The following is a 57,671-nucleotide window of genomic DNA, read 5'->3' as shown; positions in this document are numbered from 1 at the left end:
TGGTTGCACCGCCATCCGTCAATGAAGTCACCGACGAGATACACCTGCTCCGGCGTATAGGACTGCAGGAACTCGAGGCACCGAGCGGCTTGCGAGTGCTTCGAGCCCAGGTGCACATCACTGATCAGGAGCGTGCGAACCGCGGTGGTAGGTGAAGAATGATTCGCCATTTTTGTTGCTGGCCTTCGCGAAAAGATGGACGCCGGACTGGTTCTCAACTACCGGCTGTGGCAAGGCTATCAGTTTAACCTAGTACAGGGGCATGCAAGCGCTTTTCTGAAAATGGCGGATCATCGTCCCTTAATGTGGGGGGAGCGGGTTTGTACTGCGACGTTGGTGTGACTATGATTTGCCCCGACGGTGATCTCGCGCTCGATTTCGCCCTCGTTTGCCCGCCTACCATCCCCCCACCCAACGACGATTTGCTGCGCAACTTCCACGTGTGGTGGCTCTCGTCCTTGCTTCTCGATGATGAGTCGTGCTCCTCGCCGGAGTGCACTCGCATGTCGACTCCGCCTTCGGAATTTCTGTGATGTATCCACTCAGCCCCTCACGCCCGTTTCGGCTGCTTCCGTACCTTGTGACTGGGGTGATCGCGACGTTGATCGTGGCGATGCAGCACCGCGCCGAGGCTGCTGGCACGCCCGTGCCTGCCGTCGCCCAAGAAGATCCTGATTTCGCAATTCAAGGCGAATACATTGGTATCGACCGTGCGATGCAGGTGATTGCGGTAGGGGATGGCGAGTTCGATATCGTCATCTATGAAGGCGGTTTGCCAGGAGCAGGAGCTCGCGGTGAACCACGCCGTATCGAGAGCGATATCGATTCGATTGGCGATCTGATCGCATCGCTGGGGATGAAACGCGTCGAACGGACAAGCCCGACCTTGCAGCGAGCTGCGCCGAGCGGCGCGATTGTGTTGTTTGACGGCACCGCTGAATCGCTTGCCAAACACTGGAACAACGCCAACCTCACCGCTGATGGACTGCTCGAGCCGGGCACCACGACGAAACAGCAATTTGGTGATTACCACTTGCACCTTGAATTCCGCACCCCCTTTGCACCAGAGGCACGTGGCCAAGGGCGTGGCAATAGCGGTATCTATCACCAAGGCCGATACGAGACCCAAATTCTCGATTCGTTTGGTTTAGAGGGTCGCAACGATGAAGCCGGGGGCATCTATACCGTTAGTGCTCCTGCGGTCAACACATGTTTCCCTCCTCTGCGTTGGCAGACTTACGATGTTGATTTCACGGCGCCGCGCTTTGACGGCACGGGTAAGAAAATATCCAACGCGAGAATGACCGTGCGGTTGAATGGCGTCATGGTGCAGAACGACGTGGAAGTGCCTGGATTCACTCGTGCGGCGGCCTTCTCCGACGATGCACCACTCGGCCCGCTAATGCTGCAAGATCACGGGGATCCCGTTCGCTTTCGCAATATTTGGTTGGCACCGCGAGACGCCAGTCGCGAGTCCGCCCGCCCGATCGTGCCCGGCTTTGAGCGGTTTGTCGGGACGGATTCAACACCTCTTGCCGAAGCCGGCGAAATTTTGCTCAATTCCCTCGCCTGCACGGCTTGTCACACTGACCAAGATTCCATTGCACCGGTCCAGCACGGGCCGGATTTAAGTGAACTGGCGGGTCGGGTTCGCGCCGATGCGATTGTCGCCATGATCGCGGATCCACACGCAACGAAGCGCGGCACTACGATGCCCGATCCGTGGCCGGGCGCGGACGCCGCTACGCGGAAACAGAATGCCGAAAAGATAGCCAGTTACCTTATTCTGCGCGGGCACGGTCAAATTGCTGACCGTGTGGTCAGTCAATCTCTCGCTGACCGCGGCAATGAACTTTATCACCGCATCGGCTGCGTGGCCTGCCACGGTCCCTTGGACCCTGCGCTGCCCAAGACTCCGTTGGCCACAACGGTACCGCTCGGTCGACCGGATCGCAAATACACCGTCCCCTCACTGATGGATTTCCTCCAGCGATGCACGACGATTCGCAGCGGGCTGCGTATGCCAACGATGGTGGGCACGCCCGAAGAAGTCGCTGCCGTGGCCGCTTATCTAACTCAACAGACGAGCGTGGGCGAGCACGAGGCCACCTTCAACCGGCGGATTTACCGAGGGAAGTGGACCAGTCTGCCGAATTTCGATACCCTCGAACCGGTCAGTTCCGACGAAGTCACTGGGTTGAAAATCGATGACGTGAAACCTGGAAACAATTTTGCCGTTGTCTTTGACGCCAACCTCTCGATCGAGCAGGATGGAGAGTACACGTTCCTGCTGTCGAGCGATGACGGCAGCGCGCTGGAAATCGACGGCCACCGCCTCGTCAACGACGGCATCCATCCGACGACGACCAAGCAAGAGAGCTACACACTCACTGCGGGAGTGTATCCCATCCGTGTCGAGTACTTCGACGGCGGTGGCCAAATCGAAATTAAGCTGGAAATGATCGACCCGCGTTTGGGTCGCGACGATATCACCGCTTGGATTACCGATGGCGAGCAAGGCGAACCCATCGATTTGTTGCCGAGCAAGTTCGTCCCTGATGAGAGTCTTGTTGCGCCTGGACAGCAACTTTTTCAGAGTGCGAATTGCGTCGCTTGTCACGCGTTCGAGACTGCGACTCCCGCTTCAACGAAGCCCTCTAAGAATGCTGCAGCGTCCCTGAACGTGTTGCCATCGACCGGCGGCTGCTTGGCGGAAGAGGTCGCAGCACCGGCAATCGATTATGGATTGGGAGCCACCCAAGTCGCTGCCATACGAGCGGCCTTGGACCGCCGGCGTGATGGCGATGTCCCGCCAACTGACGATGCCCGACGGGTGCACCGTACGATGGCGGCGCTGAACTGCTTTGCCTGTCATGAACGCGACGGGATCGGTGGTCCTGAACCTTCTCGCGACGAGTTTTTCCACAGCACCACGCCTGAGATGGGCTTGGAAGGACGGCTGCCACCTTCGCTCAGCGGTGTCGGTGATAAACTCAACGATGCCTATCTACGACAAGTGCTGAAGTCGGGGGGAAACACCCGCACCTACATGCTGACAAGGATGCCTGGCTTCGATCATGAGAAACTCGTGGCATTTGAAGACGCGATCGTCCGACTCGATCGCAGCGAGGCGATCGCCCCGGTCGAGCAGACTGCATCGGTCGAAGATGTGCAGATCGAAGGACGCAAGCTTTGCGGCAACGGCGGTTTGGCGTGTATCAAGTGCCACAGTTACAACGGCAACACCGGTGGCGGTCTTGGTGCGATCGATATGCTGCTGATGCCAAAGCGTCTTCGCCCGGAGTGGTTTCAACGCTACCTGAAGGATCCCACTGGATACCGTCCGGGAACACGGATGCCCAACAGTTTTCTCGAGGGACGCAGCGCTATCACGGATATCTTCGATGGTGATCCGGACAAACAAATCGATGCGATGTGGCAGTACCTTTCGCTTGGTACCGCGGCAAAAGAGCCCCAGGGGCTCAATCAATCGGCGATTGTTTTGGCGGCAACCGAACGGCCTCGCATCTATCGAAACTTCTTTGATGGCGTCAGCCCGCGCGGCATTGGTGTGGGCTATCCCGGCGAGTTGGACTTGATCTGGGACGCTGACCAAATGTCGTGGGCACAAGTGTGGAAGAACGAATTCATGGACGCGTCCAAGCATTGGCGCGGTCGTGGTCAAGGCAATCAACGGCCACTCGGCGACGCGATCATCACATTTGACACCGCTCCGACGTTGGCGATGCTGGACGCCGCTTCCAGTTCTTGGCCCGCGGCATCGGGCCGCGAGCTCGGCTACCAGATGCAAGGGTATACACTCGACGAGAAGGGCAATCCGACCTTCCGATATTCGATTGGCGAGACGTCAGTCGAAGACCAACCAATCCCGACCGCTGACGGCTTTGAGAGACGTCTGACCGTTCACGCCGCAGATGCTGGGCGAGCGAAAACGTTGGTCTGGCAGATCGCAGCTGGGCAGATCGAGCCAATCGAAGGCGGCTTTCGCATTGACGATCGCTATACCGTGAGCGTCGACGGCGCCGACGCCCAACTGCTGAGCGTCGATGGAAAACAAGTCTTACGAGCCACCATCCCACCCGCTGCCACCACGACCGTTTCACAAACCATTCGCTGGTAATCATAAAACATGAATTTCATTCGCTTTCTATCGCTCTTTGCAGCGATTTCACTGTCCGGGACGGTATCGGTATCTGCCGAGGCGCCGACCGAAAATGACTACTACACGATCACGACGTTCGAGACGCCGCTTGGTGAAGTCATCGAAGCGTGCGGTTTCCAGCGGATGCCCGATGGAAAACTGGCGGTGTGCTCGCGGCGTGGCGATATTTTCATGATCACCAAGCCGCTGGCCAAAGAAGTCACCGCGGACCAGTTCCAACTGTACGCCCGCGGACTGCATGAACCGCTGAGTTTGGCAATCCGTGACGGCTGGCTGTACGCGGTTCAGCGCCCCGAGGTGACCCGGATGCGAGACACCGATGACGATGGGCTCGCCGATATCTTTGAAACGTATGCCGATGGCTGGGGCATCTCTGGCGACTACCATGAATACGCTTTTGGATCCAAGTTCAATGCCGATGGGACGATGTACCTCACATTGTGCTTGACCGGATCCTTTACGAGCAAAGTACCTTTTCGTGGATGGGCGATGAAGATCACTCCCGATGGCGAAACATTGCCGTTGAGCAGCGGCGTGCGCTCCCCGGGCGGGATGGGATCGGATCTTCAGGGCAATGTGCTGTACACCGACAATCAAGGTCCCTGGAACGGAACCTGTGGACTGAAGCTACTGCAGCAGGGCAAGTTCATGGGGCATCCCGGTGGGTTTGACTGGTATGACCAGGCGCCGTCGATGGGACAGCGACCTACCATTCCGGCCAGCCCCAGCCGGATGTATATCGAAGCGGCAAAGATCCCTGAACTGATCCCGCCGGTCGTGCTGTTTCCCTATGACAAAATGGGCAAAAGCGCCTCTGGCATCACATGCGATACCACGCAAGGCAAATTCGGTCCCTTCGCCGGTCAACTGTTTATCGGCGACCAAACGCAAAGCCGTATCATGCGTGTGTTCACCGAAGTCGTCGACGGAGTCATGCAGGGCGTGTGCTTCCCATTCCGTAAGGGCTTCGCATCTGGAAACGTCGGCGTGGAAATGGACGCCAGCGGCGCGATGTTTGTCGGGGGCACAAACCGCGGATGGGGATCGGTGGGACCTCGAGAATTTGCCGTTGAGCGACTCAACTGGACTGGCGAAGTACCCTTCGAAATGAAAGAGATGCGACTGCTAAAGGATGGCTTCGAGCTCGTCTTTACTAAACCGGTTGATGCCGCCGCGGCCGGTAATCCAGCGTCCTATCAAATGTCAACCTATACATTCGAGTACCGTGAACAGTATGGCAGTCCAGAGGTCGATGCCACGCAACCCACGATCACCGGGGCGACCGTCTCAGACGACCGGACCAAAGTACGCTTGATCGTCGATGGCTTGCAGATTGGCCATGTCCATGAGCTCCATGCCGATGGCGTGCGTGGCCAAGATGGAAACGGTTTGCTGCATGCCGACGCGTACTATACGCTCAATAAACTGCGGTAGCCAATTATGTCGCGAATGTCGTCAGAGGGTGGATCGAGCGTAAGATTTCGATCAACGCTGACACCCTCGCTCGAGCGTTGCTACCTGAACACCTCACCAACGACAGCACGATGATGCGAAAAGTTCGAGCCACACGAGTAGGTCGCAACGCCGCCTCCGCGGAGCGCACGGTGATGCGACTGTGCCTACTCGTTGGCATTGTGATCGCTAGCGTTTCTACGGCGGATGAGTCCGAGGCGATTCATTTCAACGAAGACATCCGACCGATCCTCTCGGAGAATTGCTTCGAGTGTCACGGGCCGGATGAAGACACCCGGGCTGCAGATCTACGGCTCGATCGTTTCGAAGATGCCGTTGACTATGGCGCGATTGTTCCGGGTGAACCGGAGGAGAGTGTACTCGTCGAACGTATCCTCACCGAGGATGCCGACATGGTGATGCCACCGCCACACTCACACAAATCGCTCAATGAGGCACAGAAAAAGCTGCTCGTTCAATGGATACAGGCAGGTGCGACCTATCAACGACACTGGTCTTTTGAACCTATTCCCACTCCACGGGACGCGTCAAAGACCATTGATGATTTCATTGATGATGCGATCGCCCGAAAACAGCTGAAACTGTCGCCACCGGCCCCGCCTGAGCGATGGCTACGTCGGGTGACGCTCGACTTAACCGGTCTGCCACCCACGCTCGCGGAGATCGATGCCTTCTTGGCAGACGATTCCAACTCAGCGAGGGAACGGGTCGTCGATCGCCTGTTGGCTTCTTCGGCATACGCGGAACGGATGGCTGCGGAATGGCTGGACGTCGCTCGCTACAGCGATACCTATGGCTATCAAGTCGATCGCGATCGATTTGTTTGGCCATGGCGTGATTGGGTGATCAAAGCTTTCGATCACAATATGCCCTATGACGAGTTTATCACTGAACAACTTGCCGGGGATTTGCTGCCCAATGCCACCGACGATCAAATTCTCGCCACGACCTTCAACCGACTCCATCCGCAAAAAGTAGAGGGCGGCAGTGTCGAAGAAGAGTTTCGTGTGGAGTATGTGATCGACCGAGCTCAAACCGTCTCGACCGCATTCATGGGACTGACGTTTGAATGCGCACGCTGCCACGACCACAAATTTGACCCGCTGACGCAGAAAGAGTTTTACGAACTCAATGCGTTTTTCGCCAACATCAACGAGGCGGGACTTTACTCGTATCATACCAATAGCATCCCCACACCTACCCTGCGTTTACCGACTGACGAGCAACGTCAGCAACTCGCTGACGCGGATCGATTGGTGGCTGCTGCCGCGAAGAACTACTCCGACAAAATGGCGGAGGTTGAGCTCGACACTGCGATGACGGCCGGTAATTCCGGCAACAAGGTCTCGCTCACTCCCATCGTCTCGCAGAGCTTTGACGATGACGCTGCCAAGAAACTTCCGGTGGAATTCGTCGAGGGCGTGCAGGGCCAAGCCGGTCGGTTGTCCGGCGATGCGGGTGTCTCGGTGGGTCCAGCCGACTTTCGCCGTTGGCAACCGTTCTCGGTATCGCTGTGGCTGCAGACGCCCGATGTCAAGGACCGCGCTGTTGTCTTTCACCATTCACTCGGTTGGACCGATGCCGCCAGTCGTGGTTACCAACTTCTGATCGAAGACGGCAAGTTGTCAGCCGCCCTCGTTCACTATTGGCCTGGCAATGCCATCAATGTCCGCACGCTCGCGGACGTCCCCGTCGACCAGTGGCAACACGTCGTCATGACCTACGACGGTTCGAGTCGAGCAGCTGGATTGCAGATTTTTATCAACGGAAAACTTGCTGAATGTGAAATTGTCGAGGATTCCTTGACCAAGGACATCACGACCGGAAACACACACAACATCACGATTGGCGAACGCACCCGCGACCGCGGATTCACCAACGGCGTCGTCGATGAATTCGAAGTCTTCGATCGGCGACTGACGGGCGTCGAAGTGGCCGAGCGATTTCATCACAGATCACTCGATGAGCTCTGTCAGACCGAGACGATGTCATCGCTGCCACCAGCAGACCGCCGCGAGGTTGTTACCGCCTACTTCAATGAGGATTGCCAAAAGGCTTTCACCGAACTAACCGCCGCGAGAGAAACACAGGACCGACTGCTCGATGCGATTGCCGAGATCATGGTGATGCGTGAACTGCCAGAGCCGCGGGATACCTTCGTGCTTGGTCGCGGCGTTTACGATCAGCATCAAGAGCGAGTCACGGCAGCAACCCCTGCCACCTTGCCGCCGATGGACGACGACGAGCCGAGAAATCGCCTTGGACTGGCGCACTGGTTAACTCGAGATGACCACCCGCTGACCGCTCGCGTAGCTGTGAATCGATACTGGCAACTGCTCTTCGGTCGCGGACTGGTGAAGACGACCGAAGATTTTGGCAATCAAGGCACACCGCCGTCGCACCCCGAATTACTCGACTGGCTTGCTCGTGGGTTCATTGATTCTGGGTGGAATGTAAAGGGGCTGTTAAAGACGATGGTGTTATCACAGGCGTATCAGCGTGATTCCGATGCGGTCGGTGACAGCCGCGAACGGGATCCTGAAAACATCTGGCTGGCGCGGGGCCCCATCGCGCCCCTGACTGCGGAGATGATTCGCGACTCCGCGTTGGCCGGTAGTGGGCTGTTGTCTGCCAAAATTGGCGGTCCACCAGCGCGACCTTACGAACTGGCGGTCGCATTCAAACCCGTCACTCCCGATCATGGCGAGGGACTGTATCGGCGCAGTCTCTATACTTACTGGAAACGCACGTCGCCGGCGCCAGTCATGCTGGTCCTCGATGCATCGACACGGGACGTCTGTAGCGTGCGGCGAGAGCGAACCAGTTCACCGCTGCAAGCGATGGTTTTACTCAACGGCCCGCAGTACGTGGAAGCAGCTCAGGGAGCCGCCGCCCAGGTAGTCGAAGAACTCGGTCCCGATGCCGCGCCCGAGAAACGGGTCACACGTTTATTCCAATTGCTAACGAGCCGCACGCCAACCAGACTCGAAGCGTCGATTTTGACACGGCTGTATCATGAGCAGATGCAGGTTTTCTCCGACGACAAAAACGCCGTCGGGGAATACCTCGGAATTGGCGAGTTCGATGCCGCCGAGGCAACCGACAAACTCAGTGTCGCCACGCTCTCGATCGTTGCGCAAGCGATCATGAACCTGGACGACTGTTTGATCAAACGCTAGGAAAGACACAGATGAATATTAATTTGGGTGGCAGTCGTCGGCGGTTCCTCAACCAGTTTGGGATGGGACTGGGAGGTTTAGCACTCGCAGATCTGATGTCCGGACCAGCGGCGGCCAGTGACCTCGACACGTCTGAGGCGACGGCACTTCCCAGCGGCGCCGCGTTGACTGCCCTGCATCACGCACCTCGCGCCAAACGCGTGATTTATCTGTTTCAGGCCGGCGCTCCCTCGCAGATGGACTTGCTCGACCACAAACCGCTGCTTAACAAACTGCACGGCACCCAGCTTCCAGATGAAGTGCGCGGCGGACAGCGATTAACTGGAATGTCAGGCAATCAATCAAGTTTACCGCTGGTTGGATCGCCCTTTCCCTTTGCTCAGCATGGCCAAAGCGGCACCTGGATGAGCGATCTGTTACCGCACACGGCGAAGATTGCTGACGAAATCTGTGTCGTGAAATCAATGTATACCGAAGCCATCAATCACGGCCCCGGCGTGACGTTCCTGCAAAGTGGCAGCCAGCTGCCTGGCAGGCCGAGTATCGGATCATGGCTCAGCTACGGTCTCGGCAGCGAGAATGAAAACCTACCCGCCTTCGTTGTTCTGCTTACCAAGAACAAAGGCGGCCAGCCGCTGGCGGCGCGTCTGTGGGGTTCGGGGTTCTTGCCGTCGGAGTATCAAGGAGTCCAGTTTCGCAGTGCTGGCGATCCAGTTCTCTATCTTCGCAATCCCGCTGGCGTGACCGCTGCGGCGCGACGTGGCATGCTTGACGCCATGGGCGAGCTGCATCAATTGAAGATCGAATCCGAGTCGGATCCGTTTGTCGAAGCGCGGATCGCCCAGCACGAACTCGCCTTCCGAATGCAGATGTCCATTCCTGACGTTACGGACATCTCCAGTGAAACGCAAAGCACGCTGGACTCGTACGGACCTGATGTGCGCGACCAAGGCACATTCGCATCGAATTGCCTGCTAGCCCGCCGACTCGCTGAGCGCGGTGTGCGCTTTATCCAGCTCTATCACCAAGGTTGGGATCAACACGGCGGGTTGCCGAAGCAGTTGCCTGTGCAGTGCAAAGAGACCGATCAGCCGGCCGCCGCCCTAGTCAGTGATCTGAAAGACCGGGGAATGCTTGATGATACTCTCGTTGTTTGGGGTGGGGAGTTCGGACGCACTAACTATTGCCAAGGCACTCTCACCCCCGGCAATTTTGGACGCGACCATCACCCTCGCTGCTTCACAATGTGGATGGCCGGCGGCGGTGTGAAACCAGGCATCTCCTACGGCGAAACCGACGAATACGGTTACAACGTGGTCACCGATCCCGTTCACGTACACGACTTCCAAGCCACCATGATGCACCTGCTGGGCATCGACCACGAACGACTGACGTACCGCTATCAAGGCAGACAATTTCGTTTGACCGACGTGCATGGCAACGTCGTACAACCAATTCTGGCCTAATGAATAGCCCCTGCTGTCGCCAGCCTTAGCCGGTGCGTGTCCGTTGTTCTCCTAAGGTAGTGGGGACAAAGCAACTTCGCGAGCAAACCGCGGTAAGCTAGAACATCAGCTTGTCTGTTTCGATGGAGCCTTACTGGTATCCCTGGTGAAGGTCACGCTGTCTCAACCGCGGACGGAATCGAGTACGGTTGGACCGCGGGAAACCACGGTCAGCACACTGTGTACGACAAACTGTCTGGCCATGCCTACTATTGGGGTTACACCCGGTGAATACGATATGATCTTGCACGTTGACATGGATGCATTCTACGCATCCGTCGAAGAACGCGAGCGACCGGAATTGGTCGGGCGTCCGCTCGTTGTCGGGGGAACTCCCGAGGGGCGTGGCGTTGTCGCAGCAGCAAACTACGAGGCGCGTAAATTTGGCGTGCACAGTGCCATGCCCATGGCGACAGCGTTGCGGCTCTGCCCCAATGTCGTCGTCTTGCCCGTTCGGATGAGTGATTACGCGGAAGTCTCCCGCCAGATCCGGGACATCTTCTTTCGTTACACACCGCTCGTTGAACCGCTGTCGCTTGATGAGGCCTTTCTTGACGTCAGCGGGTGCGAATCACTGTTTGGCACAGCCTCAAAAATCGCTCGCCTGATCAAAGACAAGATCATGGAGGAAACGTCGCTCGTCGCCTCTGTCGGTGTGGCCCCAAACAAATTCCTCGCGAAGATCGCCAGTGATGTGAGAAAGCCTGATGGCCTCGTCGTCGTCCCGCCCGACGCAGTCCAATCTTTCCTGGATCCCTTGCCGGTGGGACGGATTTGGGGCGTCGGGAAGATCACCGGTGGCGTGTTCGAGCGACTTGGTATTCAGACGATCGAGCAACTTCGCCAACGCTCAGTTGAAACGCTTAGGACTGACTTTGGAACGCAGGGCGAGCATTTCTGGAAACTGGCTCGCGGGATCGACGATCGTACGGTGGTCCCGGACCGTGAAGCAAAATCGATCTCCCACGAAACGACGTTTGCAACAGACATCGCCGACCGAGATCTGACGAGGGCGTGGTTGCTGGATCTGACTGAACAGATCATGCGACGATTACGGCGGAAGAACGAGAAAGCCAGAACGGTCCATTTGAAGATCCGTTTTGCCGACTTTCGGACAATCACTCGCTCGCGGACGCTCTCAAGTTCGACAGACGTGACGGTCGAGGTCTGGCAAGTTGCGAAAGCGTTGCATGATGCAGCCCTTTCAGGCAATCATTCGAGCATCCGCTTGATCGGTGTCGGAGTCAGCAACTTTAGCGGCGATCAACCGGTCCAACAGCCCCTGTTTGACGCGGACCCGGAAGGCCAAGAACACGCGAAGCAACGAAAGCTGGATGCGGTTAGCGATGCGGTGCGTGATAAGTTCGGCAGTGCATCGCTGAGCAAGGGAAACACTCGCCTGCGTTCGCAGACGGAGAGTCGCTGAACCGGATGCTGGGTTACGGCGTTCGGATGTACTTCTCTGACTCACCCAGCGTGGCATTCCAGACCGACGCGATGCGGTCGTCAATATAAACCAAGCGAAGCCGGGCAGAGTAGTCAGAATCAGGCTCGGTCAACAGCAATTCGCCATCCAGATTGATGCTCCAGTAGACACCGCATATCGAAACCTCCATCATTGATGGATCGCCCGCCTTGATCCCAAGGTGAGGAGCGTCTCTTGTCGGTGGGCCACCGATGCTCGCGGTCGCGGTCGAAGCAGAAGCAAATCCAAAGTTAGCGATTCAATCCGTAGATACTAACGAGTAATGCCAACCCTGAATCATCTCGGGGGCCCAGCGAATCGCCGGTGACGACGCGGTTGCGGCAGGCGCGGACGCTGCCCAGCGTTCTCGGTTCACAGCGTTAAAGACCTGACGTGCCGATTTCCGCAACGCAAAACATGTGATTGCAACGAATACGATTGCCACCATCACGATTCGTTGTTTTCCGCTCATGCGTCGAAGGCAGTTAGCACAATGTGTCATCGGGAACACGCGAATAAGTTCTCAACGGCCGCATCACGCGTTCTCCGGTCCACGCGCTGGTCACGCATCTTTTGGTGGCTCGATCCAGAGCTGCAACTCAGCAGAGCCCGAGTTGACGCTGCTCCCATCTCGAACACGGGCTAACGGAAACTTGCTCGTCGGCGCGCCAAGTTCGGGTTCAAAAAGTCCTGCAAAATAAGTCGTCATGTTTGGGAAGGCTAACAATTCACTAGCATTTCTGATCGGGAGTTGACCGGTCCGTCCATGATCAACGAGTCGCCGGAGCAATTGTTGCTTTCGTTGCCTCGACGTCGGCGAGTTCGGCACACCATAATCTTATCACACATTTTTACGATACCGAACGATCACAACTTCGCCATTGAACTCGATTATACCGAGTTCATCCTGAATTATCTCGAGAACATTGCCCGGCTTTCCGCCGCCCGAACCTGCGCCAATCAACGGCATCGCAATCGACGCGTATTGTTTGTCAGATGCCAGTCTCAGCGCATTGCGGACGGAATCACGGATAGACCGTTCAGACGATCGCCAGAGCATGTTAATTCCCGCGACATGAATGATCGATTTGAAAGGCAGTTTTCCAGCCGTCGTTTCTACGGCGTGTCCAAGCGGTATTGCGCCCATTCTCCCAAGCTCGCGAAACGGAGCCAGTCCGGCCCGCTTTTTGATCGCACCGGATACACCTTGCGGCAAAAGTAACCACCACGGAAAGATGTTCCGATTCCACGCGTTCACGATGACGTCTACCTTCTGGTCGAGCAGGTCGCCATCAACGACAGTCAGTTGCATCCATCACATCCTGGGTTTGCGTTCGATTCGATGAAGGACCGTGACACTGCGCGTAACCTCGCGAGTACGGTTGCTTTTCCATTCCAGATAACTCGTAAGCCCGGCGCCGTCTGCACCCATTGCTTATCTGCCACGAGGCAGATCCATGCTACCAAGTCCAGCGGCAAGCGGAGCGGGCAGCACCTGTGCGGATCGAGTGTACCCCGAGAAAATACCACCATAATCATTCACAATGCGGACGACCACGCGGCGGTCGTCAAGCCGGGGTACGGCATGCTCGTTCTCGGCAAGAAATTCCGGCAGATAGCGAATCGCTTCGCGAGCAACCAATGCAAACCGGGCATCCGAATTGTCCGACGAAGGAGATCCAGCATAGAGAGTCTCTTGATCGCTCGGATCAATGAAGAATCCGATTCCCCCGCAGATTATCGCGTCGCCTTTCGCAAAGTCGGGTGGCTTGACCTTTGGCCGATTGGCCAGTTCGCCGAAAAAGCTGCTTGTGATCCGCGACCACCACGATGGAGGCAGGGGTTCACTTTGTGGCGGCGAGTAGGGATTAACGCGATCGGTCACGGGAATTCAGCGAGAATGAGGTCACCATCGTGAATGCACATGTGCGTCCCCAAACCGCGGATGGTGGTGTTAGCGGCGGCACCAACATCACTTCACTCGCTGGTCACCGGCTACATGGTCACCGGCTACATGGTCATCGGCCGTTTTGGGCTACCGATGACGAAGCCATTGTAGCGTGAATGAATGCGACAGATGAAAGGAATGCCGGAGAGACGTCATGCGGTGCGTTCAGGACGATAGCAGCAATTGAATCGTCGAGTGAAACACCGGTGATCAAGGATATTGCCGCAGACGCGATCACGGGTGATCGGCTCATTCCAGCGGAACACGCAAATCAAGCAATTCCAGCTCAGGCAAGGTACCAAACGTTTGCATTGCGGCGTCAGTAAGTTGCGTGCCAGCGAAATGGATCGTCTTGAGTCCAGAATGCTGTGCAAGAACCGCAATATCCTCATCCGTAATCCGCGTATGTGACATCGCAATGGACCGTAGATCTGGAAACTCTGCAATGTTCCGCAACAAAGCATCGGCAAAACTCATCCGGTGTGCAACGACTTCTTGGAGCGAGGCAAAATGCAGAAGCGATGGAACGTCGCGTGCGGTCATGACCGCACCGTTGAGCGTCACCGTTTCCGGGACCATATCTGCGATCATCTCGGCGTACTCCGGTGGAGTCTCCTCCTCGCAGATGTGCAGTTGCTTCACTCTCGAGAGGTCACCAGCATCCAGGGTTGTTCCGAGTTGATTAAGCCTGGCTACGGCGTTGTGTGGCGTCATTGGTTCCATTCGGCTTTGTCGTGGGTAAATCCAGCATGTTGGATTTTAGAGGCATGGCGGTGAAGTCCGGAATGAGCGATGCCGCCCCGGGACAAACGCTGACGGTGAACGCCTCCGCCGCCCGCCAAAGACACCATTCAGCTCACCCCGACCGAGATACTCCTCGGCAAGTTGCTTCCCATCAGAGATTGCTCACACTGCTCCCGGCGAAACGATCCTATCTTCTCGATCGTGAATGAACGTCGAAACTCCCTGCCACCGCGCGAACGAATCGCCACTTCGAGAACGTCCGATAGCCTGCGACTGGACCGAGAGACGTTTGATTTAGCGAAACCGCGGCGCCCGGCTCCAGCGCAATTCACTGCTCGACGTCGGCTTGAGTTAGATCGAGGGTGGTCTCTCGATCGCCCCGCCCCCGCGGAATTGGGATGACTACACGAAGTCGTCGACTACCGTCGTCACCCGTCGTTCGACGAAATTGTAGCACAAGGAAACCTGGATGGTGGTATGTGTCACAAACACCGAAAGCGCTTGTGGTACCACCGGAGGAGATTGAAACATAATCAGAATCTCTGGTGGATCGAAATGCGGGTTCAAATCCTTCGTCTGATTCACTCGCGTACTCGCAGAGCCACTGCGCAATGCCGTCGTTCCAGCACTCGTGGTATAAAAAGGAATCACGATCAATATCAGACGGTACGTCCAACTTGATGCGGAGGGTGAAGTGACCAGACCATCGTGCCGACGTCGAGAGATAGGTCGTCCCAAGAAACGCCAAAATGCAGATCATGCTAGCGATGGAGAGTCGACGCATGATTCCTCAATCGTAGAACGGCCCAGATTAGCGGGAATGGGGAGTTGTGCGTCCATGCGTCTAAACCAACCACCGGTCCTTCGATGTATCTGATGGTTCTGCCTGCGTTCGCCGGTGGGAAACGTGGCAACGAAAGATCATCGTGATGGCGTAGATCGCCCAACAAGAAGAAACGAGCTGCAGCGCCAACACTGGAGAGTCTCGTATTGGCACCCAGTTCGTTAGAAGCAGCGCATCATGTTGCTGGATCGACACGACAAACGCGATTGGCTAGACCCCGCACATCAGTGCCGTCCAGGGAAACCTTTTAAACGATGAGCGTCGAATCAACAACCCATTCGTAGCAATGAAGAGTGCAATCAAGTTGATGGTCAGCACATCGGTCCAATAGGCAGCGATCATTGGCCAGACAAATTGAAACAGTCCGAAGCGATTGACGACGCGCCGCGTTCGATCCGCCAATTCGGTGGGAATAAGCGTCAGCCCCCTGCGACTAAAGTCAATTTCCGTCTGTGATTCTGTCGGTGGTTCGTATGGATTGCCAATCGTGTTGAGTCTCGGTGGTAAGTGGCAGAACGATGCCGGTAATCGAGCACCGCTACAAGTCTATGTTCTCAAAAAACACATCCTCCGCGGCGCCGGTTCACCGCTTGGATCTGTCATTCGATACGAATCAAGGGGCACCAGCAAATAGAGTGACGGTCACTGTCGTGAAAAGAGCGGTGCCAGCCGACGGGGGACATGGGCAACAATTTCGGAAAGTGGACCTGCGATGCCTGAGCAGAGCACACCAATGTGCAATGTGAGCAAACAGCGTGGCAGTGTTCGGAAACGTAGCCACTGATGTCTTTGACGTGCCGAAGTATGCGGCAAACGCCGCAGGGGCGAGTGACGCTACACTCTTGGATCCAAGTACGTGTTCACGCATTAGGCACAACAGCAATGCTGCGAAGTAGACCGCCATGCATGTAAACACGTATCTCGTCATCGACGCCTCGGTGACGGCGCTAATGTCAGCGACTGTATTATATTTACGCAATTTGCTTTCTCGCCGACGGAAACCGCTCGGACGAGCGAAGTTTGATGAACATGTTCCGGTGCATCGCCAAATCGTGATACTGCTCGGGAAAGATGTTTCTCAGCATTCAGTTTAAACGTATCAGCGACTTCATCCCAGGGCTTGCCAATAGCAGCATGTGTCAAGTCGCGTGAAGCGTCCCGTAGCAGGGCCTGTGCGGAAGCGTGCTTACTGGTGCGAATTTCAGCGATGGCAAAATTGGGATCGAGCGGTGCACGCGGGGGAGGAGACCGATGACAACCACAAAAGCCGAGTAGTGCAAGTAGAATCGCAGTTCGAATCACGGAATTCCTACGTGTGAGTTCACTCGTCATCTGTTGGAACATCGGAGAGGTTGGGTAGCCGTTTGAGTATATGGGAGATTTCCTTTGAGAGAGTGGCGACATCGGATACACGGTGACTACGGAACGTGAACGGGGCGTCGATCGCGCCGCATTCGGCAAGTACGTGATAAACGACGCAGGTGTGAAACGCGGGTTCGAGAGATGAAAAATGAAAATCCGAATCAAGTTGATCGGTGGGATGGATACAAGCTGACGGAACATCGAAGAAGCGAGCAACTCCGTCGCGAGTCAATGTTAGTAGCTCGGGGTCAGATCCGGGGAAATGCGAGCAAAACTCGGCGTCATCCACCGGCCTGCGGTCAAGCAGCATTTTGCGAACCGATTTCATGTGGCGCCGATGCCGTGCATTGTCCCGTAAGGCGAGCAATAGCACCGCCATGAAGACCATGGCGGCAGGCATCACTGCAACGGTCAAGCGTCCAGCCAGCGGGGCATCCGTCATGGACAATGCACCGATCGCGCCAACCAACAGCGGAACGATTGCCAATACGGCCGCGCAACCGATCATTTGTCGCAATGCAATAAGCCTCCAGTGCGAAAGAATGAGCTGCGAGGGCGTAGAGACGGCAAACAGCTTCAAGCCTTCAGTCGGGTAACGGTAAAATCTGGTCCATCCGGGTTTATCGTGGGTTTCGCAGCGGTGAGCCAGGTGTGCGGGATTTTCAAGGCATGTCGGTGGCGTCCGAAATCTTTGTCAGGCTGATGCAACGGTGGTAGGATCGTTTTGCCGGGAGAGGCGGAAGCAAGCTCTGCTGGGAAGCAACTTGCCGAGGAATATCTCGGTCGGGGTGAGCCGAAAGGTGCCTTCGGCTGGCGGCGGATGCGTCTGCCGTCAGCGTTTATCCTGGGACGGCATCGCTCATTTCGGACGCCACCGCCATGCCTCTAAAATCCAACATGCTGGATTTACCCACGACAATCCCGGATGGACCCTTTTTTCGGCTCCAACCACACGAAAAAGCAAACGCTCGGAAACACCGTTATGGAAGTTGATCTGGTCCTGGTCCAACAAGGTGTAACCCGGTTGCGACTCAAATTGGGCTTTCACAGCGGGCAATTAAGCGTCCATTGAGAGTTGGTCAAGAGGAGCGTCAGGTTCTAAACGAACGATAAAAGTGCAAAGTTCTGCCTTATTCAAAATTGCAGCGACCGACTGGTCGACGCGATCATATGTATCACCCGGAGTGTTCATGTGAGTGGCTCGCCATCCATTGGGGAGTTCAACCGAGACATCGAAGCGTTTGCTCTTCCATTCTGGGATTGTTGACTCTGCGATTGGCTCTTGACTGCGGCAACCTGCAGCGATGGCGACAGCCGAAACGAAGCAAACGGCGGTGAGATGCATTTCGATCACGACGTTTCTCTGAATTGAAAAAAAGTAGCCGTAACCGGGGACGGCGATTTGATTCTCCATTTGTAAAAGCGAGATGCCGGGCTCAGTCTCACGGCACGATTTCCCGTGATTCTGAGTTGATCGCAATGTCGCGAGTCATTGATCGCACTCGAAGCCGTATTCCACGAAGGATCAGCGCCTTGCAGTTCTAACTTGCGGTCAATCTCCGTCATCATGTTTGAAATGTACGTATCGTGCTCAGGCCATCGAGCGGCCGCATCGGCCAGAAGATGTTGCGCCGCTTGGAGTTCGCCAAGTGACTCAAGGCGCGCGGCAGCCGCGAGTTGATCGTCCGCGTTCGTGTAGTCGTCAAGAGTTCGATCGACCAATCGTTTGGGTCTAAGGGCAAACCAAGCAAACAGCGTGACGGGTCCAAACAACCAGAGCAACAATAGCCAGCCAGCACCAACGTCACGGGACTGAAACTCTTTGACGCCCCAAGCTACGCTGCCAGTGAACACAGCAGCAAAGACGATCAGGAACAGGACTACCGGGACAGCTTCCATCGTGATTCAGAGTAGCAATTCAGTCGGTGAACGGAGGCCATCACGCGGCCGCAGTGAAGGATTCACCACGTCGGACTAGCGACGTTCGACCTGTTTGAAACGTGACTGCTGACTGTAGTGCGATCCCGTTATTATCCGCCAGCGGGCTAGTCCGGTGATCGCCCTGGCGTAACGACGCAAATGCACCAAAACGACAAGCTTTCGATGCATCCGAAAATCACTGTGAAGAATACCGCAGTGAAGACATACTTGAAAGCGGACGCGTTACCAATGCCGATGAAGCAATGGAACAACCATGAAAATCCAGAAAGTACAGCGGAAAGAACGACAGCGATTGCGAATCTCGGCAACGAACGAAATCGAGGCTTAGTTGTCGGTCTAGTGCAGAGGTACGCAACCATCACTGCCAATACAATTGGGTCCGCCGAGCTAACCTTCAATGCGCGGAGCATCAAGTCAATGGCGATTGCGGTAGCGAAGAACGTCGCGTAGCGCAGCGTGTAGCTTAATGTCGACGAATCAGCGACCGACCGAATGTCAGCTGTCGTCGCGAATTGTGCCATTTTCAGAAAGACTTGAGTCGCGTATCGGTAGGCATCCCGGGGAACGGAGGGAAGACTTCCCACTTCAAGAACCGCGCAAGCTGTTCTCCCGTGCATGTCATGGTTCGTCGCTATTCGGGTTTGGTGAAAGAAGAATCCGGCAAGGAATCTTTGAATTCCAATTTTGCTATCGTGACGTCGAGCATCTTCTTGCCGTCGGAGGTTGCAGAAAACGCCATGAGCACGGCTACGCCTTCGAAATACTTGTACATTCCAAGACGAGTTGAAATGATTGCTTGGGTGCCGGTTATTGGATCTAGAGTTTGCTTGGACGTCCCCACCAGCAATCCCGATTGCAAGTCGACAAAGTAGTCCCCGGTCCCCAGATCTTCTGATTCAAGCCGAAGTTGAATCGCGGGCTTACTGTCGATGTCGAGCTTCTTGACAATTGTCAGGTTCTCAATGTTGTCTCGAAGATGGGCTACCGCGCAGATGTCGGCGAAAGTGTGTCGCTCACGATCGGCAAACGCACGAGGAATTTCCATCGTTGGTTTGCCGGGTGAGGTCATCCAACCGCCGTCTTTGTTGATGATGAATGTCAGATCAATCTCTCCGTACGTTGAGTCAGCAACGATCGAACGTTTAAAAAAGTTGGGGAATGCGAATGACTCAGTCACCGTTGCGGTCCCTATGCCGGGCGGGAGAATCCCCGCAGTCGTCGTAAACTTGATAGTCCCACATCCCCAACGGTCGGGCGCGTTTTTGCCACCATGACGCTTGATGAGCGTTTCGACAATTTCCGCAACGGTAGCATTGTCGTCTATCGTTGGAGAATCCGCATGCGTCTGCGCGGCAAGGACACACCAGAAGTAGACGCCACCAGCGCCGATCAGCTTTCGCACCAGCTTACTGATCGTTGACGCGGATATTTCGGATGAATTCCACACAAGTAGAACAACCGCGAACCTGCCGGCAAAGTTGATCACGTCCGGAAGATTGTCTGCCGACGCGATATCGATGACGTACAGCTCACGAGCGTCGTCGAAGTCGGTTCCGATGTGCTCAAGTAAGGGCATGGATTGTCAGTCAGATAACAGCAAAATTCACGGGATCGAGCAGTGAAAAGCATGAACTGCAGAAACGCTTGACGCCCGACTCCCGTGCAATTCCTTGGTTCGCCAATTCTTCACCGATAGTCCAGCCTGCTGTGTTACCAAAGAGCCAGAAACTATCGTTTGATCCGTTTTAAAAAGACATGCCCGTAAGTCATGCGGTTACGTAGGTCACTAAGCGTACCCGTGCATTCCCAGCCTTCCATTCCAAGTTCATTGAGCCTGGGTTGACGTTCGCAACTCTGAATAATTCCGGCTCCTCCGACGGAAGCGTCGGATAAGCCACAATTCCGGGGTCCGACGCGGCATTGATCACCCTGTATTCCCACTGAACAATTTACACCTGTGCATCAACTGACTTCTAGGCACGAACAGAGCCCATACCACTGGAATCGTAAGCAACGCAAGCAAGCAAATGCCACCTACAACGGCTAACTTTTTTGATTCCATCCTGAAAGAGGTTGTGTTCAGAGATTCGAATATTGGCACCTGCCAACGAGTACGAACAGTTGAGTTTTCATTTGCAAAACCGTGCACGCCACATTTCGGTGCACTTTTTGATTACCCTCGCTTATCGATACTTGGATTACGGCATAAATGCCCGTAGATGCCCGTAAATGCCCGTAAATGCCCGTAAATGCCCGTAAATGCCTGGCATGACCGCCGGTCTGACCGCAACCCAAACCGCCAGCATACCGGCAAGCAGCCAGAAGACAAATATCATGAACGGTCGAACACGGACGATTCCTTCGCCACTGTAAAACACGAGGTCGCCGATTGGCGAAATGAGACCGAGGATTTGCAACGGTGCTTCCATCAAGTCATAGAGTAGGCGACCGCAAGGGAATCTGGTTTCATTCAGGATAGACAATCGAGGAACCAGCATGTCGATGCCGGGTACCGCAAAAGCACAACAGCCGAAGCCAAGCCAAGGCAGTGCGGCGAACACGAGTGACACGAGACCTATTGCCAGCAGAATGCGATGACCTGTTGTCATCGTTCAGTCCCGGAATTCAGTAGGGTAAATGTATGCATCAGCCGGGAGGGGCGAAAGACTTGCAGGCAAACGAGAAAACCGACCACCCGTGCTCGGTTGCATGGGATGGATACCTGCCATTTAGCGTTGCGGTATTGGGTGGGCTGAGGGCGTGGCAGCGGGCGGTTGTCCACGCGGCACAGAACTCACGGCTGGAATTGAAAATCCATACAGCAGGCCGCACAGCGCGAGCAAGGTGAATAGTTCGGTGGCGGTCAGTCGTCGCGAGTTGATTGGAAGTAGTGCTGGAGATGACATACGCGACAGGATGAACCAAGTGCAAGAGATGCCCGCCAATGTTAAGGCGGCTCCAGCAAGGCCGCTGAATCTGTACCCAGCGAAGGAAGTCGCGATCGCTGCCATTACGACCAAGCACGCACCAATGGAAAAGCGAAAAACACGGTGATCAGTCAGCGTCATAGCCATGCCGATTCCAGTCGAGTATTGGTCGCAATCACCAGGCCGCGACGAGCGACTCAACCACTGCCAAAACTCTGAAACGCGGCTTCATTGAAATGGCATTGTCATTTGCCAGTTTGGTTTACGTTGAACACTACAGACCGCCGACTGCGTTACCGCACCAGTGCATTCCACTTGGCTTCGGGTGACCATGGAATATCAGTCGCTTGTGAGAAATGGACTTTCGTGGGTTTTTGGTCATCAACGGCGTAAAAGACTTGAATTTGCCGCTCTAGCTCTACCTTTGTACCATCGATTCGACACTCAAGGGAGCCATCTGGAGGATTGATAGCTATCAGGTCGACCCACGAGAATCTCTGTTGCGCTAGCTGGCGGGTCGTTTTGTGAAGAACGACAATTTTAGGATCGTTGCGTCGGTCGTTTATCGTAAGCGAGTGGATACTCGGATACACACCAGCGTCTATTTCAGGTTGAATGGTTAGAGTCGCCTTTGTCTGTGCCTCGGAATGCACCCAACTGTTTGCAAGAGCAAGGCCGGAAACTGCGGTCAAAGCTACTGCAGCTAAAATCACAGACAACCGCACGATCGAAATGGAATTTCGTTTTCTCGATTTCATGATCATGCTCTCAGTCAAATAACGAGTTACTTATCGCCGGTTGGACCTTCGGTTCCCTCGGTGACACGGGAAGTGTTATCGCCGGTTCGAGAGAAATTTATCGCCGGTTGGCGTCTGCTGAGTATGAGGGCTCGGAATTCTCGGGTCAAGCAATTTCCTGAACCAACTACGGGCTTGAGAATTGACCTATTTTAGGAACTTGCGACGAATCAGCTCAGTAATGCCGCGGCGATGCCGTGCGGCGGGGAGCATGAACGATGCTCCCATGTGGTCAGGGGCCAACTCGCCAATGTCCGAGGTTCTCTTGGCAACACTCAAGTGTTCCATAAGGTTGCTGCGATCATCTTGGCTTCAAACCATTTTAAATTCACTTGTCAAAACACAGCAGGATCTGTGAGACACAACCTACGAGAGACCGCCAAGTCGACGGTGCACCCATCACGTTTCGCTGGCACGTTTGAGCTAGTGCGCAATCGCTCATTTGTTATTGCCACGGCGGATCTGTCTTCGCCAGTAGATTCAGGCGGCGATACCAAGCGGCGCGAGCGAAGTAGAATAAATCAAATCCGGCCGGGTTCAGTCGTGAGGAAATCGAATGATTGCTGGTTCCTCCTGTCGGCGCCCATCGACTGGTGCACGTGCTGAGGTATGGCGCGGAGTTGCGGCGAAATGAATCCTTTCGGTCGGCAATGTTCCTTCAAACAATGCGGAACGTGAAAGGTTCGTCGTCGGGGTCGTCGGGTTGAGGTGCAATCCATTGGATCGGCTCGGTCAGCACGTCGTCGATTCCGACGGGATCGGGCGCCGCCTTTTCAGCAGTCACTAGTTCGCGGGTAGTGTCGGGCTGGGAGGCGATGGGGAGTGGTTCGCTTGCCGATGCGGTCTGACCACCGTTGAGGTAGTTGATCACTCGCAGGGCGTCCAGCGCTGTGATGACACCGTCATTGGTCACGTCAATTTTGCTGCCGGTTGCGTCCGCGTGAGTGAGCGTATGAGAACCGAACGTATTGAGGTAGTTAATCACCTGCAGGGCGTCGACGGCGGTCACCACGTTATCTTGATTGACATCGGCCGCAAGAACTGGATTGTACCGTGGACTGTCGACCGTCTTGGCAACGAGCCGTATGGGAGTGTTGGTGGTGGACGAAACAGTGATAGGATCGAATCCGTAGGTGACGTTGTCAGACGTCGCAGTGAGTCGGTAGCTGCCACTGGGCAAATCGGACAACACAAAGGCACCATGGGCATCAGTCGTCCAATTGCTGGGAACTCCGGTGCGAATGGCTGTTGCGCCAATTTCTGTATCGGCGTGCCCCATGATGCGGATGGAGGCGATTCGGCCATCGGAATCATGGAGCGTGAGTGTTTGACGTTCGCCGAAGCCGAGCCCACCGTCGCTGTTGTTGCGAAGATCTGTGGTGGCGCGGTCGATGAGGTTCCCTGCAGCATCATAGGCTTCGACGCGTGCGTAGGCCGTACCGTTGGACGTTAACCCCACGACGTCAACGTCTACCTGAGCGGTCGGCGTGGTCAACGTCGCCAATGCGGTGACTCGATCTCCCAAGTTGGGTGTCCAGTACTGAAGCTGGGAATCGTGGACATGCAGCATGGGCGTGTTATTGAGCTCAGCCACTCTTCGAACTTGCGCGGTCGTCTTCAATGCGCCCAAATTGCCACTAAGCGTGATCCCTGAGACGGTCGGCAATTGGGTATCGAGCGCCGCGTCGGCGGCGTCAAATTCCCCCTGCGGCAACTCACTACCGTCGGCCGCTGTGACATGGATCGCTACGTCGCTCAAGAGCGGCTCACCCGAAGCTCGATTTGAGTTATCCCCCGTGTCCAGGACAGCATACCCGGACAGCGATGACGAGTCGGGCAGCAGCGGTGTGGTAGGCGTCGCCGACCAAATATCACTGGTGATACCCGTTTCGGCGTCACGAACACGAAACTCAATTTTGCTGAAATTCCTCGGTACGCTCAAAGCGAGGTTGAACGTTGCAGTGTAGGTATCCGGTGCCGCGACACTAACCCACTGTCCACCGTCGATCGATACATCGAGGCTGCTGATGCGGTTGATCGTAATATCGCTTTGGTTTCCGGAGGCATTTTGATTGCGGAGAGTGCCGACGGATGCTTCTCCATTGAACTCAAACCGAGAGGTTTCCGCGTTGAATACGCCCGAGCCCGATAGGTGGAGGGGAACGTCGAGCACGTCAAAAATGCCATCGCCATCGGAGTCCTGCCAACCGATCACAGCGAGTGTCGATGCGGCCGTGGTATGGGTCGCGAAGGCGGTGATTAACCGATCGTAGTCCGCCATAATGCTGACTTCTTGCTGAAAGCCAGGGGTCGGATTGTTGCGAGCGTTGGTGTTCGGAGAGTTGTAGTAACCTCGGGTCTCGTCATAACTTCCGCCGCCGGAGTATTCGTCGAAGGCCCAGAAGATGTGCCCCATCTCGTGGGCAAAGGTGCTGACCGGGCGTGTTGAGGGTGAGACGATGTACCTTCCGCCGGGAAAGGCAAAGGCACCTCGAAAGGATCCGCCTTCACCGAAATAACCATCGGGGTCATCGGAAGAATCCGTAATGAACAGCGAGAACGCCCAGTCGGTACCGAACTTCTCACGCTGAGAATCATTGAAGGCCAGCATCCCATCGTCGAGCTGCAGCGACGGATCGACGCCGGCAGCATCGAGAAATTGGCCCACGTAGCGATTGTAGTAGTTGCTCGGTCGGTCGATTGGCTCGTAGCCGGTCTCTACGGGATTACGAGCAAAGGTGTCATCGATGGTGAAACTCAGCGAGTGAACGCTATCGAACGTGTCGAGCAGATCGCTCCACCATTCTGCGCCAGCGGTAATATTGGCCAGGACCGAGTCAATTTCCGCGGGCGTCCAATTCTGAGACTGGGGATCGATCGAACCGTCGGATTCCAGGAAAATCGGCGTCACGGTGACCGTGCCCAGCATGAACTCCGCGGTGTCTTGCGGAGTGGCTCCCAGCGGCACTCCCACCGCCATTACCCGACGATTCTCGAGGGATTCGAGACGGAGCACGCGGCGGGGCTGGCTCTGGAGGCGGGGCACAGGCGGTCATCGGAAATAGAGGAGATTTGCGAACTGTCACAATCCATTGTGGCTTAGACGTCGGGAACTCGTAAAAAGTTTCCCGACGCCTTTGAATCGCACTCTCTCTAATCGATCCAATCCGAGCGACATCACATCAATTCAGCAAAAAAATCGTCGATGGCGGAGGTGCCGTCGTCGGATTGTGCTGCTTGGGCATCCTGCCGGTCCTGAGCGATCGCATCGACGATGCTGTCGAGCTGCATGGTCATCGGCGAGTCAAAAATGCTCGTTTCTGATGACTTTTTCTGCGGCTGAGCGATCACAGGCGTCTCCGTCAGCAGTGGCTCGCCGGCTGGCTCGTCCTTGCGGGAGGAGAACATTGTCGAGGTCGTTGGATCAAAGGCGACCGTCGCATTGGTTGCCATCACCCCATCGGCGACGGAGGTGTAGACCAACGCATTGGAGGGAGTTGCTGAAATCGGTTCACCACCTGGAATGTGGTTAGGATTTTCAGTGTTGAGGCGATTGATCACCCGCAACGCGTCCAGCGAGGTGATCATGCCGTCGCCGTTGACATCGGGGAAGGCCGGCAGGACCAGTCCAGCGGGCACGTTGGACAGGTCAACGGGCCCTCCGTTGGTATTCAGCACGTTGATAATCAAAAGTGCATCGAGCGGGGTTACATTCCCGCTGGCGTTGACGTCTTCGGCATCACCGGTCCCCGTAAAGGGGTTATCGACGACCGTGTAAACGTAGTCTTCCACTTCACCAGCGTCTGCGGTACCGAGCGCACCGAGGTCTTCGGTGTAGCTAAGGCGGAACCGAGCTTGGACGTCCCCGAGCTTCGCATTGGCGGGCACATTGACCGAAATTGTGTTGATCAAGAACGGATTGTTGGCTGGGAAACTGACTCGCGTCACTTCTCCTGGCCCGTTGCCGAAGATTCCGTCTCCATTCCAGTCGAACCACGCGTCGAGGTAACTCGCGCTGGCTGGCAAGGGTGCATTGGCTCCTTGATTGATTGAGACTTGGAAATCGGTCGTGAATCCAGGCTGGAGCGTACCCAGCAGGATGACGCCATCATCAATGTCACCATCATCATTGATGCCGTTAACATCGGCCGTCACCGAGGCCCCGAGATACAGGGCGTCGTTATCGCCGTTAACGATCCGGTGTCGGGGGCCATTGTTTTGAATCATGACCGGGTACTGTTGCCCACCACCGAAGGTGAGTGACGCGTCACCGTAGTCGTAAACATCGCCGGTCAGGATCTCGACTTGCGACGCTGTGCGTTCGGAAGCCGGTTGCAGGCGATTGCCCGCCTTGTCGGCGATGAAATCAGTCACGATCGAGTCACCCAGCGGCGTGCTGGTCGTTTTCAGTAACACGCGGTTATCGACCAGTTTCACGCCGGAGCCGTCCGAGCCGTCAAGTCCAGCGGCGATGGCGGCATCGGCGAAGCTCGCGGCGACAGTCGCGGCATCGTCGTTGTAGCGAATCACGACTGGCTGAGAAGCGGGATCACCGGCAGAACCGATCTGTTCGAGTACCGTGCTAGCGGTATTCAATCGAGTGTCATCATCACCACCGAGCGTGATCTGGCCCCCGCCTTGGTTGACGGGGTTCAACGTTGGGAACGCTGCCGACACCGCGGCAACAATTGCGTTAGCCAGCAAGTCCGGTGAGCCACCCTGGCCACCGCCGACAACCGTGACCGGAGTCGCACCTGGATCGAGCAGGTCGCCGTCGAAATCAATCTCAAACGTGACCGGGGTGCTCAGGCCGAGAGCGATCGTGAACGACTGGCCGTCTTGCACTGCCAGCGAAGTCTCACCCTCGGTCGTCGGGATTTGCAGCCCGAATCCGGGCGAAACACCGATCTTACTGTTGCCCGTCACGAGCGCTCCACCGCTCAGACTGGTCACCGAAATCGGACCGTTGGTCCCGCGAACGCGGAACACCCCGGACGCACCGGAAGCTTGGACGTCGAGTCCGACGTCACGGAAGCCTTGCAGCAGTGTTTGCACCAGTTCCCGAGGCGATGCATCGGGATCCACTGGCAAGACGACCCGGTTGACGTCCGGTCCGACGACGTTGAGGACGCCGTCAGAGTCAAACTCAAAGGCAATCTCACGCGTGCCGTCAAACACGCTGATCGTTTCGTTATAGTTTGTCAGACGTGTGCCGTCGCCAGCCAAAGTGCTATCTGGTAGCAGTTGAACATCGAGCTCTTGGTTGACATGTCGGAAGATCGAATCGTCTTCCAAGCCGACGTAGCTCTGGTCACTGTTGGCATTGGTTGATGTGCCCAGCAGCTGCAAGCGGCCACTGTCACTGGCCGTGGCCGTGGCGCTGTCCAAGAAGACCGCTTCGATATCGAGAATGTTGGGCTGGGTGGCAGCGAGCTGATTGATCGCTTGAGCCAACAGCTGCACAATTCGATTGGGCGAGGCGGTGTTAGGCAGACTGATCGCGTAGTTGCCGGTCGACGGCAGGGTACCATCGGGATTAATCGGCTCGGTCACATCCGTGACAAATTCAAACGTCACGGCGGGATGCGTGCCATCGAAAATCGTCAACGTTTGTCCGCTGATGGCGGGCTGTGAGATGCCCGTCAGGGGATCGGTCGAAATCAGCGATTCCGAAGGTACAGTGAGCTGGATCCCCACCTCAGTTTCGAGGATTTGGTCATCGATAAACGTTTGATCGCCATCGCTATAGTTGACGCCCGCCTCCGCCTTCAAGACGGCGGTATAACCGTCCACACTGCCGTCCTGAGCCCCGAGGAACTCGATCGTGTAGACAGCGTTGTCATCCCAAATGCCAGCGATCGGCGTGATGCGGATGGTATTGTCGGCAGGTTCGTAGGCAAAGCGGTAATCGATGCCTTCCTGCAATACCTCCGGTTCGGTACTGCCGAGCACCAAACGTGTGACAAGTAGGTTTTCGCTGGTAACCGTGTTATCGTTGACACCCACACCATAGCCTGTGTCGGCTGGTCGAATGCCATCGATCAATTGAATTTCGAACGCGTCGTAAATCGATCCTTGGGTGACCGAGCGGCCAAATAGATCGGAGTCTTCGTCGAAAATCAAATCTTGACCGCGCGGCGAGGTTAAGACAAATCGGGGACCTTCATTGTCGGTTCGCTCTTCCGCACCGCGGTCGATAAACCCGCTCAATCCCACACCAAGCGGGGTCGCGAAGGTCGGATCATCCACTCGAAGCTGTCCGTTGGCGTCGTAGAGCGGAGCCACGATCGGACTGGCGGGCAGCCCGAGGGAATTGCGAAGGGCGATCAATGAACCACGGTCTTCGAGCGACGCGATACCGCTGTCAATAATTGGGGTACGCGACTGAGGCGTGAAGATCAGATTGAACGGATCGACGAATACTTGGTCGCTCGGATTGATGAACTGGGCCGATTGGCCGTAGCCATCGACGCCCGAAATCCGAGACGGCTGATTATTGCGGTAGTACGTCGTCGCACCGATCACGGTGAGGTCAGCGGACGAGTCGACCTGTCCCGATGTTGCCAGAGGCGTCGGTGGAATCGAAATGCCAGTTTGGAAATTGCTGACGACATTATTGAGTAACGTCGGCGCTGAGTTGTCCTGAACCTGGATCCCGATCTGACCGGGGCTGAAGGTTTCTCGCGGTACCGTCGAGATCGCTCCGATGGCATCGATATCTGCCCCGGCGGCACCAAAGTTATTCGTGCCCGCAGGCGACAGGTCCGTCAGCCGTACATATGAGAAACGATCATTGAGACCAAAACCAAAAGCGTCCAAATCGATCTTGTTATCGAGTCCGAAGATTTCACCGACATTGAAATAGGTCACGTTGTCGCGACTGATCTCCACTCGCACACGCTCAGGGATGCCCGCTTCGAAGATTTGCAGGTCAGCGACTCCGTCACCGACGCCGACAAAGTCGCTCGGGCTACTCGAGCTACCCGTCAGCAAATTGTCATCGAACACAAAGGTCGCATGTCCGCCCGAACCCAGCGAGAAGGTAAACAACCCATTTTCGGGATCGTGCGCCGAGACGCCATAACAATCCGGTGAGCCAAGTGCCGCTTCGCTGTCGGTAAAGGAGGCTTCGACATCGGGGCCAAGTACCGTTTCGCTATCCAGCACGCTATCGGCAAATGACACTCCACCTTCAGGGAAGAATGTCCCAGCAAATACTTGAGGTCCGAGGCCGACGGCGGGTGTGATCGAGCCACCGACCAGCGTGTTGTTGATGATGCGGTCAAATCCGACAGGATTCTGCATCGCCAATCCGCCATTTTCCAAACCGCTAATGTCGATTCCGACATTCTGGTTGTAGGCAAATTCGTTATTGCGAACGACCACACCCGGAATCAGGTTTTCCGTATTGAGCTCATTAAAGTTACGAGCGTAGGTGAGTACCGACGGCGTGGCATCGAGCGGACTCTGGGAGATGACAGATTCTTTGGCCGCACGAGAGATCTGCAGGCCAGCATCTTCATTGTAGCTGAACCGTGTATTCTCAATCACGATCTCGCCCTGTTCCACGCGGTCGCGATTGGAGTCACCGCGGAGGTCATTGGAAATCGTGGAGACAAACGCGGACGCACCGATCGCGTTGGTGCGAATTGACGATGCGCCGACCAAGTTGATTTGCGTATCGGGAACGTCGCCGGGCGTATTGGCCTGAGTCAAGTTTCCACGATTAGCGACCACCCCGAGTATCGACTTCACTTGCTGTGAGTTGATGCGTGCGATGATCGCATCGGCGACTTCTTCAGCGGTTGCATCGGAGGGAACCTGAATCACCACTCGGTTCGCATTCTGAGCGAACCCGTTGCTCGGACCACTCGCCGGCAGGACGTCAAACTCGAACGTGACGCGTTTGTTTGCACCGTCGAGCGTGAACGTCGATCCGTCCAAAATCTCCGACGCTGGTTTCGTGACCAGCGAAACGGCCCCTGAGACCAACCGTTCATTCGTATCGAAGGCTCGGAAGCGTCCATCGACTGTGTTCGGGAACGCCCGACTGACATTTCCAGAGGCGATGTATTCCGAAGCGTCGCGGATTTCGAGTTGGTAGGGTCCTGACTGAGTGGGTCGCGGTGTTTCGGCGGGCGACGTCAGCGACAGCTCGCCCGAATCGACAAAGGGTTCGTCAGCTGCCGTTGGGGTCGCGGATGTGACCAATTCACCACGCTCAGCAAATCCAATGACGATATCATCGATGTAGGCACCCTCGTGGGCATTGTCTTCGGTACCAGCTTGGTAATCGCCACCGAATCGATCGCCGTAGCGCTGGGCAGTCGTCGTGAACGGGCCAAGTTGGTCGGCGTCGAAGGTCAGGTTGGGCAGGCGAACGGCCGAGCCGAGTCGTGGGACCAACGAGATATCGCCGCCGGCAAATCGATTGGCGACGGCCAGCTGCAGGGCCGCGGCAACTTCATCGGGCGTATCGCTGCTGCTGACAACAATCGGGGTACCCGTCAACGGATTCTGATTGCTGACGGACAAACCGCTCGTGGCAGGCGTCGTGATGGACCCCGCACCATTGAACTCAACACTCGCGTCGGTCGCAATGATGTTCAGTTCCGGTTCGATGGAAATGGTCGCTGCGTAGCCTCCCGTTTGAGCGGCATCGGTACTGCCGGCGACGCGTGGATCGTAGCTGGCGTTTTCAGGACCACTGATACCGATGAAGTACGTGCTATCTGAAGGAGCAACGAAGGAAACCGTGCCCGCAGCGAGGTTGGTGACAGCGAGCAGATTGCCATTGTCCGAACGAAGCTCCACACCCTCCTTATCAAAGAACCGGATATTGTTTGTCACACCAGGTTGATCAGCTGTCACCTTGACAGTGACCGTGGTCCCGGCGACGACACTGACGCTCGACAGATCGACGTCGCCACGATTGGTGATCTGCGTCGGCGTGATCGTCCCAAGCGTGCCGCGACCGTCGACGACCATACTCCCACCGTTGTAAGGCAGTGGCGTCGCTTGGTAGGTCAGGTCATTGCGTCCGGTATCACCCGTGACGTTGACGTTGCCGAACGGATCAATCGGATCCGAGGCATCGCTGAAATTAAACGATGACACTGTTTCAAAGACCGGTGCCTGCACGCCCGTGTTGTTCTCAACGACTTCCTGCAGTTCGCCCGCGATATCCGCTCGGGTCACGTCGGAACCGAGTGGCACACTGATCTGTCCGAGAGTCAGATTTCGCAGACCGTCGTCGAGTACATACTCCACACCATCGATCGTGACCACAAAGGTCACATCGCGATTAATGTAGTAGTTCTCTAACGCCGTTCCCGATGGGACGAGTTGGCTATAGTCAACGGCTTGATCATTCTCAAAAATCCGCAACCCCACCACTTCGGCAACGTCATCAATGGTCAGGTCGTCAAGCGTGATGTTCGCTGGCGCCTCGGGATGAGCAGCTTTGTAGATGCTTAATACATCGATGGTACGGCGTGCCGCCGACAGATCATTGTCGAACGGGAGCGTCAGATTGGCACGCTCGGTGTCGGTGTCCAGGAGAATGAATTCGGTACCGTTGAGGTAGACCGTGTACAGCTGATCTGGGTTGGCGGCGTAGTAGTCATCCGCATCCACGCCCACTGGCAATGGGTTCGCTTCGTAGAACTGCTCGATACCGGTTCCCGAAGGCAGCATGCGGTTCAGTTTGACCTGACTATCAAACGGAGCTGCAACAGCCCGAGCGATATCGCCGGCAGTGAGCTGCGATAGTTCCGTGCCAGCAGGGAAGTCCTGAAGCACGTTGATTGAGATTGCCCCGGCAGGAATGACGCGGGTACCGTCGTTGAGCACATATTGTTGGCCATCAACAGTGAACGACGAAATGGCAGCCGGATCGGCGTAGAGTTCCGCCAGCGAAATACCGGAGGAGAACGTCACGGTCGACGCCAGGTCGATCGAGAACACTTCACCATTAATCGTGAGCGTCTCGCCATCGGTAAGCTGCGATCCACCAACAGCACGGATCTCGCCGGTCAGCGATGAAGTGGTGCCTGCGGTCGCGAACTCAATCCGCAGTGACAAACCAGACTGGCCCGCAAACTGGTCCAAGGGTACACGAGCCTGGCGCCACGTTCCGGTATTGTCGAAGAGTTGCTGCACATCGACGTCGATGTCGTCGTCGTAGACGCCGACTTGAGCTGGATCGTCGAACTCATCATCGAGCGAGAAGCCTCGCCGCGCCTCGTTATTGGTCGCCACCAAATGCTCGACGCCGTTCTGGTCAACGACATAGACCCGCAGTGAATCCTGATCTTTGCCGAATAGGCTATTGATAGGATTGCCATTTCCATCGAGATCCTGGTCGACACCATCAGTTTCGAGGAAGTAATTGAAATACATCATCGGCAAGTCTGCTGCCGCGTAACCCTCGAGTGAGAACTCGTTGGATTGTACTTCGCCGCGGGCTCCGCCGGGGAAGTTGTATGTGTTCTGAACCGTTTGACCGTCTTGGCGAACGTTTTCGGCAGCAGTGCCCAGGTTCTGCACCGGGGCTTCGCCTGCGGCATAGCGATTGTTGAAGGCGGCCGCGGTGTAGTTGAACACCAGTGAGTTATTGCCCGATTGCTCGGGCCGAGCACCGCTAAAGGATTCATTGATACCGTGGCCGGCATCATCACCCCGTGCACCGGTGACATGCCACAGGTTGAAATCCAGAGTGGAGAAATCAAGTCCTTGAGCGTTGCTCACGCCGGTCTCGATCGACGTGCGACCACCAGCGAAGACGCCTTGCAACTCCCCTTCGAGATTGAACGCGTAGATCGTCCCACTGCCGGTGATACCGAAGAGAATTTGCCGCCCATCGGCATCCCGCAAACTATTTGGTCCGGCGCGGAGTCCGGTGAAATTAATTCCGATCAGGTCAGTCGCCGATTGGACATATTGCCCAACGTTATTGTTGCTACCTGAGTTCCCATTGACGCCGAGTGAACTCGAGGGAACGAAATACAAACCACCATTGTTGGAGACGGCGTAAAGATCGCTGCCGATCAACTCCACACCCGTGATTCGTCCGCCGTTGGCGAAACCACCAAGCCGCAGATTTCCGTTAACTGAATTCGCACTGACCACCACTCCGGTAACTCTCACCGCGTTGCCAAGCGATGTTCCGATCACCGTTGGCAAACTGCCATTCGCATTGGCCACGGAGATCGCTTGGACAATCCGATTACTGATCGTCTCCGCTGAGTCGGTCGGCAACAACGTCACCGGGGCATTGCCTGGTTGGACAAGATTGCTGCCTCGGAGCGTCAGCCCTGTCACACCGGTTCCACCTGGAGGCGTCAACGCCACCGCTGTCGCGGTCGGCAGCGCCAACTGCGTTCCCGCGAAGGACACGGGGATGCCTTGGGCTTGGATAGCGTTAGCAACGGTTTCAATGAACACCGTGTTGCTGGCTGTGCGATCGATGGGGATCACAATATTGCCGGGCGTGGTGGGGTTCGCGGCGTTGGTGAGTTCGAATCTCACCGGGGTACGGCCCGGCAATGTCACACTGAGAACCGTCCCATTGGCAATGGTCGCGGGGTTCGATGAGATCAAGGTGTAACCTTGATTCAGCTCGAATGTGACGAAGTCAGTACCATTGGTCAGCGTGAATGTGTCGCCATCGAATAGTTGTGGGACCGCAACTCCACTGGCATTCACGGCCGTGGCTGCTGAAACACCAATCACATTGGCGTCCTCAGGCAGACCATCATCGGGGTCCTCGTGAGTGTCAATTTGTCCAATTTCGCGAACGTCAGTACCGGCACCGGCGTTTGCCAGTGTCAGGTCAAAGTCGGGGCCGGTGGCCTCGCCGGTCTGATCATCGAACGCGTACAGAATGTTCTCTGTGTAACCTTGACGAGCCAGTCCGGGGCCGGGTTCCAAGCCTTGGCGAGGAACGGGACGATCGGCGACAAAGAAGCCCTGCTCATTACCAAATCGAGCACGGATGGTGATCGCTTCCACGATCAGGCCATCGTCGCTGTCCTGATCAAGTTCTTGGACGGCGGGAGCAGCGGGCGTGCCCTCAATCTGTTGATCGTGGAACGTGCCGATGCCGGTCGTTCCAACCGCGGTCAAGCCTGCATTGGTAGTGTCAATGCGGGTGTACTGATAGTTGGTGTCATTGAGGTTCTGCGGGACCGTGTAACCAAACAGTTCACCGTTGGCGGTGAACGCAACGTCGCGAATCTGCGTGCCGAAATCGCCGAGGTTGGCGTAACGAGCACCGGTGAACGGATTGACCAAGAACAATCCCGAGGAACTGTTGACGTACAGGAAGACATCATCGAGCGTTTGCTCAACGATCGAACTGTTGTCGAACAGGACCGGTACCACGGGCCCTTCAGCGACCTGGGTGTAGTTCGAGAACCCTCCGAGATTGTTGAATCCCTCTTCGGCGATTCGCCGCGTGCTGTCGATGGGTTCCAAGCGGACGAGCGGGTTGGTGGCGTCACGCTGAGTGAACTGATCCAACTGGGCAGGGGCTTGGAATTTATTCGAGACGGCGACGTAGTAGGTGCCTTCAGGAAGTTCCGCTGAACCAATGTAGGGGTCCGCAGTTCCGAATGAACCCCGAGACAGATCTGTCGTACCACCGGATGACAAGCTGATGTCATCGGCCACGTTGGAATCACCACCGATCAGGACGAGATTGCCGTCGACGTCGAAGACGTACAATGACAGGTCGGCACGCGACGCGCCATCGGCATAATCAATATCAAACACAGTGGCGAGGTACAGGGCAGCATCGTCACGGGTGAGCTGTTGATACTCGATCTCAAACTGATACCAATCGACATCATCGATGCCGTCGATGGTCCCGGAGATATTCTTCGCCAAACGGTCTGACGACAGTGGTCCCGCACCGTTGTTGAGTGACACGTCGACACGGTTGGTCTGGGCGTCATCACGCGAGATTAGAATTGATCCATCCGGTTGCACGACGACGTTGGCATCGAGTGCGGGATCACCGGTGAACTGCGTATCGTAGAGTCCGAGTCGCTGTGCGTTGGCCAGAGTTCCATTGTCGCTGGCCTTTTCAAAATCTTCGCCTGACAAGGGACTATGCATCGGACCACCGATCACTTGCACGCCGTTATCGGCATACAGCACGTCACTATATCGAATCTGAGTGCCTGCGAAGACGTCCGCCTCTTCAATGCGAACTTGCAGTTGATACGAACCCTGGGTCAATCCACCGCGAAGCCCACCAGATTGGTTGAGCAAGGATTCTTCATCAACGGCCACGTCGCTGGTATTGCCGACGACCATCTTGTTCTTTTCATCAGCAGTCAACGTCGCCTTGGATTGAGGCGAAATGGCACTGCGAACACGCACGTGGTAAAGGGTTTTCTGCCCGACCACGCCCGGCAATATCACTCGCATACCAGCGTCGCGAGCGTTGATCGAATAGTTATCTTGGAATGCCGCAAGTCCGGCACCGGCATCGACTTGGCCGGTGGCTAAACCGAATACTGAGGCGATACTCAAACCGTCAGCACCCCGACCGGTTCGAGAGCTGATCAGCCGGGTCAACTCGGCACGACGTGCTGCTGTGGAGGGATCCGCGATGTCCAGGGCGAGCAGTTCTTCGATGTTCGCGGCTTCGGCCATGGCGTCGTCGGACAGCACAATCGTCTGCCCGTTCGCGTTGACCAACTCCACGATCGAATCGAGGCTCAAATTCGTGCGGTCGATATCGAGCCACACCTGCGTGCCCGCTTGGGCAACGAATGAGTAGACGTCAACATCACCACTGCTCGACAGCTCACCATCGACGATCAATCCCAGCCGTCGGTTTTCGTCACCGGATGCGCGGTCAGGAGCGAGCTCGCCAAGGTACTGCGAACGACTCGCCAACGCGTTGGTGTCGCTATTGCCTACGTTGGCGGGTTCATTCTCAGCAGTCAAGGAAGCGTTGGAGTCTGACGCAGCTTCACGGATAACAATGCCATCCCAGCTACCCACACCCGGTAGATTGCTCGAAGTATCGAATGGGAATGGATCGGACGCAGGATCCGAAGGAATGAACTCGATGAACGAGGTCACGAGAGCTTCGGTGGCGCTATTGCTAAGGCGCCATTGATGCGCGGTATCAAAATCGCCAGCGGGGCCGATCGCGGACGTCCCGGCCGTGATGCCTTCGAAGGTCGGTGCTCCCGCTTGGAACTGCAGTCCCGGTTGGAACTGGGCCCCGTTGAGCGCCGTGCCGAATCCGGTGACCAACTGATCATTGTTGATCTGACCGAGAACGTAGGTCGAACCCGCCGAGAATCCAGTATAGGTGGCGTTGTTCTGATTGAAGGAGTCATTGGTGTACACGCCGCCGTGGCTGATCGCCACGCCGGTATCCTGGTTGACCGTCATCAATCGGAAGTCCGATTGACCAGGCGTTCCGATTTCATACAACAGATTGTTGCCATCGTTCAAACCGGGGCTGCCGCTATTGTCGTAACTGATCACATCGATCGCGTTAACACGTCCGGCATCAAACGGCAAACCGTCCACGGTTTCAAAACTGAGTTGGGTATAGATCGTGCCTCGATTGTCGAGAATGAACGTCTCCGCCTTCCAGCGAATTTGTCGACCGAAAATCGTTGCGTATTGCGTGCCGAGCGCAGGGCTGCCCGCGATCTCGTAATCGATGTCATAGGTACCACTGCTGACGACACGGTCGTCACTGGTCAGGTCAATTGCGATCGGCTGATTTGGCAAGAAGGCATCGGACAGCTCGACAGGCGCCGGGTTCGGGATGCCTGGTAGAGAATCCTGCGTGACGTTGATGAACGTCGTATACAGAAACTCCAGGTTGGCCGCGGCGAGCTGTTGCTGCTGGGCGGCATCGAAGCCGGTGACGGTGATGGAATCGATCCGTCCGCCATTTCCCACCGCCGTTTGCAGATATCCCACGCTATTGGCAGGGACGTCGTTATCGATCAGATAGGGCGCATCGGGGGCGACACTGCCGCCTTCGCGTCCGAGGTCGACTTCCGAATCGTTGTTCCCAAAGGACGGACTGATCGGCAAGCCCTGCGGCAATCGATCGCTATCGCCAGTGGACGTCCGTTGGTCGAGGACAATACCGTTATTGTCGGTGTCCACGTTGGCGCGGCCATCGGGTGTGAACCCAGCACCGACCGCATCATCGACGAGCGACGTCAGGACGACGGGGAAATCGGGCATGCCGACAATTTGCAGGCTTCCGCCGACGCGGTCAGCAATATCGATGAGTTCATCTTCGGCGGTATAGCTGTTGCCACCGACGATGATGCCAGCGCGGCGTTGCAACAAGGCATCGTCGATGTCCTGGTCCTGATTGGCGAACTTAACCACCAGTGACGCTCGGGCATCACTCTCCAACCGCAGACCACCATAGATATGTTGATTGGGGACTTCGATGGTATCGCGAACGATGTGCACGATGTCCGTGTCATCCCACACCACTTCGGTGGCTACTTTGCCTCCGCGAATTTCCATCCCAGCGAGACCACCGTCATCGCTACCATCCGTATTGATCGCGTTACCCTTGATCAACGGGCCACTGTTACCTCGCATGTTCAACGCATCGAGGTTATCCGCGAGATCGATCGCATCCGGGTTGGCGGTGGAGCGACCATGATCAGTCACCTCCTCCCAGCTGAAGCTATTGACGTCGAAAGTCATCGCTGGACCATTGCCATCGACAAACGTGCTGTCAATGATCACCGGTTGGGCGGCGCGAACGAAGATAGTGCCGCTGGCGTTGTTGACACGCCCCACGCGTTGTTCCAGCGGGTTATCGGGGTTGTTATTGCTGTTGTCGTCATCGTTGACGAACGAGCGGCCGTCATCATTGCTTTCGAACCGCGAGTTGGCGACACGCAAGTCACTTTGGTGGGCCTCGATCACGTTGAAACTGGCAAAGCCACCTTCCACTCGCGTCGTTCCACCGCCACCGGCGAAGACGGCATGGTCGAAGGATGCGTCGGCGCCGAAGGCTGCGAACACGCCCCCCCAATCACCTGCCTGCAGGGATGATTCGGCACCCGGGGTTGAATCTTGGAACAACCCATTGGTATTGAAAGTACCACCAGCACCGTAGCGACGATCATTGAGACTCGTCATCACGATCGGCGCCGTCGCGGTTCCTTCAGCAAACAACCTTGCGCCAAACGTAACGTCGATGCGAGACTGGTTGAGTTTGATCACGGTACCCGGATCGATGGTCAGGCCGGGGTCCAAGCGACCGGACAATGCCAGGCCCGTGTCACTCACACGTTCCGGGTCGAGCGGGGTCAACCCCACCGCAACGGTGTCCACGAACGATGTTGAGCTCGTATTCAGGCGTGCTACCCGCACGAACTCGCCGTAAATCGGCAAACCGTTGGCGTCGGTTCCGGTCACCGGAGCGCGGTACAGACGTCGGCCCGCATAGTCGGTATCACTGGAAACCGCGGGCAAACTGTTGAGTTGAATCTTGCCAGTACCACTCAAGGTGACCGTGACGCTGGGGTCGCTGGCGGCACTTTCAAATCCGTCTTTGGTCACATAGGTGAGACGATATGCGTAGCTACCGGCGGGAACTTCACCCGCGACCTGGGCGGGTGTTGTGGGCGTATTCACGACCGCATTGGCTTGGGCAAGCAACAGGCTCGGGGGCTCGTGCAAGCTGACTGGCCCGCCCGCGTTGCCTTCAATGATCAAGTTGTCGATCAAGATATGGACGATGTCCGTGTCGTCGAATCTCGCATTGACATCGAGTTTCTCCAGACTACCACCGGTCGGAGTGTCGATGCGAATCAACAAACCGTTGTAGGTGTTATTCAGAATCGTGTTGCCACGGATTTGAGGACCGACACGCACAAAATCGCTCGTGAAATACGGTGCCAGCCCCGCCCCCGCAGCGACTTCGTTCTGATAACGCGACTCGTCAAAGCGCGTTTCCGCGAAGGTGTCCGGAGTAGCGGCGATGGCAGCATCCGCCGACAGCGAGATCATGCTGTTAATGACGGTAGCACGTGTATCGGCCAATTCTATCGCTGCGACCGTTCGCGGCACACCGTCGATGCTGACGACGCCACCGGCATGTTTAATGTCCGCGTACTGGATGTGGTTTAAGAAGACACCATTGTTTTCCATATTCACTCGACTGTCGTCGGCGAAGTCAATATCGCCACGCAGATCGATGCCACCCCACGTGCCCTTTTGCGGGTTGGTCCCATAACCAACCAACTGGACGGGTTCGTCTGGCGTGCCCAGCAGCTGGACTGATGCGTTGCTGCGGTCCTGCGACGCCGACGTGCTGCCCACGCCGATGTGGCTGCCACGCATCTCGAAGGTCACACCAGCATCGAGGATCAGGTTCACGTCTTTTGGAACTTGAATGTCCGTCAGCTCGCCAGTCGTTAGCGCAGCTCCGTTTTGATTCCGTCCGATCTGGTACGTTCCGCCTGTGACCACCCGGACGACTTCGACTGCGTTTTCAGTCAGCCGGCGGGATTCCACATTTTGGAAGGCTGCATTGAGTGTTTTAAATGGGTTGGTAATGGAACCGAGAGTCCCCGATCCGGCCCCTGTTGCCGCGTTGTCTACGAATACGGTGGTGTTCGAATCGTTGGGTTCGAACCAGTACTGGAATAAGCCGCCGGCCTTGCCATCGGCGTCACCATCAAGCACTTGGCTACCATCGGAAATCGCGTCGGCGGCGGATGTGGTCGGCGTGAACGTCATCGAGACTTCGTAATCGCCTTGAGTCACCCCACCAATACCAGTCCCTGAAATAATCGGGTCGTAGTTATCGTTGCCCGAGGCGCTAACGCCGACGACGTATTCCCCCGCTTGGACTTTAACTTCAATCATCGAGTCGTTGCTGAAGTAGTCATCGTTGGCGGCAATTTCGATCGGCACACCACCTTCGATTCGGTACAGTCGCAGCATCGTGTCGAGGGTGCTCGACGATGACAATCGTTCGGCGATCGTCGAGATGTTGATCGTTCCCGCATTCGCTAACGTGAACTTGTACAAGTCGATGTCATTGCTTTCAGGCTTGTACAAAAACTGGCCGTTGACAATATCCGCTGGGGCGGGGAAAGACGACTCGTTAGGCTCCAACAATGAATCGGTGGTCGCTGGAATTTGATTCTGCGTCGGCATGATCGGATCGAGCACGCTCTCGGTCGACTGCGTGATCGGTTGCGGCAGATGGTCGGCATATCCGTAGCCGAGCAGCTGACCGACGCCGAGGAACACACCTCGGAAAAACTCGCCGCCGGTGAAATCGTCTGTGCTCTGATCGAAGTCCTGACCGTCGAGCACGATCAATTCATTGCCATTGGCAGTCGACGCATTGGGATCCCCTGCCAGGAAGGTTTTACCCAGGTCATCGAGACTGCGGGTAGCGACGGTAACGCCACCCGCGGCGCTGTTGACGAGCACACCGCTGCCATCGAACGTGCCCGACAGCTCGCCCACAGTAATGCTGTAAATGGGTCCCGATGGGCCGTTAAAATTTGCACTCGAAATCGCAGCGGCAGCATCCTGACCAACCTCGATGAACTGAACTCCGAGGTACTCGCTGAACAGGGACGCTACTTCGCGAACGCGCCGTTTCTGCTGTTCGGTGATCAGATTGAGATAGGTTTGATTGAGGTCGGTCGTCTGGGTCCCGAAATCCTCGCCCTGAAACGAATCAGGGAAATTGTAATAAATCGTGCTAATGCCTGGCGTCATATCGCCGTCTTCGCGCCAAACGCCCAGTGGCACGACCCGATCATTACGTGTCGGATCATCTGGACGAATGTCTCGCACGCCTTCATAACCCGACCCGCCCGGATACTGCAGGTCGTAGTCGGTCGGGTTAACGATGCTCCCGCCGGTTAACCGAACACTGGTAGTTTGATCTGTATTGCTGCCGTTGAACGCCCCGATCACCATCGGTCCCGGCTCGGTCACCGGCGACAGGGGATTGCGGGTAATGCTGTCCCCGGCTTCGATCACCGGAATCACACTAGGATCCGAGGGCAATAACGTTTCATCTCCGATCCGGAATCGCACCGCACCATCGATGAAGGCACCTGCATTGTCAGGATCGGGTGTTCGCGAGAATGGCGAGGCAAAGATCACGCGAACCGCATCGGTGCGACCATTGAGGGGCTCGACGCTGATCGGTTTGATCGGTTCGTCGTCACCACCCGTCACGGTGTCACGGGTGAACACCGCCGTATAAAAATCTTTATTCAGAACGGACGCGTTGACATCGCTGGTGAAATACACCTCAGCGACGTTCGGCTCGGAAATCAGCCGACCGTTTACCTTGGACACAGGCTCGGGCACGACGGCCAAGACACGTGGCGGCGCATTGATACCAAACTGCACGGCGAAATCCATGCCGTCATTGAACGCTTCGTCGTTGGTATTGCGTAGCGCGCGGTCACCACTGCCATAGATTTCGATTTGATAGGTGTCGTCTGGCAACGCCTCGGCGAACCGGAAAACGACCTCATTGGGGCGATCGCCAATCCCGACATAGCCCGGTGTGACGACAGTGTCAGTGGCACCCTGCAATGCCAGGCCATTGGGAGCTGTCGACGTGACCGTAGTGAAGCCCGTAGCGATTGCGCTGCCGGTGCTTCCACGTTGCAATGACGCTTGCACCAACTTCGACGCCGTTGGACTGCTGTTGACCGCCGCCACCAACTGACCCACGGTCGATCTGGCGCCCGTCGCGGTGTTGTAACGAACGGTGATGATACTATTGGCAACGCTGACCAGAGGCGTCGATGAGCTACCGAGGTTTGCGCCGATGATTTTCACGCTGACTGACGTGCCAATTTCACCGGACTGACTCGCCAAGAATCGTACTTGGGTGGTTGGGCCCAAGCCCATGTCCGTTGTCGCGCGTGCCGTGTTGGCACCATCGAGCGTCAGCGTCTGACCGCCAGCGGGCAGTTTGTTACCGATGGGCGTCTGAGTTGAACCATGAACCGAGAATGCGGTCACCACTTGGTTGGCTGGCGACGAATTCAGAGCCTTAAGCAAATCCGCTACGGTCGCGGGACGCGAGGGATTACTGTTGAGGCGGATATCGATAGTTTTTAAATCGGGATCCGCGGCGGTGACTAAAACAGGCGCGGCGCTGAGCGGCAGATTGGCGCTGATCAACCGAACGATGGTACCATTGCCCTCGACGCCTGGGTTCTGCGCCGATGCGCGGAACTCGACCTCAACCTGATTCACCACCTGTGCATTGCTGCTGGTGCCGAAATCGGTGATCGCACTGGCCGCTTCGAATCCTCCGTCGGTCCCCGCGCGGGTGATGCTGAGCCCCTTCGGCGAAACCGAGTCGTCATTGACGCCGACCGAATTGAGCAGAGTAGAGACGTCAATCGACGAATTATCATCGAACTGGAATAGCAACTCGTTCGGCGAGGTCTGCAATACCGTTGGGTTGACCAATGGCGCATTGCCGAGGGAAGATCCACCCTGGATCAACTGACCGCTATTGGGCTGAATCCCAACGAGTTCCGGCCCCGCCAATAACTGGCGTGGCTCGAGCATTTGCGTGTTCAATCGTCGCTCGATCGCGGCCCGGCGATTGCGGGCACTCGACGAGCGTTTGCCTGACTTGCGAGTGCTGCCGTCGCGACCTACCAACCCAAGCCGATCAGCCAGAGCACTGCGAAAACTGCGATTGGAAGAAGATTTGCCCGGTTTACCGATGGTCATCAGTGGCCTCGTGTTGCTGCCCCAAAACCCCCGTGACCGACAGGGTCACGCGAAGCGGAGGGCAGGAAGCTGGAATTCATGTTGCAAATACAATCTCGAAAGCTGAACCGCTCATGCCCCGTAAAAGCACCAAAAAACGGTCGCGTCGAGAGTGCGAATCTAGACAAGCTGCGAGACTTGCGCAACTTTAGCTCAGTCTCACCGTGCGAGTGTAATTAACAAGCCCTATTTAGCAACGAAAATCACGTTCCATGAAGGGTTTGCGCCGCTGACGACTGGAGAAAACGATTGCACCAGTCGCAACGCACCCAGGTCGTCTGATGCTGGCAAACTAGGAAAAGTTCCCTCAAGAACCCGCTCCTGCTATATCGGCTCAAGACGCAGTGGGAACCAGCCAAAATGGGTGCCTCGTTCAGGTCGCTCAGGCGGATCGGCCGAGGCCGCCAGAGCTCTGCCGGCGGCGTCGGCAGAGCGGGTCGGCGCGGCACGGGTCGCGCTTCCAACCCCGCCGGGCTGAGGGGCAGCAGCGAATTGCCGGGCAACGTCGCTCGGTCGTGTGGGAATACCGAGCGCAGCTCATTGTCATTTCGCTGCCTGCCGTTAAAGTAGGGGCTCTGTGCTATCTAACGCCGCTGAGTCGAACCACAGGGGACGCCTGATAGCCCTTGTGCGACCAGGGGGCGTCGCCGAAACGCTCGACTAAACGTACGTTGGGGTGGGTTTCGTCTCAGTCGACACCCATCGCGCCGAAAAGCACCTCCACCGTCCCAGCATGCACGAAGGCCCCGAATGGATCTCGCGATCACCATCGTCTCTTTTCTTTTTTTCACCGGCCTGGTCGGCATTTTAACGTGGTGGATCACGCGGAAGGACGACCACGCCAGTACTCAAGGTTACTTTCTCGGCGGACGGTCGCTCACCTTTCCGCTAATTGCGGGCTCGCTGTTGCTGACGAATTTGTCGACCGAGCAGATGGTGGGGCTCAATGGGCTCGCTTTCACCGACGGCCTGTGCGTGATGGTCTGGGAGGTTGTGTGCGTGATCGCACTCGTCCTGATGGCGTGGTTTTTCCTCCCACGATTCCTCAAGAGCGGCGTGGCGACGGTACCGGAATACCTTGAGATTCGATTCGACCATCAGACCCAGGTCATCACAAACCTGATCTTTCTATTGGCGTACGTGGGAATCTTGCTGCCGATCATTTTGTACACCGGTGCGCTCGGCATGATGGGGATACTCGACGTTCCCTCGATGCTCGGTAGCCTCCCCGAGATCCTGGGCATCGCCCCCAATACGTTGGCGTTATGGCTAATCATTTGGGCGGTTGGGATTATCGGATCCATCTATGCGTTGTTTGGCGGCTTGCGAACCGTTGCGGTGTCTGACACGCTCAACGGCGTCGGTTTGCTCGTGGGCGGCCTCCTGATTACCGTCTACGCGTTATCGGCCCTGGGCGGGGACGCCGGCATGGTTGCTGGCGCAGAATCCCTGCTCGATGAACAGCGAGAGCGATTCAATTCCATCGGCGGCCCGAAGAGTTCCGTCCCATTTGGCACGCTCTTTTCCGGCGTTTTCATCATCCAGTTGTTCTACTGGACCACCAACCAACAGATCATCCAACGAACTTTTGGAGCCAGGAGTCTCGCCGAGGGTCAAAAAGGGGTGCTGTTGACGGGGGCACTCAAATTGCTCGGGCCATTGTTCCTCGTCGTTCCAGGCATGATTGCTTACTCCATGTTCGCGGGCGAAGCGATCAAGCCCGACGAGGCATACGGCAGGCTGGTCAACCGCGTCCTCCCACCGCCGCTGACCGGTTTTTTTGCGGCCGCCATGATTGGTGCGATTCTCTCCAGTTTCAACTCAGCCCTGAATAGTTCCTGCACCCTGTTCAGTCTGGGACTGTACAAGGGAGTGTTCCGCAAAGATGCCGACCAAGCCAGCGTGGTGCGGTCGGGCAAGGTGTTCGGCTGGATCGTGGCCGTCGTCGCCATGAGTGTGGCACCACTACTGGCGCAAACAACGAGTGTCTTTGAGTACCTGCAGAAGATGAACGGGATGTACTTCATCCCGATCTTTGCCGTCGTCCTGGTCGGAATGCTCACTCGCCGGGTGCCCGCCATTGCCGCGAAGATCGCCTTGCTGGTTGGATTCTCCGGAATTGCGATTGGCTACTTTGTCTCACCGTTTGACAAAATTGTCGCCTCGCTCCACGACTTTCATTTTCTCGGGCTCATGTTCTCATGGCTGATTGTTTTGATGCTAGTGATCGGGGAGATCTGGCCGCGAGAAACCGAGTTCGAACAGCAAGATGTTGGCGCTGTCGACATGACCCCGTGGCGACTTGCCGTGCCAGCAGGCTGCCTGCTGATTCTGATTGTCTTCGCGATCTATATCAGCTTTGCAGACTTTTCTGTGCTCGCTCCTGAATCCACTTCTTCGAATCCCCCAGTTCTGGAATCCACATGAAAACGTTGACTCTAACCTGTTTGGCTTTTCTTATGACGCTCACCGCCTCACCAGTCTCAGCGGCTTCCAGCGCCTCGATCGAAGACTTTGATTCGATCCAGCTGTACACGCTCGCGAATGATCATGGCATGACCGTGAAGGTGACTAACTACGGCGCGATCATCACATCGATCGTGGTGCCCGACCGCGATGGCAAAGGTGCCGATGTGGTCCTCGGTTACAATAGCGTCGAAGGCTATATCAATGCCGTCGACAAGCCTTATTTCGGTGCCGTTGTCGGCCGCTACGGAAACCGAATCGCGAAAGGCAAATTCACCCTCGACGGTGAAACCTATTCACTCGCGATCAACAATGGTGAGAACTCCTTGCACGGTGGCATCATCGGTTTTGACAAAGTCGTATGGACAGTGAAGTCGGCCGATAACCGTTCGATTAAACTGAACTATCTGGCCAAAGACATGGAGGAAGGCTATCCCGGCAACCTCGATGTGACGGTTACCTACACGGTCACCGATGAGAACCAACTTGTCATTGATTACCACGCGACAACAGACAAAGCGACGCCGGTCAATCTCACTCAGCACACTTATTTCAATCTTCAGGGCGAAGGCGAGGGTAGTATCCTCGACCATGAACTGAAACTTAACGCGAGTCAGTTTACTCCGGTTGATCAAGGTTTGATCCCGACCGGCGAGACACCTTCGGTCACCGGCACACCATTCGATTTCACCACAGCCAAGGCCATTGGTCGTGATATTGGCGACGATCACGAGCAGCTCACCTTCGGCGGCGGCTTCGACCACAATTGGGTTCTCGATAAAGACGGCAAGTCGGGCGAGCGGACTCTCGCAGCAGAGGTATTCGATCCTGTTAGCGGCCGAACGTTGACAGTCAGCACCACCGAACCGGGCATTCAATTCTACTGCGGCAACTTCCTTGACGGTCGATTGAAGGGAAAATCGGGGAAGACCTACGGGCATCGCAGTGGCTTCTGCTTGGAAACTCAACACTTTCCAGACAGCCCGAATCAACCGAACTTTCCCTCGACGATCTTGCGTCCGGGTGAAACTTATCAAACGCAAACCGTGTTCGCGTTTTCGACCAAGTAAGTTCAACGGAGAGCTTGAATCTACTTGCTGTGAGTAGGAGAGACTTGGCCGCGAGTCTTGGAGAGACTTGGCCGCGAGTCTCGGAGATACTCGCCTACTCAGACAATGCCAACTTACTGCTCGGGTTAACGTCTCCACTCTCATTCTCGCACTCTTCCGTCGTCCCCACAAACTGACCATGATCATGAACGTCCCACGCCGTCCCGACATCCTCACGCTCAGCCTGGGAGCGATATTCGCACTGCTCCCGGCCTTGGAGAGTTATGCCGAGCGACTCGACAGCACGCCTTGGAAGTACTCACTTGAGCAACCTGCCGATGGTTGGCAAAGCGCCGCGTTCGACGATAGCGGATGGACGACGGGAGAGGGTGGATTTGGTACCCGCGGTACTCCCAATGCACGCATTGGGACCGTTTGGAAAACCAATGACATTTGGCTCCGCAAGACCATCTCGCTTGACAACGTGCCTGCCCATCCGGCGCTGCTGATGCACTACGACGAAGACACAGAGGTCTTTATCAACGGCGAACTCGTTGTCTCTAAGACAGGCTGGGCCGATAACTATCAAACCATTCCGATTGAGGAGTCAAAACGCGGTATTTTGAAAGCCGGCGAGAACACCTTGGCAGTTCACTGTCGTCAGAACAATGGAGGACAATACATCGACGTGCATGTGGTCGATGGCGATCACGTGCCCTCGCTGCCGAAGATGAAACCGTTCGTTTCGGAACTGATTACGAAGTGGGGCAGCGAGGTAACACCCGATAATGTGTGGCAGGAATATCCCCGTCCGCAGATGGCCCGTGACAACTGGAACAACCTCAACGGAAACTGGGACTATGCCGTCACCGACATCAAACAAACCGAACAACCGAGAGCTTGGGATGGCGAGATCTTGGTACCGTTCTGCTTGGAGTCCAAACTCGGTGGAGTGCAAGAACTACTTAGTGAAGACGAGGCATTGTGGTATCGCCGCACGTTCCCATCCAGGAGGGCAGATGGCCAACGAACGCTGTTACACTTTGAGGCCGTCGATTATGCGAGCGAAGTCTTCGTCAACGGAACCTCGGTAGGCAAACACGTTGGTGGCAACACACCTTTCACGCTTGATATCTCCGAGGCGATCAAGGACGGGGATAACCAACTCATCGTGCGGGTCGAGGATGCGACCGAAGCGTGGCAACTCAATGGAAAACAGCGTCGTAATCCCGGCGGCATTATGTACACCCAGGTCTCGGGGATCTGGCAAACGGTGTGGACCGAACAGGTGCCTGCCAGTCATATCGCCGATCTCACCATAACAACCGATGCCCAGACGGGCACGATCACGATTATACCGGAGATCGAGAGCAGCGATGCCGTTGCCAAGGTAAGCGTTGTCGTCAAAGACGCCGACCAGGTGGTTGCCAATTACAGCGGCGTGGCCGATGAGATCGCAATCACCGTTCCTCACGCGAAACGATGGACACCTGACTCACCGCAGCTATACCACCTCGAAGTTGCTTTGCTTGACAGCAACGACAAGGTACTCGACAGCGTGAACTCATACGCGGGCATTCGTACCGTCGGCAAGATTCGCGACAAAGACGGCAATCTCCGCATGACACTCAACGGCGAAGTGATCTTCCATTGGGGACCACTCGATCAAGGTTGGTGGCCGGATGGATTGCTGACTCCACCTTCGGATGAAGGCATGAAGTTTGATATCGAGTGGCTCAAGGCCGCTGGATTTAACATGATTCGAAAACACATCAAAATCGAGCCGCGTCGCTACTATTACTACTGTGACCAGATCGGCATGATGGTCTGGCAAGATCAAGTCAGTGGCGGCAAAAATCCACCGTGGACGAGGATGGACAAGAATCCGGTCGACGCTGAGTGGCCGGACGAACAACACGAACAATTCATGCTCGAATTCGAACGCATGATCGATGAACTCGAGAATCATCCCTGCATTGTCATCTGGGGGCCGTTCAATGAGGCGTGGGGGCAACATCGTACGATGGAAGTCGGCAAATGGACGGTCGAGCGAGATCCATCACGTTTGGTTAACATCGCCAGCGGCGGAAACTTCTGGCCGGTCGGTGACATCGCCGACCAGCACTCTTATCCCAACCCTAGCTTCCCATTCGATCCGGCGCGATACAAAGACTACGTCCGCGTCGTCGGCGAATTCGGTGGTCATGGATACCCCGTCGAAGGACACCTCTGGGATGCCTCACGCGAAAACTGGGGTTACGGAGGGCTGCCGAAAACAAAAGCAGAGTACCGCGATCGTTACGTGAAATCTCTGGAGATTCTCGATCAACTTCGCCTTCAAGGAATCGCTGGCGGCGTGTATACACAGACGACCGATGTCGAGGGCGAGATCAACGGCTTGATGAGCTACGACCGCAAGGTCATCAAAATCCCTGCTGAGGAGCTCCACGAGTTGCACCAGCGACTCTACGAATAATCCCTTTGAGGCAGAGTGTTCTGCAGCGAACGGTCGTCCAGCCTTTCGAAAGTGCGGCATGACTCGCCCAACAGCGGAACGTCTTGACCGACCGTTAGTTTCGTAACCCCAGTCGCGGAAGCGACCGAGCTTGCGACACTGCCCGGTGTCGTACGGCCCTCGCCTCGCACCTGCATCACCTCGGCGACCTTCCCAGCCAGGTTCGCCCCCAGTTCCGAGAAATTCACCGTCGCTCTGGAGTAAAACCCAGACCAAGCTCCGTGTCTCCCACCTCCCTCACTAAACCATGAACCTGCACTCTTTCAACCCGCACCGTCTGCTGCTGGCCTGCTTCGTCGGACTCCTAGCAACCCCCACGCTCGGCACGAGCGCTGATGCAACCGCGTTCCGCCCTCCCGCAGTTCCGCTGGTAGCCCACGACCCGTATTTCAGCGTTTGGTCGCAGTCCGACAATTTGTGGGCTGCCGAGACGACTCATTGGACCGGCAAGCCACAGCGGATGAGCGCGATCGTCCGCGTTGACGGCCATGCGTACCGATTAATGGGTGGTGGCCCCCAAACCATTGCCGCGATGAAACAGATCTCCGTCGAAGTGCTGCCGACACGAACGGTCTATCACTTTGCGGGAGGCGGTGTGCAGGTGCGATTGATGTTCACCACGCCTGCGCTCCCGATGAATATCGAGATCCTGAGTCGTCCGACAACCTATATCAATTGCGAGGTTTCAGCAGTCGACGAGAAGACCCACGAAGTCGAGTTCTACTTCGATGCAGGTGGCGAATTGGCGACCAACGAAGGCAATCAGAAGGTTACCGGTGAAACGATTGCGACGAGCAATGCGGCAGGATTGAAACTCGGTTCGGTCACCCAGCAGGTACTCGGCAAGTCCGGCGATGACCTGCGGATTGACTGGGGTTATCTGTACGTCACCGCACCACGAGTGGACCAGGCGACTGCCGCATTCGGTTCCGCAGACAAACTTCGTGATGCGTTTGCCGAGGCCGGACCTGCCGCGATTACCTCCGACACGCCACGATTCCCCGTCGCCGCCGATCGCGTCGTTGCTGCGATTGCCATGACCATCGGCAGTGTCGGTAGTGAACCGGTTTCACGGTATGCCCTGATTGCCTATGACGACCTGTATTCGATTGAGTTCATGACGAAGAAACTCCGCCCGTACTGGCGGAAGGACGGTTGGGAAGCTCAGGACCTCATCGAAGCGGCGGTCAACGAGCACGCGGAACTGGAAATTCGCTGTGCAGAATTTGACGCCGAATTGATGTCCGACCTGAAATCAGCTGGCGGACAGAAGTACGCGGACATCGGAGCGTTGGCATTTCGCCAGTGCTTTGCGGCGGGCAAGTTTGTCGCCGACGCCAACGGGCAACCACTCCAGTTCAGTAAAGAAAACCATTCCAACGGGTGCATTGCGACGTCGGATGTGTTCTATCCGATGATGCCACAGTTTTTACTATTCGGCCCTTCGCTGACGAAATCCGTGCTCGTCCCATTCATGGACTACGCGGCGTCGGATCGTTGGCCGTTCCCTTTTGCACCCCATGACCTGGGCACGTATCCCAAAGCCAACGGCCAGGTATACGGGGGTGGTGAAACGAACGAAACCAATCAGATGCAAGTGGAAGAGAGCGGCAATATGCTGATTCTCTTTGGTGCTCTCGCCAAAATGGAAGGCAATGCCGATTTCGCGGGCCTGTATTGGGACGAACTCACACAATGGGCGGAGTATCTCGAGAAAAAGGGGTACGATCTCGACAATCAACTCAGCACAGACGACTTCTCCGGTCACCTCGCCCACAACGTCAACTTGAGCGCCAAGGCCATTTGTGGTCTCGGCTCCTATGCCATGATGTGCCAGATGCGCGGTGACGACGCCAACGCCCAGAAGTATGCCGACATGGCTCACAACATGGTCCAAGATTGGATGAAGGCCGCCAACGATGGTGACCATTATCGATTGGCGTTCGACCGCAGCGGCACCTGGAGCCAGAAATACAATTTAGTCTGGGACCGGATCCTTGAGCTGGATCTATTCCCCGCGGAAGTCGCCGACACGGAGATGGCATACTACAGAAAGATTCAAAACAAGTATGGTTTGCCGCTGGATAACCGGTCCGACTACACCAAGCTCGACTGGATCCTATGGTCGGCCACGCTCACCGAAGATCGCGACGACTTCCTCGCGCTCATTGGCCCTGTCCATGAGTTCCTCAACGCAACGCCTGACCGCTCGCCGATGACGGATTGGTACTTCACCTCGACAGCCAAGAAGCGAGGCTTTACCGCCCGGCCTGTGGTCGGCGGCGTATTCCTAAAACTGCTTTACGATTCAGCGGTCTGGTCCAAAGACGCCGCGATGGACGAAACGCAAGCGTCTGATTGGGCGCCCATGCCACTGCCGCGCGAAACTCGCGCGATCGTACCAACGAGCGCCAATGCCAACGTGAAGTGGAAATACACCTTTGAAAAGCCAACTGGAGCTTGGCAGAGTCAAGACTACACGGCTGAGAATTGGAAGGAGGGAATGGGTGGCTTCGGTACCAATGAAACCCCCGGCACGACGATCGCGACGAAATGGAATTCATCGGATATTTGGATCCGCCGCACCTTCCAAATCGACGGCCCGATCCCAGCGGAGATCGCGCTGCGCATGTATCATGATGAAGATGCGCAGGTGTATCTCAATGGGAAACTCGTCGCTGACGTCGGCGGATTTTCCGGTAGCTACCAGTTATTCGAAATTCCCTCTTCGGCACTTCGCCAAGGCGAGAACGTGATGGCAATTCACTGTCATCAGTCGACTGGAGGACAATACATCGATGCCGGCATCGACGAACTCTTACCGGAAAAAGCTGACGCTAAAACCAAGGACTGATCGCCGTTAGCGGCGATAAGGATTATCCACCTTCGAAGCTGAGAATGAAGTATTCTATTCACTTGGTTATCGTGGCTGCTGCCCCACTTTTTTTGTGGGTAAACGGCAGCCGGTGCGTCCGTCCAAGTACTACTTCTAGGCTGGGAGACATTCCGATGAGAGTTGTCACATTGATCTTGGTTGCAGCCCTGCTGTATCCGTGGGCTAGCACCCCGGCGGACGAACCGCAGTCGGCGATCGATTTTGTTGGACGCACAGAAGCGGCGGTGACGATGACCGTGCGGTCCCAGGTCACCGGTTACCTGACTCACCTCGCCGTCAGGGATGGCGATTCGGTCACAAGGGGTACGTTGTTGATGGAGATCGACAGGCGTCCCTACGAACTCGAACTGGAGGCAGCCGAAGCGAGAGTGAAAGTGGCTGAGGCCCGGTTGGATGTGAGCAAGTTGAGACTCGCCAACGTTGAAAGGCTGCTAAAAGAAAAGGCAATTCGGACAGAGGAACTCGCGATACAAAAGGCGGAGACCACTGAAGCGGAAGCGATGCTAACGGTCGCTGAGACCGAGGCGGAACAGGCGGAATTGACTCTTTCATGGACCCGGCTGACTGCTCCCGTCAACGGCCACGTGAGCTTCCTCCAGGTCGCTGAAGGTGACCTCGTGGTGGCCGGCGAAACGTATGCCATGACGATCATCGACAATGAACTACGAGTCTCATTTGACGTTCCCGTCGCTACGCTGCTGAGACTTCACCGGCCCACTCCTATCCGTCCTGAACAATTGGATATCGCCGTCCGGTCTGACCCCGAAGAGGGCTTCGTGCATCCGGCAAAGCTGGATACGATCGCTCCCGAAGCGGATTTCAGTACAGGAACGGTGCGTTTTTCCGGCTCGCTGCCCAATCCGCGCAGGATCCTGGTGCCAGGGATGAAGGTCACAGTACGACTCATTCCACCGCCCGAGTAGCGCGGATACAGAAGTTGGCAACGAGTGCTGGCCGCAGTGGCTGCTGTGGGCTCTTCCCCCAATGAAAATTTAAACCGTTCTGTGCGGCGGTGTCTGCAATCAAATGCTCGGTGTGCGACAGAATCAGTTTATCTGTTAACGGTTTATTTATGATCGGCGACGAGCCGAAATCGCCAGACTGGCGCACGTCGATAGCTCAAACGGTGGACGTAAAGACCACCGAGGCACGTCACCTGATCGTCATCCGAAGAAACAGGACTGCGACAACGATCAATCCGATGCGTATAATGGACGCATGATCAAAAACCCTCGTTTTGTCCCTGCCGCACCTCCTGTTCGGATCAGGCTGCGTTACTGCGCAGCAACCGCGTCCTGGCAGCGGGTGGCATTTTTTTTTCTCACGATGGTCGTGGGGACAGGCATTCCCACGCAAGTGTCGGGGCAAACTGACGCAGGGGCGGAGGGCGCCAAAGCTGCTGCCGATGGCTATTTGATTGAGATCCCCAGTCCCCTAACTGCGCGTGACGTCGAGCGAATTCTCTCGCAGTTAAATCGCCTATCACAAACCGCCCGCACGGCCCCGGCAGCTGCAGAGACAAACGCAGAGCGTCGGGTGAGCGTGGTACTGCATTTTGGCGATCCGCAGCGGAGTCGTCTTGTCCCAGCGGAATCGAACATTCGTGGCGAGCGACTCGGCGAAGATATCGTCTCTCGTGACAGCAGCACTTCACTGGAGGATTCCCTCAAACTCGCCCGCGCGATCTCCGGTGCAGATCTCAAACGTATCCGGCCGGTTGCATGGGTAGACACGCCCGTCCGCGGTAACGAGGTGCTGTTGGTGCTGGCCTGTGAGTCCATCCTGGTGGCACCGAGCGGCTCGATCGGGGACGCCACGTTTGGTGAAGCGGTGAACGACGAAACGACAACCCTGATCTTTCACTCCATCGCTAAACGACGCGGTCTGTTGCCACCTGAGCTCATCGCCGGTTTGATCAGTCCAGACGAGACGGTTGCCCGGGTACGGCTGACCGACGGAACAACGAAGCTCGAGCTCAGCGAAGCGTTGGAAAAACTGCGTAGTGGGGGCACCATCATTGAAGAAGAGATTTTGTCGCAGCCCGGCGAGCCGTTGACCCTGACCGCTGACCAATTGCGAGAGTTTCGCGCCGCGACGGCGATCGTCAATTCAGAAGGCGAAGTTGCTGACCGGCTTGGACTGAGAACGCTGCGTCAGGAATCGGCCGATGCCAGCGGCGAGGCATTCGGAGTTTTGCTGCGGATCAATGGTGCCATTCGCAGCGACCGAGTCCAGCGTTGGTTATCGAATCTCGCCGCGACGACGGAGCGGGGTGAGACGAACACGTGGCTGGTCGAGATTGACTCGCCCGGTGGCTATCTATCGGGTAGCGCGTCGCTGGCGGCAACCCTTGCCGATCCCGGTACGACCATCCGTACAGTCGGCGGGTATGTGTCTCAAGAAGCGCGGGGCGACGCCGCCCTAATTGCATTGGCTTGCCGACCGCTGGCGATGCATCCCGACGCGACGATCGGTGGCAGTGGCGCGGACGCCATGACACCCGATGAAGTAGCCGCTCAGGGCGAGCTGATTGACTTTGTCGCCGGATTGACCGGGCGAAGCGCAACATTGATCCGCGGTTTGCTAGATCCCAAGCTTACCGTCTATCGGTACATCAATCGCCGCACCGGTCGAATTCGCTATGCCGTCCCCAGCGAGATGGCGGCGGTAGTTGACGACGAAAGGGCTCCAGGACGATCGGATTGGAAACGCGAAGAGCGAATTGAATTGAGCGAGGGATTATCCGTCAATCGCGCGATTGAGTTGGGACTGGCGGACGAATCCGTGGAATCGCTGAAGTCAGTATCGTCTTCGATCGGGCTGACGAGCGTCCCGCCCCGACTGAGCGACCGGGGATTAGTACGTTGGGTAGAGCGACTGGGAAGTCACACCGGAATGGCATTTGGATTGTTAATGCTCGGCTTTATTATGCTGTCAACTGAAGCAAGTGCTCCCGGACTGGGCGTGCCTGGGTTTATCGCGGTGATGTGCTTCGCACTGTTCTTCTGGATCAAGTTCCTCGCGGGCACCGCCGAGTGGGCGGAACTATTGGCGTTTGGTTTGGGGCTGACGTTTCTCGCCATCGAGATTTTCGTGCTGCCGGGCTTTGGTATTTTCGGACTTGGCGGCCTCGTGCTGACTGTGCTGGGCGTGGTGCTGATGAGTCAGACCTTTGTGATCCCGCGAAATAGCTACCAAGCCAATCAGTTGGCAGAGGGCGTGTGGATGGCGATTGGCGGGATGGGCGGTTTGGTGATAGGCTTTTTGCTGGTGCGCGCGTTCCTGCCGCAGGCGGCAGCGGCATCGGGACTGGCGATGGAAACCCCCACGGCTGACCTCGATCGCCTCGAAAGGATTGCGGACTACGATCACTTGAGCGGGAGAACTGGCGTGGCATCGACTCGCTTGCGCCCGTCGGGCAAAGCTCAGTTTGGTGACCAGATCGTTGCCGTCGTTAGTGACGGTACAGCGATCGACCCGGGTCAAAGCGTTCGGGTGATCCGGGTCCAGGGCAATCGGATTGTTGTCGAAGCGGTGGACCAGTAATGCCCGCAATCTATGCAATCGGTCTGATGATTGCCTTCTTTGCACTTGCCATTGCGGAGATCCTCATCCCAAGCGGTGGGATGATTGGGTTATCCGCTGTGGTCGTCGCGGTGACTTCCATCATCGTCGGGTACACCTACAGTTCGTCGATGGCATTGACGCTCACGTTAGTGTACGTGATTACCACACCGATTTTACTGGCGTTATTAATTCGGTTCTGGCCGAATACGAAGATTGGTCGCCGGATGCTCAATCGGGCAACTCTCGAATCGGATTCGGCCTTGCCAGAACCAACTACGATCGACGGAACGCCGCTGAGCGAATTTATCGGCCGCGTTGGCATCGCGACGTCGAACCTGCTACCCAGCGGCGAGATTAAAATTGACGGCCACCGGTCGGACGCTGTCAGTACAGGACTACCAATCGACAGGGACGCGTTGGTAATCGTGGTGCGGGTGCAGACAGGAAAGCTGCAAGTTCGCGCCGCCAATGAGGATGAAATTAGGCGCTGGCGCGAGGACGCGGCAGGAGTGTCGCCACGCACCGCGACCACATTGCCCGAATCGATTGTCCCTTTGGCCAGTTCGACCGAGCAGAGCGTGACATCCCCCTTGGATGACATCGACTTTGACGATCTTCGGCTGGATGAGCCCCAAAGTGATGAGCACCAGAAGTGACTTGTCCTAGAAGTGACTTGTCCCAGTTGTGACGGGCCTCTGGATATGGCCTCCCCAGCAATTGCAGGTCTTGGGGATCCGCGTGGCACCGCTACCCACTGACGCGCAGACGGATTACGCTGCTGCCGATCACAAGCACTCGACAGTAGTTCCCGTGACCTAGCGCATCCTCGTCATCCAATCACAGCGTCTGGCGACAAAACCGATCGACGCAAGTGGCGAAATCCCAGCATCGTTTACTGGCGGACCGTTGCCGTTTGTGCGGAACCGACGTCGTTGATACGATCGCGTGGGCACCCCAAGCGTCAATAATTCGGATGCGCGAACAACGTTTCGCCGCGCATCGGCTCTGAGCCCAGTCCAACTCTGAGCCCAGTCCAACTCAGCGCCCAGTCCAATTCAGCCCACTCCAACCCAACTCAGCCCTACCCCGGCACGACGGCATTGCTCGGAAAAGCGTCATCTGAGCAGCCCCCAGGCCACCTCTCGCTTTTGAATGCCAGCCAAGAAAGACATCCCATGCAGATCCTTGATACGATATCCCGCATCGTTCACGTCGCCACAGCGATTACATTGGTTGGCGGAAGTGTGTTCACGCTCTTCGTCTTGCTACCGTCCATCAAAGCCCTCTCCGACGATGCGCGGCAACAACTAGCGGTGGCGATCAATGGCCGCTGGAAACGATTCATCCATGGCGGGATCCTGCTGTTTTTGCTCAGTGGATTCTACAACTACTTCCGAGCGATGCCAGCTCACAAGGGGGACGGGCTTTACCACGGATTGTTAGGAACCAAGATTCTGTTGGCCTTTGCTGTGTTCTTCTTTGCGTCCGTACTGGTGGGGCGCAGCGCGGGCACCGAAGGCATGCGTGCCAATCGGAAGAAGTGGCTCAGCGTGATTGTGATTCTGGCGGCACTGATCGTGTCGATATCCGGATTCTTGAAAGTCCGCGGCGTGCTGCCGTGAGCAGAGTGTGGGAGTCCGCCTTCGCGCTGCGAAAGTAGACTGGGGGTGCATGATTCGGAGCGCGAACGGTGCCCCCAAAAGACCGCTCAATTCTTAGCGAGTCCCATTCTCGGCTCGCCTGCGTCTCAGCTGTGGAAACTCAACACTCCTGTTTCGCATCTCAGCTCGTTCGCTCAAGTGCCTCCGCGGCGGTGAGCACGTGCGGCGAATTGCCTCGCTGGCAACACGTCTTGAAGACTATCTGCTAATATACTGCAGTTGCGTAGCGAGATTTATCGCGGCCCCATTTCAGGGCGTCTTTTGGGACGCTGCTTATCGTTTCGACACCGAGGAATAAAATGGCGACAGTGACGTCGACCGATGTCCCGCAGAGCGGAGCTGGCGACAGCCATTCTGCG

32 protein-coding genes (2 of these 32 cut by a window edge) are annotated in these 57,671 nt (G+C 56.4%); 16 read left to right on the top strand and 16 right to left on the bottom strand.

The genetic code is table 11. The features are described 5' to 3' along the window. A protein-coding gene (locus Poly21_RS13530; protein ID WP_146407525.1) for a UDP-2,3-diacylglucosamine diphosphatase crosses the window boundary here: on the bottom strand, positions 1-170 show its beginning. 679 nt of this gene lie to the left of the window's left edge; 170 of the gene's 849 nt are visible here — the first part of the coding sequence; it begins with the start codon at positions 168-170; its stop codon lies off the left edge, out of view. A gap of 362 nt (positions 171-532) precedes the next feature. Here Poly21_RS13530 and Poly21_RS13525 point away from each other — a divergent pair, with 362 nt between their 5' ends. The 5 genes from Poly21_RS13525 (at position 533) to dinB (ending at position 11,766) form a co-directional block, all read left to right on the top strand. Then, on the top strand, positions 533-4,141 hold the full coding sequence (locus Poly21_RS13525; protein WP_302118861.1) for a 3-keto-alpha-glucoside-1,2-lyase-like domain-containing protein: 3,609 nt from the start codon (positions 533-535) through the stop codon (positions 4,139-4,141). Positions 4,142-4,150: 9 nt separating this feature from the next. Beyond that, complete coding sequence (locus Poly21_RS13520) at positions 4,151-5,617, top strand: DUF7133 domain-containing protein (RefSeq protein WP_146407524.1); 1,467 nt, start codon at positions 4,151-4,153, stop codon at positions 5,615-5,617. A gap of 110 nt (positions 5,618-5,727) precedes the next feature. Further along, a complete protein-coding gene (locus tag Poly21_RS13515; protein WP_302118860.1) occupies positions 5,728-8,835 on the top strand; it encodes a DUF1553 domain-containing protein in 3,108 nt (1,035 codons plus the stop codon). Between the two features lie 11 nt (positions 8,836-8,846). Further along, positions 8,847-10,301: a DUF1501 domain-containing protein gene (locus tag Poly21_RS13510; RefSeq protein ID WP_146407523.1), complete on the top strand. Its 1,455-nt coding sequence runs from the start codon at positions 8,847-8,849 to the stop codon at positions 10,299-10,301. Positions 10,302-10,578: 277 nt separating this feature from the next. Continuing rightward, positions 10,579-11,766 (top strand): DNA polymerase IV, encoded by a 1,188-nt coding sequence (gene dinB, locus Poly21_RS13505; RefSeq protein ID WP_146407522.1) that lies wholly within the window; start codon positions 10,579-10,581, stop codon positions 11,764-11,766. Positions 11,767-11,779: 13 nt separating this feature from the next. Here dinB and Poly21_RS13500 read toward each other — a convergent pair whose 3' ends face one another. The 3 genes from Poly21_RS13500 to Poly21_RS13490 all read right to left on the bottom strand — a co-directional run bounded on the left by Poly21_RS13500 (position 11,780) and on the right by Poly21_RS13490 (position 13,690). Continuing rightward, positions 11,780-11,959 (bottom strand): hypothetical protein, encoded by a 180-nt coding sequence (locus Poly21_RS13500; protein WP_146407521.1) that lies wholly within the window; start codon positions 11,957-11,959, stop codon positions 11,780-11,782. 687 nt (positions 11,960-12,646) lie between these two features. Further along, the gene (locus tag Poly21_RS13495; RefSeq protein WP_146407520.1) at positions 12,647-13,117 is read right to left on the bottom strand and encodes a macro domain-containing protein; all 471 of its coding nucleotides are present in this window, start codon (positions 13,115-13,117) and stop codon (positions 12,647-12,649) included. Positions 13,118-13,240: 123 nt separating this feature from the next. Next, positions 13,241-13,690, bottom strand: coding sequence for a hypothetical protein (locus Poly21_RS13490; protein ID WP_146407519.1), 450 nt, complete (start codon positions 13,688-13,690; stop codon positions 13,241-13,243). A gap of 39 nt (positions 13,691-13,729) precedes the next feature. Between Poly21_RS13490 and Poly21_RS27540 the strand changes: the two genes are divergently transcribed. Beyond that, complete coding sequence (locus Poly21_RS27540; RefSeq protein WP_302118859.1) at positions 13,730-13,864, top strand: hypothetical protein; 135 nt, start codon at positions 13,730-13,732, stop codon at positions 13,862-13,864. Positions 13,865-14,002: 138 nt separating this feature from the next. Here Poly21_RS27540 and Poly21_RS13485 read toward each other — a convergent pair whose 3' ends face one another. The 5 genes from Poly21_RS13485 to Poly21_RS13465 all read right to left on the bottom strand — a co-directional run bounded on the left by Poly21_RS13485 (position 14,003) and on the right by Poly21_RS13465 (position 18,602). Beyond that, entirely contained in the window at positions 14,003-14,467 is a 465-nt protein-coding gene (locus Poly21_RS13485) for a leucine-rich repeat domain-containing protein (protein WP_146407518.1), read from the bottom strand. A 358-nt stretch (positions 14,468-14,825) separates the two neighbouring features. Then, positions 14,826-15,281, bottom strand: a complete 456-nt coding sequence (locus Poly21_RS13480; protein ID WP_146407517.1) for a hypothetical protein — start codon at positions 15,279-15,281, stop codon at positions 14,826-14,828. Between the two features lie 1,381 nt (positions 15,282-16,662). Then, on the bottom strand, positions 16,663-17,220 hold the full coding sequence (locus tag Poly21_RS13475; protein ID WP_302118858.1) for a hypothetical protein: 558 nt from the start codon (positions 17,218-17,220) through the stop codon (positions 16,663-16,665). A 540-nt stretch (positions 17,221-17,760) separates the two neighbouring features. Next, a complete protein-coding gene (locus tag Poly21_RS13470) occupies positions 17,761-18,057 on the bottom strand; it encodes a hypothetical protein (protein ID WP_146407515.1) in 297 nt (98 codons plus the stop codon). Next, positions 18,054-18,602, bottom strand: a complete 549-nt coding sequence (locus Poly21_RS13465) for a hypothetical protein (RefSeq protein ID WP_146407514.1) — start codon at positions 18,600-18,602, stop codon at positions 18,054-18,056. The genes Poly21_RS13470 and Poly21_RS13465 overlap by 4 nt, the downstream gene beginning before the upstream one ends. A 237-nt stretch (positions 18,603-18,839) precedes the next feature. Between Poly21_RS13465 and Poly21_RS13460 the strand changes: the two genes are divergently transcribed. Then, the gene (locus Poly21_RS13460; protein ID WP_302118857.1) at positions 18,840-19,094 is read left to right on the top strand and encodes a hypothetical protein; all 255 of its coding nucleotides are present in this window, start codon (positions 18,840-18,842) and stop codon (positions 19,092-19,094) included. A 181-nt stretch (positions 19,095-19,275) separates the two neighbouring features. Here the strand turns inward: Poly21_RS13460 and Poly21_RS13455 are convergent, their stop codons facing one another. From Poly21_RS13455 to Poly21_RS13435, 6 genes are all read right to left on the bottom strand, one after another. Further along, positions 19,276-20,220 (bottom strand): hypothetical protein, encoded by a 945-nt coding sequence (locus Poly21_RS13455; protein ID WP_146407512.1) that lies wholly within the window; start codon positions 20,218-20,220, stop codon positions 19,276-19,278. Positions 20,221-20,842: 622 nt separating this feature from the next. Then, positions 20,843-21,253 (bottom strand): hypothetical protein, encoded by a 411-nt coding sequence (locus Poly21_RS13450; protein WP_146407511.1) that lies wholly within the window; start codon positions 21,251-21,253, stop codon positions 20,843-20,845. A 611-nt stretch (positions 21,254-21,864) separates the two neighbouring features. Next, positions 21,865-22,329, bottom strand: a complete 465-nt coding sequence (locus Poly21_RS13445) for a hypothetical protein (RefSeq protein WP_146407510.1) — start codon at positions 22,327-22,329, stop codon at positions 21,865-21,867. A gap of 186 nt (positions 22,330-22,515) precedes the next feature. After that, on the bottom strand, positions 22,516-22,656 hold the full coding sequence (locus tag Poly21_RS27535; protein ID WP_302118856.1) for a hypothetical protein: 141 nt from the start codon (positions 22,654-22,656) through the stop codon (positions 22,516-22,518). 370 nt (positions 22,657-23,026) lie between these two features. Beyond that, on the bottom strand, positions 23,027-25,414 hold the full coding sequence (locus Poly21_RS13440) for a dockerin type I domain-containing protein (RefSeq protein ID WP_302118855.1): 2,388 nt from the start codon (positions 25,412-25,414) through the stop codon (positions 23,027-23,029). A gap of 131 nt (positions 25,415-25,545) precedes the next feature. Further along, complete coding sequence (locus tag Poly21_RS13435) at positions 25,546-43,119, bottom strand: dockerin type I domain-containing protein (RefSeq protein ID WP_146407509.1); 17,574 nt, start codon at positions 43,117-43,119, stop codon at positions 25,546-25,548. Between the two features lie 789 nt (positions 43,120-43,908). On the opposite strand from Poly21_RS13435, the gene Poly21_RS13430 reads away from it, so the two are divergent. From Poly21_RS13430 to Poly21_RS13420, 3 genes are all read left to right on the top strand, one after another. Continuing rightward, positions 43,909-45,585, top strand: coding sequence for a solute:sodium symporter family transporter (locus Poly21_RS13430; protein ID WP_146407508.1), 1,677 nt, complete (start codon positions 43,909-43,911; stop codon positions 45,583-45,585). Continuing rightward, entirely contained in the window at positions 45,582-46,694 is a 1,113-nt protein-coding gene (locus Poly21_RS13425; protein WP_146407507.1) for an aldose epimerase family protein, read from the top strand. Before Poly21_RS13430 ends, Poly21_RS13425 begins: the two co-directional genes overlap by 4 nt. Positions 46,695-46,878: 184 nt before the next feature. Beyond that, positions 46,879-49,149 (top strand): glycoside hydrolase family 2 protein, encoded by a 2,271-nt coding sequence (locus Poly21_RS13420; protein WP_146407506.1) that lies wholly within the window; start codon positions 46,879-46,881, stop codon positions 49,147-49,149. Here Poly21_RS13420 and Poly21_RS27530 read toward each other — a convergent pair. Next, complete coding sequence (locus Poly21_RS27530) at positions 49,140-49,376, bottom strand: hypothetical protein (protein WP_302118854.1); 237 nt, start codon at positions 49,374-49,376, stop codon at positions 49,140-49,142. The genes Poly21_RS13420 and Poly21_RS27530 overlap by 10 nt on opposite strands. Before the next feature lie 59 nt (positions 49,377-49,435). On the opposite strand from Poly21_RS27530, the gene Poly21_RS13415 reads away from it, so the two are divergent. The 6 genes from Poly21_RS13415 to ccoN all read left to right on the top strand — a co-directional run. Then, positions 49,436-52,042, top strand: coding sequence for a glutaminase family protein (locus tag Poly21_RS13415; RefSeq protein WP_146407505.1), 2,607 nt, complete (start codon positions 49,436-49,438; stop codon positions 52,040-52,042). Between the two features lie 155 nt (positions 52,043-52,197). Further along, the gene (locus Poly21_RS13410) at positions 52,198-53,007 is read left to right on the top strand and encodes an efflux RND transporter periplasmic adaptor subunit (RefSeq protein WP_302118853.1); all 810 of its coding nucleotides are present in this window, start codon (positions 52,198-52,200) and stop codon (positions 53,005-53,007) included. 295 nt (positions 53,008-53,302) lie between these two features. Continuing rightward, positions 53,303-55,630, top strand: a complete 2,328-nt coding sequence (locus tag Poly21_RS13405) for an NfeD family protein (protein ID WP_302118852.1) — start codon at positions 53,303-53,305, stop codon at positions 55,628-55,630. Next, positions 55,630-56,307, top strand: coding sequence for an NfeD family protein (locus Poly21_RS13400; protein ID WP_146407503.1), 678 nt, complete (start codon positions 55,630-55,632; stop codon positions 56,305-56,307). Before Poly21_RS13405 ends, Poly21_RS13400 begins: the two co-directional genes overlap by 1 nt. A gap of 519 nt (positions 56,308-56,826) precedes the next feature. Then, entirely contained in the window at positions 56,827-57,273 is a 447-nt protein-coding gene (locus tag Poly21_RS13395; RefSeq protein ID WP_146407502.1) for a hypothetical protein, read from the top strand. A gap of 338 nt (positions 57,274-57,611) precedes the next feature. Next, positions 57,612-57,671, top strand: the beginning of a protein-coding gene (gene ccoN / locus Poly21_RS13390) for a cytochrome-c oxidase, cbb3-type subunit I (protein ID WP_146407501.1). The gene runs 2,289 nt beyond the window's last position; 60 of the gene's 2,349 nt are visible here — the first part of the coding sequence; the start codon lies at positions 57,612-57,614; the stop codon falls past the right edge of the window.

The organism is Allorhodopirellula heiligendammensis (assembly GCF_007860105.1).
GTDB lineage: Bacteria > Planctomycetota > Planctomycetia > Pirellulales > Pirellulaceae > Rhodopirellula > Rhodopirellula heiligendammensis.
This window is presented reverse-complemented; position numbering and strand designations above follow the sequence as displayed.

Coding starts and splice junctions, on each gene's coding strand:
- Poly21_RS13465 (WP_146407514.1), bottom strand. CDS start 18,602: ATGGAAGCTGTCCCGGTAGTCCTGTTCCTGATCGTCTTTGCTGCTGTG.
- Poly21_RS13410 (WP_302118853.1), top strand. CDS start 52,198: ATGAGAGTTGTCACATTGATCTTGGTTGCAGCCCTGCTGTATCCGTGG.
- Poly21_RS27540 (WP_302118859.1), top strand. CDS start 13,730: ATGTGCGTCCCCAAACCGCGGATGGTGGTGTTAGCGGCGGCACCAACA.
- dinB (WP_146407522.1), top strand. CDS start 10,579: ATGATCTTGCACGTTGACATGGATGCATTCTACGCATCCGTCGAAGAA.
- Poly21_RS13445 (WP_146407510.1), bottom strand. CDS start 22,329: ATGAAATCGAGAAAACGAAATTCCATTTCGATCGTGCGGTTGTCTGTG.
- Poly21_RS13485 (WP_146407518.1), bottom strand. CDS start 14,467: ATGACGCCACACAACGCCGTAGCCAGGCTTAATCAACTCGGAACAACC.
- Poly21_RS13500 (WP_146407521.1), bottom strand. CDS start 11,959: ATGATGGAGGTTTCGATATGCGGTGTCTACTGGAGCATCAATCTGGAT.
- Poly21_RS13455 (WP_146407512.1), bottom strand. CDS start 20,220: ATGCCCTTACTTGAGCACATCGGAACCGACTTCGACGACGCTCGTGAG.
- Poly21_RS13515 (WP_302118860.1), top strand. CDS start 5,728: ATGATGCGAAAAGTTCGAGCCACACGAGTAGGTCGCAACGCCGCCTCC.
- Poly21_RS13430 (WP_146407508.1), top strand. CDS start 43,909: ATGGATCTCGCGATCACCATCGTCTCTTTTCTTTTTTTCACCGGCCTG.
- Poly21_RS13525 (WP_302118861.1), top strand. CDS start 533: ATGTATCCACTCAGCCCCTCACGCCCGTTTCGGCTGCTTCCGTACCTT.
- Poly21_RS13495 (WP_146407520.1), bottom strand. CDS start 13,117: ATGCAACTGACTGTCGTTGATGGCGACCTGCTCGACCAGAAGGTAGAC.
- Poly21_RS13520 (WP_146407524.1), top strand. CDS start 4,151: ATGAATTTCATTCGCTTTCTATCGCTCTTTGCAGCGATTTCACTGTCC.
- Poly21_RS13425 (WP_146407507.1), top strand. CDS start 45,582: ATGAAAACGTTGACTCTAACCTGTTTGGCTTTTCTTATGACGCTCACC.
- Poly21_RS13405 (WP_302118852.1), top strand. CDS start 53,303: ATGATCAAAAACCCTCGTTTTGTCCCTGCCGCACCTCCTGTTCGGATC.
- Poly21_RS13480 (WP_146407517.1), bottom strand. CDS start 15,281: ATGCGTCGACTCTCCATCGCTAGCATGATCTGCATTTTGGCGTTTCTT.
- Poly21_RS27535 (WP_302118856.1), bottom strand. CDS start 22,656: ATGGAACACTTGAGTGTTGCCAAGAGAACCTCGGACATTGGCGAGTTG.
- Poly21_RS13450 (WP_146407511.1), bottom strand. CDS start 21,253: ATGACAACAGGTCATCGCATTCTGCTGGCAATAGGTCTCGTGTCACTC.
- Poly21_RS13400 (WP_146407503.1), top strand. CDS start 55,630: ATGCCCGCAATCTATGCAATCGGTCTGATGATTGCCTTCTTTGCACTT.
- Poly21_RS13510 (WP_146407523.1), top strand. CDS start 8,847: ATGAATATTAATTTGGGTGGCAGTCGTCGGCGGTTCCTCAACCAGTTT.
- Poly21_RS13415 (WP_146407505.1), top strand. CDS start 49,436: ATGAACCTGCACTCTTTCAACCCGCACCGTCTGCTGCTGGCCTGCTTC.
- Poly21_RS13435 (WP_146407509.1), bottom strand. CDS start 43,119: ATGACCATCGGTAAACCGGGCAAATCTTCTTCCAATCGCAGTTTTCGC.
- Poly21_RS13420 (WP_146407506.1), top strand. CDS start 46,879: ATGAACGTCCCACGCCGTCCCGACATCCTCACGCTCAGCCTGGGAGCG.
- Poly21_RS13395 (WP_146407502.1), top strand. CDS start 56,827: ATGCAGATCCTTGATACGATATCCCGCATCGTTCACGTCGCCACAGCG.